At 38.2% G+C, this 57,671-nt stretch carries 57 protein-coding genes and 2 tRNA genes (1 of these 59 running past the window's edge); 28 read left to right on the top strand and 31 right to left on the bottom strand.

The window, feature by feature from the left end; all coding sequences use genetic code 11:
- From EXE30_RS04175 to EXE30_RS04190, 4 genes are all read left to right on the top strand, one after another.
- Positions 1–499 (top strand): DUF2345 domain-containing protein (locus tag EXE30_RS04175; protein ID WP_130161326.1); only part of this gene is annotated, 499 nt, incomplete at its 5' end.
- Positions 499–2,049 (top strand): hypothetical protein, encoded by a 1,551-nt coding sequence (locus EXE30_RS04180; protein ID WP_130161327.1) that lies wholly within the window; start codon positions 499–501, stop codon positions 2,047–2,049. The genes EXE30_RS04175 and EXE30_RS04180, both read left to right, overlap by 1 nt.
- A 17-nt stretch (positions 2,050–2,066) precedes the next feature.
- Positions 2,067–3,014 carry a hypothetical protein gene (locus EXE30_RS04185; RefSeq protein ID WP_130161328.1) on the top strand — a complete coding sequence of 316 codons (948 nt, stop codon included), beginning with the start codon at positions 2,067–2,069 and terminating at the stop codon, positions 3,012–3,014.
- 84 nt (positions 3,015–3,098) lie between these two features.
- Positions 3,099–3,695: a hypothetical protein gene (locus tag EXE30_RS04190; RefSeq protein ID WP_130161329.1), complete on the top strand. Its 597-nt coding sequence runs from the start codon at positions 3,099–3,101 to the stop codon at positions 3,693–3,695.
- Here the strand turns inward: EXE30_RS04190 and EXE30_RS04195 are convergent.
- Positions 3,692–4,690: a glycosyl transferase family protein gene (locus tag EXE30_RS04195; protein ID WP_130161330.1), complete on the bottom strand. Its 999-nt coding sequence runs from the start codon at positions 4,688–4,690 to the stop codon at positions 3,692–3,694. The genes EXE30_RS04190 and EXE30_RS04195 overlap by 4 nt on opposite strands.
- A 246-nt stretch (positions 4,691–4,936) precedes the next feature.
- Between EXE30_RS04195 and EXE30_RS04200 the strand changes: the two genes are divergently transcribed.
- Positions 4,937–6,082 carry an acyl-CoA dehydrogenase family protein gene (locus EXE30_RS04200; RefSeq protein WP_130161331.1) on the top strand — a complete coding sequence of 382 codons (1,146 nt, stop codon included), beginning with the start codon at positions 4,937–4,939 and terminating at the stop codon, positions 6,080–6,082.
- A gap of 112 nt (positions 6,083–6,194) precedes the next feature.
- The gene (locus EXE30_RS04205; RefSeq protein WP_228256106.1) at positions 6,195–6,764 is read left to right on the top strand and encodes a GNAT family N-acetyltransferase; all 570 of its coding nucleotides are present in this window, start codon (positions 6,195–6,197) and stop codon (positions 6,762–6,764) included.
- A gap of 3 nt (positions 6,765–6,767) precedes the next feature.
- On the opposite strand, the gene EXE30_RS04210 is transcribed toward EXE30_RS04205, so the two are convergent.
- Entirely contained in the window at positions 6,768–7,391 is a 624-nt protein-coding gene (locus tag EXE30_RS04210; RefSeq protein ID WP_130161333.1) for a hypothetical protein, read from the bottom strand.
- Between the two features lie 248 nt (positions 7,392–7,639).
- On the opposite strand from EXE30_RS04210, the gene pheA reads away from it, so the two are divergent.
- From pheA to EXE30_RS04225, 3 genes are all read left to right on the top strand, one after another.
- Positions 7,640–8,749, top strand: coding sequence for a prephenate dehydratase (gene pheA / locus EXE30_RS04215; RefSeq protein ID WP_004670744.1), 1,110 nt, complete (start codon positions 7,640–7,642; stop codon positions 8,747–8,749).
- A gap of 74 nt (positions 8,750–8,823) precedes the next feature.
- Positions 8,824–11,073: a bifunctional prephenate dehydrogenase/3-phosphoshikimate 1-carboxyvinyltransferase gene (locus tag EXE30_RS04220; RefSeq protein ID WP_130161334.1), complete on the top strand. Its 2,250-nt coding sequence runs from the start codon at positions 8,824–8,826 to the stop codon at positions 11,071–11,073.
- A 344-nt stretch (positions 11,074–11,417) separates the two neighbouring features.
- Entirely contained in the window at positions 11,418–11,888 is a 471-nt protein-coding gene (locus EXE30_RS04225) for an Lrp/AsnC family transcriptional regulator (protein ID WP_130161335.1), read from the top strand.
- A 41-nt stretch (positions 11,889–11,929) separates the two neighbouring features.
- On the opposite strand, the gene EXE30_RS04230 is transcribed toward EXE30_RS04225, so the two are convergent.
- Complete coding sequence (locus EXE30_RS04230) at positions 11,930–12,679, bottom strand: YebC/PmpR family DNA-binding transcriptional regulator (protein ID WP_130161336.1); 750 nt, start codon at positions 12,677–12,679, stop codon at positions 11,930–11,932.
- 140 nt (positions 12,680–12,819) lie between these two features.
- Entirely contained in the window at positions 12,820–13,377 is a 558-nt protein-coding gene (locus EXE30_RS04235) for a 1-acyl-sn-glycerol-3-phosphate acyltransferase (RefSeq protein WP_171457323.1), read from the bottom strand.
- Positions 13,378–13,642: 265 nt separating this feature from the next.
- On the opposite strand from EXE30_RS04235, the gene EXE30_RS04240 reads away from it, so the two are divergent.
- Positions 13,643–13,719 (top strand) — tRNA-Ile (locus tag EXE30_RS04240).
- A 283-nt stretch (positions 13,720–14,002) separates the two neighbouring features.
- The gene (locus EXE30_RS04245) at positions 14,003–14,323 is read left to right on the top strand and encodes a hypothetical protein (RefSeq protein WP_130161338.1); all 321 of its coding nucleotides are present in this window, start codon (positions 14,003–14,005) and stop codon (positions 14,321–14,323) included.
- Between the two features lie 203 nt (positions 14,324–14,526).
- On the opposite strand, the gene EXE30_RS04250 is transcribed toward EXE30_RS04245, so the two are convergent.
- From EXE30_RS04250 to EXE30_RS04270, 5 genes are all read right to left on the bottom strand, one after another.
- Positions 14,527–14,820, bottom strand: a complete 294-nt coding sequence (locus EXE30_RS04250) for a type 1 fimbrial protein (RefSeq protein WP_130161339.1) — start codon at positions 14,818–14,820, stop codon at positions 14,527–14,529.
- Positions 14,821–15,159: 339 nt separating this feature from the next.
- The gene (locus tag EXE30_RS04255; RefSeq protein ID WP_130161340.1) at positions 15,160–16,176 is read right to left on the bottom strand and encodes a fimbrial protein; all 1,017 of its coding nucleotides are present in this window, start codon (positions 16,174–16,176) and stop codon (positions 15,160–15,162) included.
- Positions 16,173–18,725, bottom strand: coding sequence for a fimbria/pilus outer membrane usher protein (locus tag EXE30_RS04260; protein ID WP_130161341.1), 2,553 nt, complete (start codon positions 18,723–18,725; stop codon positions 16,173–16,175). Before EXE30_RS04260 ends, EXE30_RS04255 begins: the two co-directional genes overlap by 4 nt.
- A 61-nt stretch (positions 18,726–18,786) precedes the next feature.
- A complete protein-coding gene (locus tag EXE30_RS04265; RefSeq protein ID WP_130161342.1) occupies positions 18,787–19,518 on the bottom strand; it encodes a fimbrial biogenesis chaperone in 732 nt (243 codons plus the stop codon).
- A gap of 86 nt (positions 19,519–19,604) precedes the next feature.
- Positions 19,605–20,138, bottom strand: coding sequence for a fimbrial protein (locus EXE30_RS04270; RefSeq protein ID WP_130161343.1), 534 nt, complete (start codon positions 20,136–20,138; stop codon positions 19,605–19,607).
- A gap of 473 nt (positions 20,139–20,611) precedes the next feature.
- On the opposite strand from EXE30_RS04270, the gene EXE30_RS04275 reads away from it, so the two are divergent.
- Together EXE30_RS04275 and EXE30_RS04280 are read left to right on the top strand one after the other, a co-directional pair.
- Entirely contained in the window at positions 20,612–20,962 is a 351-nt protein-coding gene (locus EXE30_RS04275; RefSeq protein WP_130161344.1) for a hypothetical protein, read from the top strand.
- Between the two features lie 136 nt (positions 20,963–21,098).
- Positions 21,099–21,311 carry a hypothetical protein gene (locus EXE30_RS04280; RefSeq protein ID WP_130161638.1) on the top strand — a complete coding sequence of 71 codons (213 nt, stop codon included), beginning with the start codon at positions 21,099–21,101 and terminating at the stop codon, positions 21,309–21,311.
- A gap of 52 nt (positions 21,312–21,363) precedes the next feature.
- Here the strand turns inward: EXE30_RS04280 and bioB are convergent, their stop codons facing one another.
- Together bioB and queG are read right to left on the bottom strand one after the other, a co-directional pair.
- Positions 21,364–22,353: a biotin synthase BioB gene (gene bioB / locus EXE30_RS04285; protein WP_004670766.1), complete on the bottom strand. Its 990-nt coding sequence runs from the start codon at positions 22,351–22,353 to the stop codon at positions 21,364–21,366.
- Between the two features lie 79 nt (positions 22,354–22,432).
- Positions 22,433–23,557, bottom strand: a complete 1,125-nt coding sequence (queG, locus tag EXE30_RS04290) for a tRNA epoxyqueuosine(34) reductase QueG (protein WP_130161639.1) — start codon at positions 23,555–23,557, stop codon at positions 22,433–22,435.
- Between the two features lie 23 nt (positions 23,558–23,580).
- Between queG and EXE30_RS04295 the strand changes: the two genes are divergently transcribed.
- The gene (locus EXE30_RS04295; protein WP_130161345.1) at positions 23,581–25,068 is read left to right on the top strand and encodes an NAD(P)H-hydrate dehydratase; all 1,488 of its coding nucleotides are present in this window, start codon (positions 23,581–23,583) and stop codon (positions 25,066–25,068) included.
- Here EXE30_RS04295 and ruvC read toward each other — a convergent pair.
- On the bottom strand, positions 25,065–25,610 hold the full coding sequence (gene ruvC / locus EXE30_RS04300) for a crossover junction endodeoxyribonuclease RuvC (RefSeq protein ID WP_121929219.1): 546 nt from the start codon (positions 25,608–25,610) through the stop codon (positions 25,065–25,067). The two genes, EXE30_RS04295 and ruvC, sit on opposite strands and share 4 nt — an antisense overlap.
- A 297-nt stretch (positions 25,611–25,907) precedes the next feature.
- On the opposite strand from ruvC, the gene EXE30_RS04305 reads away from it, so the two are divergent.
- From EXE30_RS04305 to EXE30_RS04330, 6 genes are all read left to right on the top strand, one after another.
- Positions 25,908–25,984 (top strand) — tRNA-Met (locus tag EXE30_RS04305).
- Positions 25,985–26,170: 186 nt separating this feature from the next.
- On the top strand, positions 26,171–26,389 hold the full coding sequence (locus EXE30_RS04310; RefSeq protein ID WP_130161346.1) for a transposase: 219 nt from the start codon (positions 26,171–26,173) through the stop codon (positions 26,387–26,389).
- A gap of 116 nt (positions 26,390–26,505) precedes the next feature.
- Positions 26,506–26,715, top strand: a complete 210-nt coding sequence (locus tag EXE30_RS04315; protein WP_004670776.1) for a cold-shock protein — start codon at positions 26,506–26,508, stop codon at positions 26,713–26,715.
- Between the two features lie 432 nt (positions 26,716–27,147).
- Entirely contained in the window at positions 27,148–27,360 is a 213-nt protein-coding gene (locus EXE30_RS04320) for a cold-shock protein (protein WP_004670777.1), read from the top strand.
- Between the two features lie 244 nt (positions 27,361–27,604).
- Positions 27,605–28,039, top strand: a complete 435-nt coding sequence (locus tag EXE30_RS04325; RefSeq protein WP_130161347.1) for an I78 family peptidase inhibitor — start codon at positions 27,605–27,607, stop codon at positions 28,037–28,039.
- 202 nt (positions 28,040–28,241) lie between these two features.
- Entirely contained in the window at positions 28,242–28,808 is a 567-nt protein-coding gene (locus EXE30_RS04330) for an FxsA family protein (RefSeq protein WP_130161348.1), read from the top strand.
- A gap of 48 nt (positions 28,809–28,856) precedes the next feature.
- Here EXE30_RS04330 and EXE30_RS04335 read toward each other — a convergent pair whose 3' ends face one another.
- Positions 28,857–29,039 carry a hypothetical protein gene (locus EXE30_RS04335; RefSeq protein WP_130161349.1) on the bottom strand — a complete coding sequence of 61 codons (183 nt, stop codon included), beginning with the start codon at positions 29,037–29,039 and terminating at the stop codon, positions 28,857–28,859.
- A gap of 244 nt (positions 29,040–29,283) precedes the next feature.
- Here EXE30_RS04335 and EXE30_RS04340 point away from each other — a divergent pair, with 244 nt between their 5' ends.
- Complete coding sequence (locus EXE30_RS04340; protein WP_130161640.1) at positions 29,284–29,538, top strand: hypothetical protein; 255 nt, start codon at positions 29,284–29,286, stop codon at positions 29,536–29,538.
- Between the two features lie 78 nt (positions 29,539–29,616).
- On the opposite strand, the gene metK is transcribed toward EXE30_RS04340, so the two are convergent.
- On the bottom strand, positions 29,617–30,783 hold the full coding sequence (gene metK / locus EXE30_RS04345; protein ID WP_130161350.1) for a methionine adenosyltransferase: 1,167 nt from the start codon (positions 30,781–30,783) through the stop codon (positions 29,617–29,619).
- A 384-nt stretch (positions 30,784–31,167) separates the two neighbouring features.
- On the opposite strand from metK, the gene tkt reads away from it, so the two are divergent.
- Together tkt and EXE30_RS04355 are read left to right on the top strand one after the other, a co-directional pair.
- Positions 31,168–33,156 (top strand): transketolase, encoded by a 1,989-nt coding sequence (gene tkt, locus EXE30_RS04350; RefSeq protein ID WP_130161351.1) that lies wholly within the window; start codon positions 31,168–31,170, stop codon positions 33,154–33,156.
- 140 nt (positions 33,157–33,296) lie between these two features.
- Positions 33,297–33,929, top strand: a complete 633-nt coding sequence (locus tag EXE30_RS04355; protein ID WP_130161352.1) for a hypothetical protein — start codon at positions 33,297–33,299, stop codon at positions 33,927–33,929.
- A 36-nt stretch (positions 33,930–33,965) separates the two neighbouring features.
- Here EXE30_RS04355 and EXE30_RS04360 read toward each other — a convergent pair whose 3' ends face one another.
- A complete protein-coding gene (locus EXE30_RS04360) occupies positions 33,966–34,376 on the bottom strand; it encodes an OsmC family protein (RefSeq protein WP_130161353.1) in 411 nt (136 codons plus the stop codon).
- A gap of 99 nt (positions 34,377–34,475) precedes the next feature.
- Positions 34,476–35,567 carry an AOC03_06830 family ribosome hibernation factor gene (locus EXE30_RS04365; protein WP_130161354.1) on the bottom strand — a complete coding sequence of 364 codons (1,092 nt, stop codon included), beginning with the start codon at positions 35,565–35,567 and terminating at the stop codon, positions 34,476–34,478.
- 266 nt (positions 35,568–35,833) lie between these two features.
- On the opposite strand from EXE30_RS04365, the gene EXE30_RS04370 reads away from it, so the two are divergent.
- Positions 35,834–36,415, top strand: coding sequence for a YceI family protein (locus EXE30_RS04370; RefSeq protein WP_004670804.1), 582 nt, complete (start codon positions 35,834–35,836; stop codon positions 36,413–36,415).
- A 96-nt stretch (positions 36,416–36,511) separates the two neighbouring features.
- On the opposite strand, the gene EXE30_RS04375 is transcribed toward EXE30_RS04370, so the two are convergent.
- Positions 36,512–37,045 (bottom strand): lecithin retinol acyltransferase family protein, encoded by a 534-nt coding sequence (locus tag EXE30_RS04375; protein WP_130161355.1) that lies wholly within the window; start codon positions 37,043–37,045, stop codon positions 36,512–36,514.
- A gap of 173 nt (positions 37,046–37,218) precedes the next feature.
- Between EXE30_RS04375 and EXE30_RS04380 the strand changes: the two genes are divergently transcribed.
- The gene (locus EXE30_RS04380) at positions 37,219–37,962 is read left to right on the top strand and encodes a phosphodiester glycosidase family protein (protein ID WP_130161356.1); all 744 of its coding nucleotides are present in this window, start codon (positions 37,219–37,221) and stop codon (positions 37,960–37,962) included.
- A 30-nt stretch (positions 37,963–37,992) separates the two neighbouring features.
- On the opposite strand, the gene EXE30_RS04385 is transcribed toward EXE30_RS04380, so the two are convergent.
- The 4 genes from EXE30_RS04385 to putA form a co-directional block, all read right to left on the bottom strand.
- Positions 37,993–38,220 carry a hypothetical protein gene (locus tag EXE30_RS04385; protein WP_130161357.1) on the bottom strand — a complete coding sequence of 76 codons (228 nt, stop codon included), beginning with the start codon at positions 38,218–38,220 and terminating at the stop codon, positions 37,993–37,995.
- 248 nt (positions 38,221–38,468) lie between these two features.
- Positions 38,469–39,554, bottom strand: coding sequence for a tRNA (uridine(54)-C5)-methyltransferase TrmA (gene trmA, locus EXE30_RS04390; RefSeq protein WP_130161358.1), 1,086 nt, complete (start codon positions 39,552–39,554; stop codon positions 38,469–38,471).
- A 92-nt stretch (positions 39,555–39,646) separates the two neighbouring features.
- Positions 39,647–40,120: a GrpB family protein gene (locus tag EXE30_RS04395; protein ID WP_130161359.1), complete on the bottom strand. Its 474-nt coding sequence runs from the start codon at positions 40,118–40,120 to the stop codon at positions 39,647–39,649.
- Between the two features lie 99 nt (positions 40,121–40,219).
- Complete coding sequence (gene putA / locus EXE30_RS04400) at positions 40,220–43,984, bottom strand: trifunctional transcriptional regulator/proline dehydrogenase/L-glutamate gamma-semialdehyde dehydrogenase (RefSeq protein WP_130161360.1); 3,765 nt, start codon at positions 43,982–43,984, stop codon at positions 40,220–40,222.
- 115 nt (positions 43,985–44,099) lie between these two features.
- Between putA and EXE30_RS04405 the strand changes: the two genes are divergently transcribed.
- Positions 44,100–44,591: an Lrp/AsnC ligand binding domain-containing protein gene (locus EXE30_RS04405; RefSeq protein WP_121929232.1), complete on the top strand. Its 492-nt coding sequence runs from the start codon at positions 44,100–44,102 to the stop codon at positions 44,589–44,591.
- Between the two features lie 46 nt (positions 44,592–44,637).
- Here the strand turns inward: EXE30_RS04405 and putP are convergent, their stop codons facing one another.
- From putP to EXE30_RS04430, 5 genes are all read right to left on the bottom strand, one after another.
- On the bottom strand, positions 44,638–46,134 hold the full coding sequence (gene putP, locus EXE30_RS04410) for a sodium/proline symporter PutP (protein WP_121929233.1): 1,497 nt from the start codon (positions 46,132–46,134) through the stop codon (positions 44,638–44,640).
- A 578-nt stretch (positions 46,135–46,712) separates the two neighbouring features.
- The gene (gene gcvH, locus EXE30_RS04415; protein WP_130161361.1) at positions 46,713–47,087 is read right to left on the bottom strand and encodes a glycine cleavage system protein GcvH; all 375 of its coding nucleotides are present in this window, start codon (positions 47,085–47,087) and stop codon (positions 46,713–46,715) included.
- A 91-nt stretch (positions 47,088–47,178) separates the two neighbouring features.
- Positions 47,179–48,204 carry an AraC family transcriptional regulator gene (locus EXE30_RS04420; RefSeq protein ID WP_121929234.1) on the bottom strand — a complete coding sequence of 342 codons (1,026 nt, stop codon included), beginning with the start codon at positions 48,202–48,204 and terminating at the stop codon, positions 47,179–47,181.
- A gap of 115 nt (positions 48,205–48,319) precedes the next feature.
- The gene (locus EXE30_RS04425; RefSeq protein ID WP_004670825.1) at positions 48,320–48,760 is read right to left on the bottom strand and encodes a MaoC family dehydratase; all 441 of its coding nucleotides are present in this window, start codon (positions 48,758–48,760) and stop codon (positions 48,320–48,322) included.
- Positions 48,760–50,607, bottom strand: a complete 1,848-nt coding sequence (locus EXE30_RS04430) for an ABC transporter ATP-binding protein (RefSeq protein WP_130161362.1) — start codon at positions 50,605–50,607, stop codon at positions 48,760–48,762. Before EXE30_RS04430 ends, EXE30_RS04425 begins: the two co-directional genes overlap by 1 nt.
- Positions 50,608–50,785: 178 nt before the next feature.
- On the opposite strand from EXE30_RS04430, the gene EXE30_RS04435 reads away from it, so the two are divergent.
- Complete coding sequence (locus EXE30_RS04435) at positions 50,786–52,642, top strand: non-contractile tail sheath protein (protein WP_130161363.1); 1,857 nt, start codon at positions 50,786–50,788, stop codon at positions 52,640–52,642.
- A 264-nt stretch (positions 52,643–52,906) separates the two neighbouring features.
- Positions 52,907–53,086 (top strand): hypothetical protein, encoded by a 180-nt coding sequence (locus tag EXE30_RS04440; RefSeq protein WP_130161364.1) that lies wholly within the window; start codon positions 52,907–52,909, stop codon positions 53,084–53,086.
- Between the two features lie 171 nt (positions 53,087–53,257).
- Here the strand turns inward: EXE30_RS04440 and EXE30_RS04445 are convergent, their stop codons facing one another.
- The 5 genes from EXE30_RS04445 to EXE30_RS04465 form a co-directional block, all read right to left on the bottom strand.
- A complete protein-coding gene (locus EXE30_RS04445) occupies positions 53,258–54,514 on the bottom strand; it encodes a mechanosensitive ion channel family protein (RefSeq protein WP_130161365.1) in 1,257 nt (418 codons plus the stop codon).
- A 115-nt stretch (positions 54,515–54,629) separates the two neighbouring features.
- Positions 54,630–55,169, bottom strand: coding sequence for a DUF2058 domain-containing protein (locus EXE30_RS04450; protein ID WP_005196718.1), 540 nt, complete (start codon positions 55,167–55,169; stop codon positions 54,630–54,632).
- A gap of 3 nt (positions 55,170–55,172) precedes the next feature.
- Positions 55,173–55,853, bottom strand: a complete 681-nt coding sequence (locus EXE30_RS04455; RefSeq protein WP_130161366.1) for a YoaK family protein — start codon at positions 55,851–55,853, stop codon at positions 55,173–55,175.
- A gap of 6 nt (positions 55,854–55,859) precedes the next feature.
- On the bottom strand, positions 55,860–57,062 hold the full coding sequence (sstT, locus tag EXE30_RS04460; protein ID WP_130161367.1) for a serine/threonine transporter SstT: 1,203 nt from the start codon (positions 57,060–57,062) through the stop codon (positions 55,860–55,862).
- Positions 57,063–57,247: 185 nt separating this feature from the next.
- A protein-coding gene (locus tag EXE30_RS04465) for a SulP family inorganic anion transporter (protein ID WP_130161368.1) crosses the window boundary here: on the bottom strand, positions 57,248–57,671 show its end. 1,289 nt of this gene lie beyond the right edge of the window; the window shows 424 of its 1,713 coding nt (coding positions 1,290–1,713); its start codon lies off the right edge, out of view; the stop codon is at positions 57,248–57,250.

A 57,671-nucleotide genomic window follows, 5' to 3' on the forward strand; every position in this document is an offset into this window, starting at 1 on the left:
GGATGCTGCTGACTTTATTGCACGAAAACAAATACAAATCATCTCAACGGAAGAGAAAATCGAGATAAGCAGTACCAAAGAAATTGTATTTAAAGCAGGAACATCGGAACTTAAGTTGAATGGTTCGGGGATATTTCCAACAACAGGTGGCAAGTTTGAGGTCAAGGCGGGACAGCATTTGTTTAAAGGTGGGGCAAGTGTGAGTCTGAGTGTTCCCGCATTGCCTAGATTTGAGAAAAAGAATTGGATTGCTTTGGAGCATGTAGATGCAGATCAAACGCCATTTGCTAATCTGGGTTATAAAATATTTTTTGAAAATAACCAAGTGATTGAAGGGCAATTAGATGAACAGGGCAAAGCTCACCATGAGAATGTTCCAGACAAAGCGTTAAGAGTAGAGTATGAACAGCCGCCTATAGAAGAGGATTCACCATGGGATCAGTTTGATAAGGTAATAGATGAACTTAATAAAATTGATAAAAATAAAGGAGCATTTTAATGTCAGATTTTTTACCGTCTAAGCAAGAACTGACAAATGCTCTGGCATGGTTTACAGCTCCAGTAAATGATGCAATAAAAAAAGGGAAAGAAACTGCCGCTGATATTGCAGAATGGCTTTGGGTTGTGTTGCAGGGGGATTTTGCAGAAGACCAATCTACAGCGCAAATTGTAACTGGAACAGTAATTTCCATGATTCCGTTTGTTGATCAAGTTTGCGATGTTCGTGATTTATGTGCGAACTCAATTAAGATTAAGGAAGATAGTAATAACCCTTGGGCTTGGGTAGGTTTAATTCTAACGCTAATTGGTTTATTTCCTGTATTAGGATCATTATTTAAAGGAATCTTTAAGGTTATTTTAGCACCAATTCGTCGTTTCATGCTTAAGCCTGCAACTAAAGGATTGAAATTTACGGGTGGTAATATATATAAGCTAGCAGAACCTGCGATAGAAACGGGCATTACCGAACTCAATAAATTTCTTGCACGTCCTGCTGTAAAGAATGCGATTAAAAAAGCAAAAATTACAAATATTTATAAAGCTATAGCCGAGAAAATAAGGGAAGTAAAGGCTTTAGTTTCAAAACAATCTTTACTTAAAGTATTTGATAAGTTAGTTGGTCACTTAAGAGATACTGTCAAGTTTATTGAGAAATATGCAAGTAAGGCAGTTGGGGCGAAGGCTAAACAATTGCTACAGTCGGTGATTGATGTCCGTAATTTAGCAAATCAAAAACTTGGTGAGTTTTTAAAACCTGTACAAGACTTTTTGGAAAAACTTGCTGTTCGAATCGAAAAAGAAAGTGATCAAGCTTTTAAAGCGACGACAAATGTTAGGAATGTGACTCAATTTAGAAGATTGGGTGATGGGGAAGAGTTGGATGCGATTCGTAAAAAGAAACCAGATTGGGTTCACTTAATTCCAGAAAATGGGCGATTACCTTTTCCTCAAGCGAGAAAAGACCCAAAAACAGCAGCGACACCATTACATCCTAGTTTAGGGAATGTGCAATCTGCATTGAAAAATCCGAAACTAACACATCCTTTAAAAGGAAAATTTGATACCTTTGCTCAAGGCCCAAATGGAGAGAAATTAATTAAAGCACAAACATTTAATGAAGGTGATGTTTTAGTTCGTGTATTAGCACCAGGTAGTTATGACAATAGTATTTGCTGGATGCGTAAGTCTGAGTTTGAAAAGCTAAAGAGTCGTGAAGATTGGCGTGATAAATTTGCAGTTTGGGCAAGCTGGAATGCTAATGGTGAATATCTTGAATATACAGTTCCTAAGGGCAAAAAGTTATATGCTTGGGAAGGTCCTGCTGCCTCACAAGTGCTTGATGAGTTTTATTTAAAAGGCGGAGGTGTTCAGATTGTACTAGATCCCAATGATTTGGTTACTTCAGGATTAAGCAAGCGTAAATTGACAGGTTGGGGTTATGGCACCGACACTGACATTGGCGATTTTACAATGGTGGGCGTTCCAACTTTGCAAACTAAAATGGGTGATTATAGTTTGGCTGCCAAGCCAGAGCATAAACCGAGATAAACAAGATAGAGAAAGTCATGAATTACGAAGTAAATCCTAAGGCTGCATATTTGTTAGAACAATTTAGCTCGTTAGCATTTTTTGAAACTATGCGAGATAACTACCGTCTTTTTTTAGATAGTTTAGAAGAACTATTTGAAATCTATATGCATAATTTACCCTATAATTTACGAAGTTTACCTTATTCTGAGCAAGCAGATATTCAATGGGGGGGGGCTGTTTTGCCCAATATAAGAAATACCATGGATCGTATAGATTCTGCATACGCAAAAATAAAATCAGGCGATTTTACTTATTTACGTTGTACTGGAGAAATACGCTCTAATGATAAAGGTTTGAGTGAGTTTTCTCCGCATTGGATGGATAATTTACCTACGGCTAAGGTAAACCAATGTTGGGATCATTATTCAGTTGCAAAAAGCTATGCTTCAATTATCTCAAATACTTATCCAACTTATTGGAATGTGGATGAACTTGTTATTGATTATCCTGAAGATGATATATTTCATGAAATAAATTTAGTTTTACCGGATTCTTATCCAGTTTATAGGGTAAATCCTGAAATAATAGTTAAATCTAATGAGAAAGTTGAAAAAACAGGCATCTATATTTGTGAACAAGACAGGAAAAGAGTTGAGTTTATGGCAGCAAGTGAGGAAGAGGGCAGAGGAGTAGGAAGTGTTGTAGCTACTGGAATGGATCCTGATACATTTGAAACCTTTTATGGTGATTGTGCTTGGATATTAGTTGAGCGCATCGCAGACGAAGGTGGTTCATCTGAGACAATTCAAGCTGAAAATTTAAAAGGTTTTGCAGGCCAGATTTGTCAACGGTCAGGTAACTGGTGGAGTCCAGCAAATCAATTGCAATCCCGTTATTTTGAACAGGGAGAAGTGTTTCCTGAGATTGAGAATAATAGTTGGGGAGAAACGATTTGGTATCTGGAAGTGACGAATAAAAAATAATACGTCAATCTAAAATCTGCCTTCAAAAAATCTATTTACTGGAATGTTGCCACCTTTTCAAGGTGATGTGATGGAGGTTAAGTCATGCCTATAATTCATTTTATGTGTTTCTTATTAGGTGTACTCTGTTTCTCTCATTTTAACTCATTCATATTGTTAGTTTTTAGTGTCATTACACTCAGTTTATATTGGTTTTGTTATTATTTAAAATTGAGAAAAATTCAGATTTGCTTGTCTTATATTTATGGAGGCCTAGTAATAGGGTTGCTTTTAAGGTTAACTATCTATTTCTGGCTAAGTAAAAATTATCATTTGTTTGTACTGCTGCCAATTATTGCAGTTATTCTAATTATTATTTATGAAGAGTTATTTAAAAAGAATTATTCGCTGAATCCCAGTTTTTTTTCTGAGGGTGAAAATTTTGAAAAAGTCAAAAATAAACAACAGATTGAAGAGTTTTTTAGTAATCCAGAGCGGCTTATTGGTACCTCTATAAACGAAATAGAAAAACCCCATAATGCAGGACTTTGCAATCAGTTTGGGAGTTATGACTTTGGCATAGCTTATCATGAGTGGTATACAGAGAAGCATAAGATAGAAGTGATAACCAAAAATGAGATCTGTATTGAAATTTCAGTGATTGAAGGCGATTTCACTGAGAAATCGCTTCACTCATTCTAATTTAAACGACTATCCCAAAGAACTCTAGCCTTAACCATGGCTTCATCGTAGTTATTGACAGCGCCAATTGTATAAAGTGCGATTCCCATAGTCTCTATAATTGCCATTTCACCATATTCATGTGTTTGCTCACCGAGCCAAACAGCTTTAAATACTGCAAGATCAAGTTCCTCTTCGATTGGGCTACGATCAGGCGTCAGCTTTGGTAATTCATGCTCATATAACTCCCCATTTTTTATTCCACAAATAAGTGTCTTGGCATCAGGATTACGTTCAAACTCACCACCTTCACCCTTAATCACTGCACTATTTTGATAACCTAAACGAAAAGCGGTTTGCTGGTGTGAAGTGCGATAAGCAGGGTGGAAAATAGCTTGTAAAGTTGCCTTAGCATTGAATGGATTAATTAAACGTGCAAGCGTATGAATTGGAGAGCGCAAACCCATCACATTTCTCAGTGAAATCAGTTCGCTTAAAATAGGTGAAATTGTTTCAAGGGGGAGGTAAGCAAAATTATGTGTTTCTAATTGTTCTTTAACATTTTGTTCATTTTGGCAAATAGAAAAGCCTAAATATTGTAAAACTTGTTCTGTATATACACGGTTAATTGTATGACCTGATGCACCATGCATCACGATTTTGTAACCATGATGGGCCAGAGTTAGTGCTGCTAATAAAAACCAAGGATAATGTTTACGTTTACCTGCATAGGATGACCAATCTAAATCGACTTCAAGTGGGGCAAAGTCCAATTGATCACGGGTCGCTTGAACAAAACCAGCAAGCTCATCGACAGATTCTTCTTTGACGCGTAATAGCATTAAAAATGCACCAAGCTGAACATCAAGGACTTCGCCTTTTAAGATCATACTAAAAGCTTGATAGGCTTCATCGTAGCTGAGTGAGCGAGAACCTGTTTTTCCTTTGCCTAAAATACGAACATACTGAGCAAATGGGTGTTCTGAAGTTTTATAAATATTTCGTTTGGTATTCATGGTCATATCGAATTTATCGCGAATATCGTCAATATGACATAAAACGTTCTCAATAAGCGTAAAAAATAAGTAAAAATGTCTATTCCTTAGACATTTGTTGGTCGTGCTTATTTGGGGTGAGACTAATGATATTGACCATAAAAATCTCACGTTTTGATGTAAAAGGAACATGACAGTAGGCTTAAAAATCATTAGCATGGCTGCGACGTAAATTTTTAAGAAAAATGAAAGCGAAAGGAAATAGCAATGTTAGCTTACGATGCAGATTTAGAACTTTTCCGTGACAATTTTAAACGTTTTATGAGTGAACATATTGCGCCTCATTATGAGCAATGGGAACGTGAAGGCCTTATGCCACGCTCTGTTTGGACATTATTAGGTGAAAATGGTTTCTTGTGTGTAGACGTGCCAGAAGAATATGGGGGATATGGTGTTCCAACACATTATTCGCTTATGTTGGTTGAAGAGTCTGCTCGTGCGGGATATTGTGCATTATCGACAGGCATTTCATGTCATTCTGAGATCGCAGCACCTTATATTCAACATATTGGTTCTGAAGAACAGAAACAGTATTGGCTACCAAAAATGGTATCTGGAGAAGTTGTTGGGGCGATTGGTATGACTGAACCAGGTGCTGGCTCAGACTTACAAGCAATGCGTACCAGCGCGATTTTACAAGATGATCATTATCTATTAAATGGTTCTAAAACCTTTATTTCCAATGGTCAGCATGCAGATGTTGTGGTACTTGCAGTAAAAACTGATCCTCAAGCACGTGCCAAAGGTGTCTCTTTAATGTTGGTTGATACACATTTGGAGGGTTTTAAGAAAGGTACGAACCTAGACAAAATTGGTCTGCACTCTCAAGATACTTCAGAGTTATTCTTTGACAATGTCAAAGTACCTAAAGATCAATTATTGGGTAATGCAGGTTCAGGTTTCGCATACTTGATGCAGGAATTACCACGTGAGCGCACAGCGATTGCTTCTACGGCATTGGGGGCGATTCGTGGTGCAATTGATTTGGCGACTGCTTATGTAAAAGAACGTCAAGCGTTCGGTCAGGCCATTGCTCAGTTCCAAAACACCCGTTTTGTGTTGGCTCAAGCAAAAATTGATGAGTTAGCGACAGCAGCATTCTACAATCAGAATGTGGCTTTATATAACGAAGGTAAGTTGGATGTGGAAACTGCAGCTGCACTGAAGAGTTTTAGTACAGACATGCAAATGAAAGTTGCTGATAACTTACTTCAACTCTTCGGTGGTTATGGCTATATGAGTGAATATCCAATTTCACGCTTCTTTACAGATGCGCGGATCCAGCGGATTTACGGTGGTACCAACGAGATCATGAAAGAAATCGTAGCGCGTGGGTTGATTGGTAAAGCTTAAATTAAGAATAGATTGACTTTTAAAGCGCGATTTAAACGTGTAAATTGAGTTGAATCAGTTAATCTGATTCAACTTTTTTTATATTTAAAAATATCATTTTATGGGGACAAACTTGTTTCAAAACCAGAAGTTTATTTCAGCACTCGCTAATGAAGAGTTTTATTTACATGTATTGCGTGAAGAAGATGCTAACGATGTATATGAGGCGATCATAGATTCTTTAGCTCATTTGCAGAAGTATCCCGCAACAATTCCTTGGGTCTTAAATAAACAAAGTTTAGAAAACACGAGATTATATTGTCAGAACGTGCAAGATAATCTATCAAAAAATAAGGATGTCGTGTTTGTTATTCGACATAAGAAAACAGGACGGCTAATTGGTCTGGTTGGGTTGCATAACATCTGCTGGGAAATACTCAGACTAGAAATTGGTTTTTGGGGAAACATCGCATTTAATAAACAAGGTTTGATGAAGCAGGCGATACAACGCTTACTTGAGGTTTTACAGGTGCATTATAATTTTAAACGTATAGAGGCTCTTGTTGATGATGAAAATCAAGATGCGAGAAAGCTATGTGAAAAACTTAGCTTTCAATTGGAAAGCATAATGCGTAACGCGCTTAGGAACCCAATTGATAGATCTCTTCGCCATTTATGTGTCTATACGATTATAAGTGGGTAATTCTTATTTTTCTTGTATATAAATCACAGGGTATTCTTGTTGTTTTGGTAATTTTTGCAGTGCGTTGTTGATCTTTTCTAGGAATTTATCTGCTTTGTCTTGGTTTGGCCAGTGAGTATTATATTGACTTCTTTTTTGAATATTTACACCGCAACCTCGTATTTCCATATTGCTGGGATCAAAGGTCCAGTTATTGGAATCTTTTAGCGTAATACTCAAATCACTATCACAACTTTGCCATAATTTTATAAATTCACTTGATGAATTTTGACTAAAACCTTGTGCCCGATACACAGTGAATCCTTTCATTTCAGAATTTAAAAATTGTATAAACTTTGAGGATGGCATGCCACCCCAAACGATTGCTGTATTGGTTGGCAACTCAATGTTGGTTAAATCTCTTTCCTTCAATGGCTTTTTTTGTTGATCTTTCTGACTAAAATTTAGTGATTTATATTTTAATTTTGTTTGCGGAGGAACGGTGATCCCTCGAATGTGAGTGGTAGTTTTGGTGATGTAGTAGGGTGAAGTGTCGGTAGTACAGCCCGTTGGATTATAGCATCCAATACATGCTGTTAAATGAATACTACTTAGGCTGAGCGTTGTCATTAAAAATAATTTATTCATCTATTGTTACTGTTGTTATTGGATTTAAATCGATTATAGCTAATGCAATGAAAGAAAAATATTTAGATTTGAGAAATGATGAACGATAGGCTCAAATCAATAACTAAGTTTCTTAAAAGTTCGACAGCAAAAAGAGTTAAAACTCAGCATGTTTAATGTATGAAAGTCTTGTTATACTAGCTCAATTGAACAATTCATTGATGAATTGTAATCCATTCTTATAGATGATTTTGCTGAGGCTGCATTCAATGGTAAACGATGGACAAAACACATCGACTTCACTTAATTTAGAACAAATTCGTAACGATATTGATAGTGTTGATCAACAAATCCAAGAGTTACTCAATCGTCGTGCTACGCTGGCAGAAACTGTCGCTAAAGCGAAGTTTGCAGCCGAAGATAATCCTTTGTTTTATCGTCCAGAACGTGAAGCTCAAGTCTTACGTAAAGTGATGGAACGCAATCAAGGCCCTTTATCTGATGCAACCATGGCACGGTTGTTTCGTGAAATCATGTCTGCTTGCTTAGCGCTCGAAGCTCCACAAAGTATTGCATTCTTAGGGCCTGAAGGTACATTCACACAGTCAGCTGTACTTAAACACTTTGGCCAAGATGCGATTGTGCGTCCATTACCAACAATTGATGAAGTGTTTCGTGAAGTTGAAGCGGGAAGCGCACATTATGGTGTGGTACCTGTCGAAAACTCATCTGAAGGGATTGTGAATCACACGCTTGACTGTTTTAAAGCATCGACCCTAAATGTGATTGGTGAAGTTGAATTACGTATTCATCATCAATTTCTTGTTTCTGAAAATACTCGAAAAGACAGTATTAAACAGATTTATGCACATCAACAAACCTTAGCGCAATGCCGTAAATGGTTAGATGCACATTATCCAGGTGTTGAACGTGTTGCCCTAAATTCCAATGCAGAAGCTGCGCGTCGTATCCGTAATGAATGGCACTCGGCTGCCATTGCGTCTGATATCGCAGCAAGCATGTACAATCTTGAGATTTTGCACAGCAATATTGAAGATAATCCGGAAAATACAACGCGTTTCCTAGTGATCGGTCGTGAGAAAATTCCTCAAAGTGGCAATGATAAGACCTCGTTGTTAATTTCAGCACATGACCGTGCAGGTGCTTTATTGGAAATTCTTGCACCTTTTGCAAAACATCAGATTAGCTTAACCAGCATTGAAACGCGACCAGCGTTACCTGAAAAATGGGCATACGTATTCTTTATCGATTTAGAAGGGCACATCGATCAGGAAAATGTCGCTGCTGCACTTGATGAAATTCGTCCGATGGTGAAAGAGTTGCGTGTTCTTGGTTCTTATCCAATCGCAGTTTTATAATCTGTTTTTTCGTATGGGTAGGTGAATGAGACATCTATCCATATCCAAGTCGTCTCATTGGGCAAACATCTTTTATGTCTCAACCATTATTTAAAAAAGTCGCTTTTATTGGGCTTGGGCTGATCGGATCTAGTCTTGCACGTGTGATTGTGGTAGAACAACTTGCAGCTCAAATTGTGGCTTCAACACGTTCAAAAAAAACATTAGCAGACGCGCAAGCATTAGGTTTAATTCAACACGGTTATGCAAATCCTGAGGAAGCGGTACAGGGGGCAGATTTAATCGTTTTAGCACTCCCTGTGCGGGCAACACAGAAAGTCCTTGAGCAGATCAAGCCTTTTCTTGCGGATAATGTCATTATTACGGATGTCGGCAGTACCAAAGGCAATGTTGTAGATGCCGCTAAAGCTGTCTTTGGTGAAAATCTACCAGCTGGATTTGTACCAGGGCATCCGATTGCAGGCGCGGAACATACAGGTGTACATGCGGGTAAAGTTGATTTATTTGCAAATCACAAAGTGATTTTGACGCCTCTTCCTAGTAGTGCGGATTGGGCAGTTGAGAAGTTGATTCAGCTTTGGTCAGCGGCGAAAGCAGAAGTGATCTGCATGGATGTGACCAAGCATGATGAAGTGTTGGCTCATACCAGTCATTTACCACATTTGATGGCATTCAATTTAGTGGAACAACTGGCGAATCGTGAAGATAATTTAGATATTTTCCGTTATGCTGCGGGTGGTTTTAGAGACTTTTCACGTATCGCGGCCAGTGATCCGCAGATGTGGCATGACATTTTCTTTGCCAATAAAACTGCAATTTTGAAAGCTGTTGATGGTTTCGAACAGCAATTGTCAGTTTTAAAAAAATTAATTGAACAGGAAGATTCCCAAGCGTTGATGGGTTTACTTGGTCATGCCCAAGCTGCTCGTCAACACTTCAACCATATGTTAGCCAACAAACCTTTGATGGAGAAAAATAAGGTGACACAGCAATTTAGCATTTTACCGGGAAAGAAAACATTCTCAGGTAAATTCACTGTACCGGGTGACAAATCTGTGTCACATCGCTCTATTATGTTTGGCGCTATTGCCGAAGGTACAACGCACGTTACTGGTTTCTTGGAAGGTGAGGATGCATTAGCAACCCTACAAGCATTCCGTGATATGGGGGTAAGCATTGAAGGTCCAAAGAATGGTGAAGTCACCATTCATGGGGTCGGAATGCACGGTCTAAAAGCACCTGCAAGCGCATTATATATGGGTAATTCAGGTACCAGTATGCGTTTATTGTCAGGTATGCTTTCAGCGCAAAAATTTGATTCGGTTATGACGGGCGATGCATCGTTATCTAAACGTCCGATGGAACGTATTGCCAAGCCTCTTCGTGAAATGGGTGCGCAAATCCAAACCACAGGTGAGAAAGGTACACCGCCAGTCAGTATTACGGGCAGCCAAGCATTAAAAGGGATTCAATACGACTTACCAATGGCTTCTGCTCAAGTGAAATCTGGCATTTTATTGGCTGGCTTATGGGCAGAAGGTGAAACTTCTGTGACTGAACCTGAACCTACACGTGATCATACCGAGCGTATGCTACGGGCTTTTGGCTATGATGTGAAAACTGAGGGCAATAAAATTTCCCTTGTTGGTGGCGGTAAATTAGTGGGTACGGATATTCAAGTACCTTCAGATATTTCCTCGGCTGCATTCTTTATGGTCGGCGCTGCAATTACTGAAAATGCAGATGTTGTCCTAGAAGCCGTGGGGATCAATCCAACACGTACGGGTGTAATTGAAATCCTTAAGCAAATGGGTGCAGATATCAGTGTTGAAAATGAACGTATCGCTGGTGGTGAGCCGATTGCTGATATTCATATCAAAGGGTCGAGAACATTAAAAGGTATTCACATGCCTGAAGATCAAGTGCCTTTAGCAATTGATGAATTCCCCGCATTATTTATTGCCGCTGCTTGTGCAGAAGGTCAAACAGTCTTGACGGGGGCTGCTGAGTTACGTGTGAAAGAGTCCGACCGTATCCAAGTGATGGCAGATGGTTTGAAAATCATGGGAATTGATTGCACACCAACTGAAGATGGCATCATTATCGAAGGTAAAGGTAAGTCAGGTGATTGGTCAGCAATCTTCGCTGGTGGTGAGATTGAATCACATCATGACCATCGTATCGCCATGAGCTTTAGTATTGCTGGTTTACGTACTTCAGGCGAGATCACCATTCTGGGTACAGAAACGGTTGCAACAAGTTTCCCTACATTTACTGAACTAGCAAATACAGCAGGCTTAGATTTACAAGTTGTGAATCCATAATACATTTTGCTTAACGCAAACAGTGATCACATTTGAACTAAAACCGAGTTAAGTTATTAGCTCGGTTTTTCTTTTTTATCGTTTAATTTGTACACCACACTGCATAAAACTCTGCTTGAATATAAGTATTTAACGACAAGATATTAATTGGAAAAATATCGATAAAAATAACCAAAAAGTGAGAAATTATAGGTCAATATGAAAATTTTATAATAAGAAACAATAGTAAATCTAGAAATGGCTAGAAAATTTTACCAAATGTTCTTTGCAAAAAATAAAAAGACAGGAATAATGACGGAAGGGCTGTATTTTCTTATGTTTCGAGATATAAAAAGGATCGTGAAATGGAACTAGATCGTTTTGACAAACAAATTCTTGAAGTTTTGACACATGAAGATGTAAATCTGAATGAATTGTCAGAACGTATTAATCTGTCGGTAAGTTCTGTCCATCGACGTATAAAAAACTTAATTGAATCACAAGTGATGGGTCAACTTAAACGAGAGATTAACTTTAATAAACTAGGTTTTAGCTTGCATATTCTTTTGCAGGTCTCATTGAGTAAACATGACAGCGAAACTTTCGATAAGTTCTTAGCCGAAATTGAAGACATCCCAGAAGTGACGAATGCTTTTTTGGTCACAGGGCAAAGTGCAGATTTTATCTTAGAGCTTGTTGCACGTAACATGGATGACTACAGCGAAATCTTGTTACGTCGTATCGGTAAGATTGATAGCGTTGTTGCCTTACATTCTAGTTTTGTGATCAAAGAATACAATGTATTTAACTGTTATAAACTTTTAAATAAACTATAAAAAATGCATCTATAAAGATGCATTTTCTGACTTTCTAATGATTAGGCATCTAGCTGCTCTAAGACTTCTTCAGAGAATTCAACGTTGGTATAAACGTTTTGAACATCATCTAAATCTTCAAACATATCAATCATTTTCATGATGAGCTTAGCTTGATCGATATCTGTGATTTCTGCTTTGGTTGATGGACTCATCACAACTTCTGCATTATCTGACTTTAAGCCAGCAGCACTTAACGCATCTTGCACGTTACCGAAACTTTCTGGTGTTGTGATCACTAAGATCTCATTTTCTGAAACCTCAATATCTTCAGCACCTGCTTCTAATGCGACATCCATAATTTGATCTTCTAAAGATATATCTTCAAAAGTAATTTCACCGCGTTTGGTAAACATATAAGCAACCGAACCAGAAGTTCCTAAGTTACCGTTTGTTTTAGAGAAGCAATGACGAACATCTGGCACTGTACGGTTTAAGTTATCTGTCATCGTCTCAACGATCACTGCAACACCACCAACACCATAGCCTTCGTAGGTGACTTCTTTTAAATTATCATTATCATCGCCACCAGCACCGCGTTGAATTGCTCGGTTGATGGTATCGCGTGTCATATTGACTGAAAGTGCTTTCTCGACTACAGCACGCAGACGGGGGTTGCTTGCCGCATCTGGACCGCCTAATCTGGCAGCAGTTACGATTTCACGGATATATTTAGTAAAAACCTTGCCGCGACTTGCATCTTGTTTGGCTTTACGATGCTTAATATTGGCCCATTTTGAATGACCCGCCATGGAAGTAACTCCAAAAAATTTAAACTCAAAAAGTGACTGAATATTAGCATAGCGATGGTTTCGTTGAAAACTATCGGGCCCTATATTCAAATCTAAATTCTTGTTCAACCCTCAAAGATTGATCAAATAAGGGCGATTACTTAGCTAATTTTTACATCTATTCCATATTCAGCATAAAGTGCTTTAATCTTTTCTAAATCTTGTTGTAGATCGTCTGGATAAATTTTACCTAAAATGCCACCTTGCTTTGTTCGAGGGTTGGCGTACATCAAGATGATTGGAACATTCGCTGCTTTTGCGATATGCCAAAAGCCTGTGCGAATGGGTTTGCGTTCCTCGGTGCTTTTTGCACGTGTTGCTTCTGGTGCGATCACAAGGTTAAAGCTATCGTTCTGGTTAAAAAGCTCAACCATTTGCGTCACGATATCTTTACTTGCTTTACGATCTACGGCAATACCACCGAGACGTTTCAAAACAGGTTTTAAAGGACCTTTGAATAGTTCTTTTTTGATTAAGGTGTGGATTTTCAGTTCTAAAATTTCAAATAAAGCCAGAGATAGGATAGTGTCTAGATTGGACGAGTGTTCAAACCCAATGATAACTTGCTTCTTCTCTAAAATTGTTGGATCAACGTTGTATGCCCAACCTGTCGCTTTAAAGATGGATTTTCCTAAAATTTTTCTCATGGTTATCATCATTACAGTTTCGTGTCAGCAGTGTAATATGAGTTTCCAAGAAAATATATATCCTAAAATTCTAGATAAACAAAATTGGATGTCTTTTTAATGATCAAAACCTCACATATTTTCTTTACTCAATACCTAAAGATCAGATAGAATCATCGCAGTTTATGATTTTGCAGACTTTTTTAGTGGTTTGATAAAATCATCTGCTTGTAATTTAAGTTAAATTTGACTAAGATCAAGCAACATTTAATCATATAAAAATATGATTCAAGTTCTAGGGCCTATAGCTCAGTTGGTTAGAGCAGCGGACTCATAATCCGTTGGTCCCGTGTTCGAGTCACGGTGGGCCCACCATATAAAACAACCACTTAGGTGTACTAATCCTAAGTGGTTTTTTAATGTCCAAATCCCTGTAATCAATATTTAAGAAATTTTCTATAATTAATAATTCTCCGTCTCCTCGAAACATTACACTTTTTAAAAAGAATGCTTAAAAATCTCTAAAGATCAGATTCTTATCTGCAAAAGATATTGAATGCGCGCATTGTTTTCTGTAACGCATATCCAACTTTGATTTGCGGTTGAATGGTTTTATGATTTAATAAATGTATGAACAACAAAACAAAAAGAGAAAAATATGAAAATAGCATATCTAGGTGGGTTTAAAGATGGTGAGGTTCTTGTACTGCCAGCCGAGTTAAATGATCCTGTGCAGTTAAATTGGGTGATTCAGCATGATGATGTCAGAAAGGCAGAGCAGGACTTGGTTGACCACTCAAACAGGGATTTCACTTTGACCATGAAGAAGAGCCTGATCAATTACAATTTAATGCTGTTAAAGAAAGATAAAGAGACTCGTTTGTTTTATGTAGAAGAGGGCTTATCAAAAGTTAAAATTTTAGAGCGGCTGAATGAACATTGGAAAAAATCTCAATTGGTCGGTTTCGATTTTGATTGATCAAATTTTTATTTTTAAACAAAATTTTGAATTTGAACATCTGACTTATAGTATTCATATAAGCTCTTTATTAAATTTGAGCCTTTTAAGATGATATGAATAACAGAAAATATTTATGATTTGATTAATGTGCTATTAAATCAAGCTAAGATGTTATTTTTAATAGCACATGTCAATTTTAAATAATGATTTAAACCTCTGCTTTAGTAATAACTTGCGATAATCACTGCACTCCTTTCATCGGGTAGAGGCTCTACTTTGATTTCAGTTATACTGTTTTTCTGTGATTGATTATTTAAATCTTCTAAAGATGTTGATTGGTTATTTATTTTCTTAAATAAATCGTTAATTCTCTCACAATCGGGGTTGTGGTGACGTGTTGTACATGTATCTTCAACAATATTGCCGTTAAAGTGAATGGTTCCCGTCGCAAAGCTGATTGTCGAAATTGAGATTAATGAAAATACAAATAATAGTTTATATGATTTTTTATACATGATTATTTCCTTTTATCTATGTATATATTATTAATTAACATGGAAATTCTTATGAAGGCAATATCGAAATAATATATTGATTAAATTAATTTTTTAAATGTGATGTGGTTTTGGTTTTATTTTTTTATTGATAATTTTGTCTATTTTTAGTTGTGATAACTGCATCACTAATTGTATTTTTATTGTGAGTTTTGGGATTTATAAGGGATTCTTATTAAGAGTAACAAGCATGATAATACTGAATAATGATATAAAAAAACCCAATCTATTGATTGGGTTGGAAAATCTGTTTTTTATTATCAGTGTTTGATCCAAGTGCTTTTAACACACGTATGATTGCTAATCGTATTCAATAGTCACTGTTGCCATCGCACGAACTGTACCTGCACTTACATTATTTGCAGTTTGATAATATTGTGCTGTCAGAGGAACATTGTATTGTACGCTCTCATTAGAGTTTACAGTGCCGATTTCTAGCTTATCACCTTTTTTTATCACTTGATTCTTGCTGTCATAATTCCAAAGCAGTTGTACACCTACACCATTCGCTTTGGTTGCAGCAGGGGCAGTATTTGAGAGCACCTGATTATTTGTTCCATCTTGTGTGTAATCAAAACTTAGACTAATTAGATTCTTTTCTTCATAACCAGTTGGGTTTTGACCACCATTACAGAGAATATTTAAGTCAAAAGTTTGAGGCCCTTGAGTTGACCCTACACCTGTAAATCCTGATTTTGTTACTGTTGGCAGGGTGACGACTTTATTGATATTTCCTTGAAGCTCACAAGAGGAAGAAGCAATCGTGATCGCATTAGCAAGAACAGTGCTTGTCAGGAACGGGCGAGCTGCATAACCTTGAACATAATAGCTACTATATTGCCCAGGAACTAAGGCTCCAGAACCAGTTTGCACCGCTGTTTTGACAATTTCTACAACAAAGTAGCCAGGCGCTAAGTTATATACTGTATTCGGTCTAAGTCCTCCACGAACATATGGATAATAACCAGAGAAATTGGTAGCATTTTCTGCCTCACGATAAAGTCGAATACCAATACCTGGAATATTAGTTGAATAAATACTATTACCGAGTGGACTGAGAGGATAGGCTTGATTTAGTTCAGCAATTAAACGGTCGGTTGAATCACAACGATCAACTCGAGTGCCTTTGTCTTCGATTGGAAAAGTCGCTCTTCGTAAGATTTTCCCTACCTCATCACTTGGACGAACGACAACTCGACCTACTGACATTTTAACATCGTTAGCAGTGTAGCTCGTCATACGACAAGCTGCATTTGCCTCTCCATACAAACCAAGACCTGCGGTAAGCAAAACACTGTTTAAGAGTAATTTTTTCATTTACAAACCGCCTCAGTCATTATTAAACTTTGTTGATCCTGCGCAAGTTGTGCTGTTACGTCATAGGTAATTTCACATTGCTCAGCGCTATCTTCACCCCATTTTACATAGAGGTGATCTTGTGCTTTAGGTGTGCGCAAATAAACCATACTGCCTTGAGCAACGATACCAACTGCTTCATTGTTTTGATCAAACACTTGTGCTGCAAATGGAAGACTTTCACCTGTTGCTGTTTTTGCTGCGATATATATGGCATAACCTGTTTTGGTAGAAAAATCGACTTTTGTGATTGCACCTGCAAACGGAGCAATACGCTGACTAGTTTCTTCTAACTCAACATGAGTCGACATTTCTTGCGGATCTAAAGTGATATCATTTAAACGATATGGAGTAACGTAAGGAATAACAGCATAGCCATCCTTATTTACTGTTAAACCAGTTGTATTATTCACTTTTGCACCAGCAGCATCAGGCGCATAAACAAGTACCATGGTTTGACCTTGTTCAGGGCCAAATAAAACACCATCACGATGTGCAACAATATTACCTGTGAGGCTAACCATTGCTTGCTGATACGCGTCAGCAATACTGTATGAACCACCAACAGTTGTATAATTGGTACGGTATCGTGCATTCACGTTTAGAGTAGGGCTGTTATAGTCTTGGTGGGACATAGATGAACCATAACTAAAACGATCTCCTACTGTGCCACTGACACCAACAGTACGGTTGTTTTGTGATGCGTTTGCATTGACATTCATTGAATGCTTTTTAAAGCTCAATGGGAATGAAAGTGTCATCAAATATTCGGTATCGCGTGTTTGATTATTTGAACCATAATCAATTTGACGATTGGTTGCAGATAAACCATATGTTAAGCCTTGGTAATTATTGCTATAACCAATTTGATATTGCTCGCCACTTTCCTTGCGATTCCAATAATCCACCCATGAACCGACCATGTAGAAGTTACCCCAACCATCAGGTAGCCCCTGATTCAAGGTAATTTGGAATTCACTACGTTGTTTACCAACAGCGAAGCTATTCATACCTTTTTGTTCTAAATCGCGAATTAATAGTGCATCACGTAATTTATAATAATTTTCGGTCGAATATCGATAGGCTGCTAAGGTTAGGTTAGTGCTTGTTGGTGCAATTAACTTACTATAACTTAGGCGGAAACTTTGACCTGATTGTGATTCTTTTTTTTCAAAATCAGCTTCAGAGTGCGTCACATCAAGTGAAATCGCACCAATCGGTGTGGCAAAGGCTGTACCAACTAATGCTGAAGCGTATTTTTCAGTTGCTTGAAAACCAGTATAGCCCGTCAGGTAGTTGTTGATACCGCGTTGATATTTACCTTGTACAACCCAAGGGTCTAAATCAATATCACGATCACGGAATTCACCAGCAGTAACAGAATATCTACTCATACCTGGACGTAACATTTGAACGACCGAAGCATAAGGAATTGCAAATCTTTGTATTTCACCGCTAGATTCGATGACTGAAACTTCGAGTTCACCACCAAAGCCTGTTGGATAAAGATCATTAATTTCAAAACTTCCTGGTGATACAGTGGTTTGATAGATTAATTGACCTTGTTGACGAACCTCTACCTTAGCATTGGTTTTAGCATTACCACGAATACGTGGTGCATAGCCCAACATACTATTTGGTAACATACGGTCATCACTAGAAAAATCGACACCACGATACCCAAATGAATCAAAAATTTCACCATTGGTAAAACTATCGCCCAGTGTTAAAACGCTGCGATATTGTGGGAAAGCTCGCTGTAAATAGGTACTTGTGGTTTGATAATTTGATTTCTTTTCATCTTCATTTGGTCGGTCTTTCCATTGCCATTGACCATTATGGCGTAATTGCCAACCTGCTATATTCGCTCCAGCAGTCAAGGCCATGAATGCATTGGTTGTTTCTTTATTGTCATTGCTACGATTGAATGTCTTATAAGCAGTACCGCTATAAGATAAGAAACCGGCATTGATACCACGATCCCAAATACTTGGATCGACATATCCTTGCGCATTTTTTTGTAATGCAACTTGGGGAATAGAAATATCTACACGTAATTTTGAAGTATCAAAATCATAATAGGCATCCTCAATCCATTCATCTATTTTTAAACAACTATTTTGTGATAAAGCGGATTGTTGTCGAGCAAGAATATCTTGTTTTACACCGTATTCGAGTAGGGCACCTGAGTTAAAGCATGTGATCGCATTTTGTTTTGGATCAACTGCTTTAAACACCATTCGGCGTTTTCCGAACCATTGGCCATTGATATATACATCGACGTTATATTCACCAGCTAAAACGGGGTTACCATATTTAAAACGCGAAATATCAATCTTTTGCGCATCACCGATTAAAAAAGAAGAGTTAAACTCAGCTTCCATCGCATTTTTGTGTGCGGGTTCATCTGCATAGACCATAACAGGAACAGTCATGCTGACCATGCCAGATGCAAGGTAAAAACAAATATGACGCTTTAATAATCTATGTGGTGCGTGCTGTTTAGACATGATAAAAATCGCCTATATGGTATAGGTACTTAAAATTATTGGTTATTTAAGTGAAGAATGATTATTGGAACTTGATTGGTCTTTCGACACGTCCGCCATAATCATTTACATTGATAAAACTCATCTTCTCAGTATTCGTGTTTTTTAGTTGAACACGATCTTCGGAAAAAGGCTTTAGCATGAGACCTTGAGGTAATAAATCGACTTTTTTATCACCATTGGCTTGGAAAATTGAAGTCATGGTAATGTGGAAAGGGGTCGGATTTTTAATGACAAGGCTTTGACCAGATTTTTGCCATTGCAGTTTATCAGCCGCTAAGTTGGCATCTGCTTTTATAGTTGCTGGACGATAAAAAAACTTAATTCTTGAACGAATCGCAAGTTGCAAGAAATTATCTGGGATAGCTTCATTCCCTTTACCTGTTGGACTAGGTGGGATATCTAGCACATTTAACCAAAGTACAGTTTCTTGTTGTTGATTTAATTGTGAAGCACTAGGCAACGCTGTGATACGAAGCGTTTGGCTTTTTGCAGCTTCCACACGCGAAATCGGAGGCGTGATCATGAAAGGTACTTTTGATTGGTCAGGGGTACTTTTTGGATCACCTTCATCAATCCAAGCTTGGACAAGTGCAGGTTTTGAGCCATTATTGCTAAGTTGTAAGGTCACTTCACGTGCATCGGAAGGGTAAATAACCCGTGTACCGTGAATGATCATTTCTGCATGTGTGACAGTTGCCATCACTGAACAAAGTGCTATACCAGACAAAAATTTACAACCGCTAAATGACATGTGCAACATTCTCAAAAAAGACAGATGATTTTAAAAGTGAAAAGAGTTTCTACGCTCTAAAACATAGAAACTCTGTTATCAATAAATTATTGATAAATAATTGTGTATTGAACTGAAGTTGTTACTTCACCAGCAGTAGATGCGCCAGTAGCATAGTATTCAGCATAGTAGTTCAAATCAGCGCTACCGCCTTCAACAACATCAACCCACTGAGAGTTAGTTTGAGCACCAGTTGCGCCAGCAGCGAGTACTGGAATTACTTGGTTGTTGTTACCTAATAATTGAACATCAACGTTTTGTGCACCAGCAGCAGCTTGGTTGATTAAACGACCAGTATTGAAATCAACAGTCGCGCCTGGTTCGAAGTAAGTTGCAACTTTACCTTCTGAACAATCTTCTAAGTTGATTTGGAAAGGAGTACGACCTGCAACATCGCCAGCATTAGCTAAAGTCTGTCTAGAAACTGTTGGAAGAGTAACGATAAAATCTTTACCCGCTGGAGTAACAATGTTACAAGTTTTGTCAGTTACTAAACCATTGATTGTAATAGTACCATCAGCAGCTTGAGCATTTGCAATACCTACAACTGAAAGTGCAGCGATCAAAGCAAGTTTTTTCATAATAATATCTCGAATACATCAGCTAAAAAATTGAATTAGATTACTTTTTCAGGTTATTTTTGCGCCGAACAAGTAATGTGCGAAATATACCAGTTATTAAAAAAAATGCAAACTACGTCACATAAAATTAATTTATTAATCATATATTATGAAAACTGTAAGTAAGTGGCTGTTTAGTTTTATTTTTTTTTGTTGGAAAAATAATTTTATTTATAGAAATTGTGAAAAATCACGCATAAATCCATTAATTTTTTAAGTAAATATTGAGTAACTGTTTAATTTTTGTTCAAAATTAAGGTTTTTTTATATGAATTTTTTATGACAGTCCGTGTTTGATGAAACATTTTTTTGAATTTCTAGTCAAAAAGTATGGCATTAACAAAAATGCATAATTGGTTTTAAGAATTTCTTAAGATTGGGAGCTTAGTTTTTAATCATGGTCTGATGGTAAAAACACCAATAAGGAGATTTCAATGAACATGCTTTATACCCATAAACCAAACTACTATTTCTTTGCTCATAAATTCGTCTTGTTCTTAGAGGATTATTTAAAAAGTCACTCTACAGAACAACAGCGTACCAGTTTTAATTTACAAACGATTTATGATTTGTTTGGTCATGATCGAGCTTCAAGTACAACAAATCTAGAAGGCATTTTAAATATTGCAGATGAATATGTATTGGACACTGATGAAGGGCAGCAAGCATTGATTCGTGCGTACCACGTGCATTTAGATAATCATGTACTGACTTTGGAGTTTAATCCAAAAGCTGTTGCATGCTTAAAAGGCGGTCAAACGATCGTAAGCCCGCAAGCGGCTTAAGCTGGGCATAGAAGACTAATTCCTCGTTGATACACTTAGTTATAGATCCTTTAGCTAAGTGTTTTTTTATCAAGCTGATTTTAAGACATGTATTGGTTATGATGTTTATATCGAATCAAGTAATCAGAATAATGTTATGGATAAGGATTTTAACTCAGAAACTTATACTGTAGATGAAAGTATTAGCGATACTATTTTGTGGTTGATGCATCATCAAGAGATCTTTGATTCATTTCATTTTGATGTGCATACGCAAGAGTTGTCTGTGACACATGCAGCAGGTGTGGATATCATCCGAGTTGGCATGTTTTTGAATGCCAAATACGGCATATTGGTTACATCAATTTAAAACTAGTGATTTATTTAGAAAAAAGCCTTGTCGACTGACAAGGCTTTTGAATTTATGCGCTCATGGCATCTACTGTGAGTTCAGCAATACTTGGTTTCGGTTTTTCAGCAGTGAGACCGAGTTTAGCAAACAAGAGTTGGTCTTTACCTTCACCTGCATTTGGTGTGGTTAAAAGCTTTTCACCAGAGAATAACGAATTAGCCCCAGCCATAAATGCTAGTGCTTGATCAGAATCACTTAAAGACTCACGGCCAGCGGATAAACGAATATAACTATGCGGCATGATGATACGTGCAACAGCGATCGTGCGTATCCATTCAGTTACTTCAAGTTTTTCAACATCAGCAAGTGGTGTACCTTCGATTGGCACAAGCATGTTAATCGGCACGGATTCAGGATGAACAGGCATAGTCGCAAGTTCATGCAATAAACCAATACGATCATTACGGCTTTCGCCTAAGCCCACAATACCACCGCTACATACTTTCATACCTGCCTGACGCACATGATCAAGGGTATCCAGACGATCATCAAAGGTACGGGTACTAATAATATGTGAATAATATTCGCGAGATGTATCTAGGTTATGGTTGTAATAATCTAAACCAGCATCTTTTAGGCGTTCTGCTTGAGATTGATTGAGCATTCCTAAGGTCATACACGTTTCTAAACCAAGTGCTTTCACTTCACGTACCATTTCCAGTACATACGGCATATCACGTTCATGCGGATTACGCCAAGCTGCACCCATACAGAAGCGAGAAGAACCCGATTCTTTTGCTGATAGTGCTTCGCGAATAACTTTATCGACCGCGATACGTTTTTCAGCTTCCAATTTAGAATCATAACGAGCTGATTGTGAGCAATACTTACAGTCTTCTGGGCATTTGCCTGTTTTAATAGAAAGAAGCGTACTTACCTGAATCGTATTGGCTTGGAAATGTTGACGATGAACGCCTTGCGCTTCAAATACTAAGTCTAAAAACGGTTGATCATATAGGGCTTGGATTTCATCACGAGTCCAGTCATTACGTACAGTCATTGTTATATCCATGATGATAGATTACGTTTGTTGAGATTAATCATACAGAAATCATGCCAAAGCCAAAGGGCAAAAAACATCATTTTTCTATTTGATGCACAATTGCTTGGCGCGATTGTTGTTGAATTGCCCAATCAATATGTACATTTACAATCTCATCGTGCCATATTTTTGCTTCTTGCAATTTGGCTACGATTTCAGCTGAGTATGGCGCATTTCCTAAACCGATTGCAATATTACGCTTAAAGGATTGGTAGCCCGTACGACGGATTGGACTGCCTTCGGTATTGGCTAAAAATGTTGCTTCATCCCATTGCCATATTTCGAGCAGACTAATGTCGTCTAAACTATGTCTTGGATCGAAGTCAGGGATAGATGCTGTTTGAGCAAAACCATTCCAAGGGCAAATAAGCTGACAGTCATCACAGCCAAAAATACGATTGCCAATACCTTGGCGTAGGTCTTCGGGGATAATACCTTTATATTCAATGGTCAAATACGCGATACATTTTCTAGCATCCAGCATATAAGGCTCAACAATTGCTTGGGTTGGGCAGATGTCAATACATGCAGTACATGAGCCACAATGTGCTGTTGCAGGTTCATCAAAGGGCAATTCTAAAGAGGTAAAGAGTTCGCCTAAGACAAAAAAAGAACCTGATTTTTTGTGGATTAATAATGTATGTTTTCCAGTCCACCCCATGCCGGCACTCTCAGCTAAAGACTTTTCAAAAATGGGGGCTGAGTCAGCGAAAGGACGTGATTCAAAATCTCCCACTTTTTCTTTAATGCGAGTGGCTAAGGTTTTAAGTCGTCCTCGCATGACCTTATGATAATCACGTCCACGAGCATAACGCGCAATAATGGCTGAATTTGGTTCAAATGGTACATAACGAGACTTGGGTGATGCCACAAGATAGTTCATTCGCACACAGATAATGCTTTTTGTGCCCGGTACGAGTAAGGTTGGATTAGCACGTTTTTCTAAATTTTCTTCTAGATAATGCATGTCAGCATGATAGCCACGTTTTAAATATTCTTTGAAACGTGGCATTTGATCTTGAGCATCTGGTTTGGCAATGACACAATCAGAAAAGCCTAAGTCTAAAGCCTGTGCTTTTATCCATGCTTTAAGTTCTTGAGGATCAAACTGTTGTAGCTCAATTTTTTGAGACAGTTTTTGAGACGATGCGGTGGAAGCCATAAACCAATAATAGGGGAATAAACATGCAACGCCCAGTTTACCATAGCCAAAGTATTCAAGCATGGGAGCGACGTTGGTTTGCTCAGCAAAATTCTTCACTTGGTCTTATGCAACAAGCTGCTTGGGCAATTACACAGCAACTTCATAATCAATTTCTAAAAAAAAATATCCACAAGGTTGCGATCTGGTGTGGTCAAGGCAACAACGCGGGTGATGGTTTTTATATCGCTGCATTTTTAAAACAAGCGGGTTTTGAGGTAACGGTATTTGCCACTGAGTTAGGTCACTCTGCTGATCTAAAGCAAGCTTATATATATGCGCAATCTCAACAGGTGGAAATTGAAACCATTGATTACTTATTAGCTGAACAAAACGTTCATTCAAATTTACCAGTCTTTGATTGTCATATAGATGCTTTATTTGGCATTGGCCTAAACCGAGCACTAGATCTAAGGTGGCAAAATATTATTCAACTGTTTAATGCACAAACAGGCTTGAAAATTTCAATTGATATTCCAAGCGGACTACATGCCAATACTGGACAGGCGTTTCCGTGTGCTATTCAAGCTGACCAGACTTTTACGATTCTCGGTTATAAAGCTGGACTGTTCACAGGTCAAGGCAAGGAATTTGTAGGGAAGCTTCATTTAGTCAGCCTAATTCCAACCGACGAAGAATTAAAGCCAGTGGCTTATTTATCACCAGAAAAAATTACTTTACCTAAACGCAAAGCATTCGGTCATAAAGGTAGTTATGGGCATGTCTTGGTAGTGGGAGGGCATGCAGATATGGGTGGAGCGGTCATCATGTCTGCTGAAGCTGCTTTTTATGCAGGTGCAGGAAAAGTCAGTGTGGTGTGCCATGCCAAACATCATCAATCGATCTTATCGCGTTCACCGAATATTATGGTTCAAGATATCAATACTTTAAATCAAAATGATATTCAACAATTATGTCATCACGTGGATGCCGTCTGTTTTGGTATGGGGTTGGGACGAGATGATTGGGCTGAAAATATCTATAAACAATGGTTAGATTCACTCAATCAAAATACGCAATTAGAAGTTGTGCTTGACGCAGATGGACTTTGGTTTTTAGCCAAGCATCCACAACAGTTAAATGAGCATATCTTTGCAACTCCGCATTCAGGCGAAGCGGCGACATTATTGGGCTGTACAGCCGCTGAAATTGAACAAGATCGAATCGCAGCCATTCATCAATTACAACAAAAATATGCAGGACAATGGGTGTTGAAAGGCGCAGGTAGCTTGATTTTAGAAGATGATCTATTTATCTGTACCCAAGGTAATGCAGGCATGGGCACCGGAGGGATGGGTGATGTCTTGGCAGGGATGATTGCCAGTTTAAAAGCACAATTTCATCAGCATGTTAAGTTGCATGAAATCGTTAGCTTACATGCACAAGCAGGTGATCTTTTAGCTGAAAGCGGTATCCGTGGTTTACAAGCACATGAAATGGGAAAAATGATTTATAAAGTTGTGAATGATTAACGACGTCTACTACTTGAACGACTTCGTCCACGTGCCATACCACCTAAAGCATTCAGCACTGCCAGTTTAGTCATACTTCCTGAGGCATGTGCATGACAAATCGCAGCAGCAAGTGCATCAGCTGCGTCAGATTGAGGCTGAATGCTTAAATTAAGTAGGCGCATCACCATCATTTGCACTTGCTCTTTTTCCGCAGCCCCATAGCCGACAACCGATTGCTTAATTTGGCGTGCAGTATATTCGGCAACTTGTAAATCTAAATTGACCAATGCTGCAATCGCTGCGCCACGTGCTTGACCAAGCTTTAAAGCTGAATCAGGGTTTTGTGCCATAAATACTTGTTCTACAGCAGCTTCTGTCGGTCCATGAAATTTAACAATACGCTCTACACCTGCAAAAATACGTTTTAAACGCTCAGGCATTTCCTGTGTTTCAGTACGAATGGTTCCCGCATCGACAAAACGTAATTTGTTACCATCTTTTTCGATAATTCCGTAACCTGTTAAACGAGAACCAGGATCAATACCAATAATGAGTGACATGAAGCACTATAAAACAATAGAAGATGATTGATATTGTTACATAATGCGCTTTTAGCTGCATGATAATTTTGTAGTATTTTGAATTATAAGAATATAGTTTTTTTATTGCACAATACGTATGAATTTCTATTCAAAACTCTATTTTTCTATCTACTCGCTATTATCCCATTGAGATGATTAAAATTAAGTTTTATCTCGTATTTGTATTAAATATGAACGTTAATTTAAAAATTAAGTGATTTTTATAAATAAAGTTTGCATTGTCAGGTGTAGGGGCGTATAAAGCTAATTCGCTGATGCGGGGTGGAGCAGTCTGGTAGCTCGTCGGGCTCATAACCCGAAGGTCGTTGGTTCAAATCCGACCCCCGCTTCCAAATTAATATTGCTCTGTGATGTATTAAAAGTTGTTGTTTATTATTGATTAAGCAGTAGCTGAGTTAGCTTAAATAACCTTAAATAAAGCTAAAAATTATTAAATTCTAGTTATGTAGCCTTTTCCCTCATCTAGCATTGTAGTAAATTAGATCGATCACTTGAGCTCAGTAATGAGTATTTAAGTTTTGAATATTATTAGTGAATGGCATGTCGCCACTGCCACAAATGGCAATGAAATTAGTGTGCAAATTATCCCACTTAAACGCCAACAAAGTACAATGGATGGTTTTAAATGGGTAGAAGTAGGTAAAAAGATACTTTTGCAGTCTGGTCAAGAAATTGAATTTAACCAAGACGGAAAAAGTTTCTATACTTCGGTCAATAAGCTATATCGTTTGACCTAAAATTTGGTATGCTTGTAGTATCTATTTAAGCAAAATAGATAGAGTTAAAATCAGAAGCAGTTTTGTTTCTAGTTTGGCTTTTTTTTTAAACAAAAGATTTTAAAGGTTTAGGTTTTATGTCTGAAACTGTTAACGGAACTGTAAAGTGGTTCAACGAAACTAAAGGTTTTGGTTTTATTCAAGCTGACTCAGGGCAAGACGTTTTTGCTCACTTCAGCGAAATCCAAAGCAGTGGTTTTAAAGTTTTACACGAAGGTCAACGCGTTAAGTTTGAGCTTGGTCAAGGTAAAAAAGGACCACAAGCTACAAACATTACCGTTATCTAACAGAAGTCATTCGGTAAAAAAGAAGCTCACACAAGTGGGCTTTTTTATATTTAAAAAAAATCATCATGATTTTACAAAAATCCATGAAAATATGGTTGGTTAGGTTCCATAAGTAATGAGAATGGAGTTAACAGTTTTTTTCTATTAAGTTTTTGAAAAAATGAAAAAAATAAACAGTTTGTTTCTATGAAAAATAGATTGGTTTTGAAATATCTATGTTTTTGCTATGTTGTGGGCGATGTGTTGCATAGAAAAAGTAAAGTGGTGTATAGTTAAAGACAACTAGAAGAATAACACTGTTGATTCAACAAATCTTTTCATTTCGTAGTTTAATCAAACCTTTCGTTTTATCAGATTTAGTTTCATAGTTTATTATTTCAAGTTAATTGCGATTAAGCATCTAAAAAATTTTTGAAAAAATAGGTTAAATATATGTCTAATACTGTGACTGGTACGGTTAAGTGGTTCAACGAAACTAAAGGTTTTGGTTTCATTCATGCTGACTCTGGACAAGATGTTTTCGCTCATTTTAGCGAAATCCAAAGCGATGGTTTTAAAGTTCTACATGAAGGTCAACGAGTGTCATTTACTATTGCTGATGGTAAAAAAGGCCCTCAAGCAACAGGTATTACGGTAGTTTCTTAAAACAAGCCGTATGACTTGTAAAAAAAGCTCACTTTGGTGAGCTTTTTTGTTTTTGGCTTTTACTTTTTTAGAAAATAGAATGCATAGAATAAGAAAAGGTGAATATGTACCAGTGGTATGGTAAATGCAACAATGCTTACATTTTCTAATCAGTTGGTATTTATGAAGCACTTTTGTTTCAAATCATAGACATAAAATACAACTTTTTTTGTTATCTTTATTTTTTTTGCAAGAATATAAACATATGAAAAATTTTTTATTTTTAGGTTTAATCCTGACTTCACTTGCAGCGTGTTCATCAACACCAAATCAAGAACTTACGCCACCAAAAATTGGTATGGCAAACCCTGCTAGCAAATTCTGTGTTGATCAGGGCGGTCAGTTGGAAATTCGAAATGAGGCGAATGGTCAGGTTGGTTACTGTAAGCTACCTAATGGTCAAGTAGTAGAAGAGTGGGAGCTTTTCCGTGCGAATCAGCCAAAATGTTTAGCTGATGAAGCACAAAAATTGATTGGTCAAACAGGTCTAAGTGAAGCGCAGATTAAAGAAAAAACTAAATCTGAAATTGTACGTAGCATTGGACCAAACCAGCCAGTAACGATGGACTATCGTGAAAACCGAGTGACGGTCACAGTTGATCCAAAATCTAAAAAGATTACCAATGCAACTTGTGGTTAATCATTGAGGATAGTCGGAGCGCTCAATTAAACAGGTTTTAATTGAGCGCTTTTTTATTTAACTTGCTTTATCAGCCTTGATAATTGAAAAAAAGCACCCATCATTTTATTTACGATGATTTTTTATTTGCTGTGCCAGCTTTACTTTTATACACTCTGTGCTGCACATTTTTTCAATTTTCTGAGATAGACGAAGCTTTGACATGAATCTACTTCTTATCGTGGTATTTGGCACAATTGCTGAAGTTTTAGTATGGATCGGCGTGGGCGACCTTGTAGGGAGTATGTGGTACGTATTCTTTTGGTTCATCTTCGCATTCTTTATTGGTTTAAACCTTGTCCGTTCAAGTACATCAAGTATCATGCCGCAATTGCAGCAGATGCAAATGACTGGACAGCTCGGTGCTGATCCAGCTGTCACTAAAAAACTGGCACTTGCAGTGTGTGGTTTTCTATTACTCATTCCAGGTTTAATTTCGGATGTGCTTGCAATCCTCGTGCTGATCCCTGCTGTTCAAACAGCACTTCGCAATGCCTTGATGAAAACTATGGCAAAACGTCAACAAGCCATGATGGAACAAATGATGGGTGGTATGGGAGCTGGCGGTGCCGCTGGACAGAATCCCTTTGCAGATATGATGCGTCAGATGCAAGAAATGCAGAATCAACAACAGGGTGGTGGTCAATATCGTGATTCTACGATCATCGATGGTGAGGCGCGTGAAGTAAAACCAGATCAGAAGAAAATTGAGTTCAAAGATGTAAATTAACAATGACACAAGGAATCAAAGAAACACGCTTTTTAAAAGCGTGTTTTTTTATGCGTCTTGTTCAGATGTCTGATCGTTTCTTTGGTCAACTTGGATCTGTTTATCTTTTTCTTTATTTGGTGGTTGATATTCACTCGGTGGGAGTGTCGTTATCTCATTTTCCGAATGTTTATACTTACGACTGCGGTTGGCTCGTTCACGGAATCCACCTTTGTTGATCAATTGAGCCATGTTGAGATTTCCGTGGTTTTAAAAGCATATTCTAACAAATTATATAAAAGATCAAAATTGTCATGTTGCTGAGGTGACTGAGGTGTTCTAAGAAATGCATTTAGCTGTCATATAATTGTGTTACTTTTAAAGTATTGGTTCTAAAACAAGATTGTATTCTCGATTTTTTTCTCATAGGATAAAACTGTAACGGTAAAATTGTTATGAGAAGAAAATAAAAAATAATAAGTGGGAGGATTAAATGATGTTATCTCAATATCATTGTGCATGTTGTGACAAGGTTGTTGCATCAACAGATAAGGCTTGTCCTTATTGTGGTTCTCAGCATATCCGCAGCCCTTATGGTTTATGGATGCTCTGTGTTGCAGCTTGTTTTGTGGTTGTGGTGATTGTCAAAGTTGTGCATATATATTTACAGCAACATCATGAAGATCAAGCAATGCAGAAAAACTCATTGTTTGAAATATTTAAACACGAGAGTGTAAATCCTAAAAAATAGAAACTCATAATAGTTCTAGATAAAAAAAGCCCACAGTTTTGTAGCTGTGAGCTTTTGCTATAAAGTTGTAACTGGAGATTATAATCCAGCAGCATCCTTCAAGATGTCAACCTTATCTGTTTTTTCCCAAGTAAATGCAGTATCTGAACCTTCGCGACCAAAATGTCCGTAAGCAGCTGTTTGCTTGTACATCGGTTGAATCAAGTTCAACATACGTGTAATGCCATATGGACGTAAGTCAAAGTGTTCACGAACAAGTTGAATAATCAACTCTTCTGATACTTTGGCTGTGTTAAACGTATTGATCGAAATTGAGGTTGGTTCAGCAACACCGATTGCATAACTAACTTGAATCTCACACTTATCAGCTAAACCCGCGGCAACGATATTTTTAGCGACATAACGACCTGCATAAGCAGCAGAGCGGTCAACTTTAGATGGATCTTTACCTGAGAAAGCACCACCGCCGTGACGAGCCATACCACCATATGTATCTACAATGATTTTACGACCTGTTAAACCACAGTCACCAACTGGACCACCAATCACAAACATGCCAGTTGGATTGATATGGAATTTAGTTCCTGAATGGAACATTTCAGCTGGGATGATCGGTTTGACGATTTCTTCAATCACAGCTTCTTTGAGTTGAATTTGAGAAATTTCAGGATCGTGTTGGGTCGATAATACAACTGCGTCTAAGCGAACTGGCATGCCATTTTCATAGGCAAAGGTCACTTGGCTTTTTGCATCTGGACGTAACCACGGTAAAGCACCTGAGCGACGTAACTCAGCTTGGCGCTCCATTAAACGATGCGCATACGAAATAGGAGCAGGCATAAGGACATCAGTTTCACGGCTGGCGTAACCAAACATTAAACCTTGGTCGCCTGCACCTTGATCTTCTGGTTTTTGACGGTCAACACCTTGCGCAATTTCAGGTGATTGCTTGCCGATCATATTGATGACCGCACAAGTTGATCCATCAAAACCTAAATCAGAGTGATGATAGCCAATACCATTTACGGTTTGACGTACAATCGCTTCAAAGTCGACATTGGCTGTCGTTGTGATTTCACCAGCAAGAACAACCGCACCTGTTTTTACTAATGTTTCACAAGCGACACGCGCATACGGGTCTTCTTTTAGGATTGCATCTAAAATTGCATCACTAATTTGGTCAGCCATTTTGTCTGGATGACCTTCGCTTACAGATTCTGAAGTAAAAACAGCATACTCGCGCATGAACGTCCTATCACTGGTATTTTCAAAAAGACAGAGTATGTTACATCGACTTAGCGGATAGGACTAGCACAAGCTGACTAAAAAGCATGAATTTATTTCATTTTCATCGTGTTTTTATTGATATGTGTATCAATAAAACTAATATACATGCTTTAGTCTTTATCAAATTTCTGGTGGGTCATTCTTTTATTCTGGCTGTGGTGATTAATTTTTTGCTTAAGGCATGAACATTTGTACTTATAATGCGAGATGTGTGAATGAAAAATAAGAAATATCGTGTATTAGGCTTTACCCCATGTCGTTTTTTTAAGACAATAGTCACAGCTTTTGAAAGATGATTTCTCATCTTCTCTCCTCAAATTTATTGAATGTGGATTCTGACCTATGACGACCCCTTTAAATGAACGTCGTATTGCAAATGCAATTCGTGTCTTGGCTATGGATGCTGTGCAACAAGCAAACTCAGGGCATCCTGGTGCTCCAATGGGGATGGCAGATATCGCTGATGTAGTTTGGCGTGAATTTTTAAATCATAATCCAACAAACCCACAATGGGCGAACCGCGACCGTTTTGTATTGTCAAATGGTCATGGCTCTATGTTGCAATATGCTTTATTGCACTTGACGGGTTATGAATTATCAATTGAAGATTTAAAACAATTCCGTCAATTACACTCTAAAACACCAGGCCATCCAGAATTGGGTTATGCACCTGGAATCGAAACAACAACTGGCCCATTAGGTCAGGGTATTGCGAACGCTGTTGGTTTCGCCTTAGCAGAAAGAACGCTAGCTGCACAGTTCAACAAAGACGACTTAAATGTTGTTGATCATTTCACTTATTGTTTCCTAGGTGATGGTTGCTTGATGGAAGGTATTTCCCATGAAGTATGTTCACTTGCAGGTACTTTAGGTCTTGGTAAATTAGTTGTTTACTATGATGACAACGGTATCTCGATTGATGGTGAAGTTGAGGGTTGGTTCAGTGACGACACAGAACAACGTTTTAATGCATATGGCTGGCAAGTACTTCGTGTAGACGGTCATGATGCTGCTGCGATTCGTCAAGCGACGATTGACGCAAAAGCTGAAACAAATAAACCAACCATTATCATTTGTAAAACAATTATTGGTTTAGGCTCACCAAATAAACAAGGCAAAGAAGATTGCCACGGTGCGCCACTTGGCAAAGACGAAATTACGTTAACGCGTGAAGCTTTAGGCTGGAAAGAAGACGCATTTGTTATTCCTGAAGACGTTTATGCAGCTTGGGATGCAAAAGCAAAAGGTCAAAGCTCTGAAGCAGCTTGGAATGAATTGTTTGCCCAATACCAAGCAAAATATCCAACTGAAGCGGCTGAATTATTACGTCGTATCAATGGTGATTTACCTGCTGAATTTGCTGCACAAGCAGATGCATTTATTGCTGAAACCAATGCCAAAGCAGAAACCATTGCGACACGTAAAGCAAGCCAAAACACTTTACAAGCATTCGGTCCATTACTTCCTGAATTATTAGGTGGTTCTGCTGACTTAGCTGGTTCAAACTTAACACTTTGGAAAGGTTGCCAAGGCGTACAAGAAAACCCAGCGGGTAACTATGTGTACTATGGTGTACGTGAGTTTGGTATGACTGCCATCGCGAATGGTGTGGCTTTACACGGTGGCTTTGTTCCTTACGTTGCTACATTCTTGATGTTCATGGAATATGCACGTAATGCAGTACGTATGTCGGCATTGATGAAACAACGTGTGATTCATGTATATACGCATGATTCAATTGGTTTAGGTGAGGATGGTCCTACACATCAACCTGTAGAGCAAATCGCATCTTTGCGTGGTACACCAAACTTAAATACTTGGCGTCCATGTGACACCGTTGAAGCAGCGATTTCTTGGAAATCTGCGCTTGAGCGTAAAGATGGTCCGACAGCGTTAATTTTCTCTCGTCAAAACTTACCATTCCAAGCGCGTAATGAAGCTCAAATTCAAAATGCTGCTAAAGGTGGTTATGTGCTTGCTGAAGAAAAAGGTGAGTTAAAGGCAATCATCATCGCAACGGGTTCTGAAGTTTCATTGGCAATGGAAGCTTATGCACAACTTGAAGGTGTACGTGTCGTTTCTATGCCATGTGCTGAAGAGTTTATGAAGCAAGATGCTGCTTACCGTGAAGCGGTACTACCTGCGCATATCCGCGCTCGTGTTGCTGTTGAAGCGACTCATGTCGACTACTGGTGGAAATTTGTTGGCTTAGACGGCAAAGTGATCGGTATGACCACTTATGGTGAATCTGCTCCAGCGAAAGACTTGTTCCAATTCTTTGGTATTACGACTGAAGCGGTTGTTGCTGCGGTTAAAGAACTGACTGCTTAATGATTTAAGTGGTATTAAAAAGCGCTCTGATGAAGAGCGCTTTTTTATGTATGTAAATTGAGTTTCTCAAATCAATGTTGATATATAATTAAAGCAATTATTAAATAATCTCTTAGTTTTATAGGTTAATAACAATTATTATGACTTACATACCACCACATTTATTCTCAATGATTTGTAGAGTCGCTGCCAACCGTGCTTATTATTTTGAGTTTGATGACTGGCGTTTAAAACTTAGAAATGCTTTATTTGAGCAAGGTGCTATGGCTGAACTCAATATGGGTTTTGATACGGAAATTCTTTTCACAGAAGACCCAAAACAGAATTTATGTAAATATCAACTATTTAAATATACAGATTGTTTAATTCAGAGTTTGCAAGAAATCGAAAATTTATCCAATTGGCGATTCTTTGGAATTGATTGTATTAATGAATATGAAACAAAATTTTTGAAGATAGCAAGCTTAGATATGGTTCATAATTTTGAAAAACCAGAATTTTTTCCACAGAATAAGACTAAAATTATAGAAATGATTAACATTCTTTTAACCAATAAATACGGTTATGAGTTAAGAAGTATTGATGAAAAATACATTAAATTGGACCAGAAACAGGGGCTTTTCTACTGTCCAGATGACAAAAGTGAAGTGAATTGGTATGACTTAACTTGTATGATTATAAGTCCAGAAGCAAAACAAATCATTCCTCAAAATATGTTGGAAGAATTTGAATGTACGGAACTGAATTATCAATTAAATATTAATTTTTTATAAATATGGCTTTTATAATAAAAACCATATTTATATTACTCATCCAATACTTAACTCTGTCTGAATCGAAATATTCGACGTTAATAATTTATGAACAGGACAGCTTTCTGCAACTTTAAGGAGTCGCTTGTGCTGGTCTTCGGTAAATTCACCTGTTAATACGATTTTTCGTTCAATATTATTTTGACCTGCTTCAGGTTTGCCATTTGGATTTAGAGCCAAGTCGACTTGAACATGAGTAAGCACAATACCTTTATGTTTTGCATACATCTCTAACGTAATGGTTGTGCAAGCCCCTAAAGCAGAAAGCAAGATTTGAATTGGGTTTGGTGCAGTATCTTGACCACCTTGATCTGCTGGTTCATCTGCATACCAGTGATGACCAGAGGAATCTGTTAGCGTGACACGGTAGGGCGTTGCGGTGCTTTGGGCTTGAACGGAGTGAGTCATACTTTACCTTGTTATCCATTTGATGATTTTAGCTGTGTTAATAAATTCTAGCTTGAAAAAAAATAAGAGCAACAATGCTCTTATTTTTAGCTCATTAAATCAATAGCGGACTTTAGCTAATAAATTGATATTATCATCTAAAAAATCACCACTTAGGAAGTTAGCTTTACCACCATGTTGAATCACAATAGATAAAACATCATCTACAATATCATCAGTATTGGTGGTCTTAGAATTAAGTTCAACACTTGAGGTTTCCTCATCAATTGTTGCTGGTTGCACATAACCTTTACGGATAAAGATCTGATCAACACGACCTTCTTTGGCAGCACGATAAATCGAGGAGAGGTCTTCTATTAATAGATTTTGACTTTTCGCCTGACTGATTTCAGCTTGTGATGCTTGCTGAAGCGTTGTTCTATATAAGTTAACTTTATCCTGAGCATCATCAATCAATAGGCGAGCTTCGGATTCTAAATTGGTGCTATTGGTTACCGTTGCAAAGATGGCACTTGGATTATCACAAACTTGTTGATAGTAAGAGACGATCCGTTCGTCACCGACGACAAGAATAGGCAAAGGATTTTGCTTATAAACCTCTTGCACACTTTTATCGATACGGTTTAAAAACTCTTTTATATAATTTTCCTCTTTTATTGCATTTGAGCGGTCATCAGAGTTGGTTGTATAAAGATGCGTGTTTTCAATTGGAAAATTTAAACCTTGTAATTCATCGTCTTGATTAAGTTCTCGTACTAATTGGTCATTGAACACTTCCAATAAACGTCCTTGGTTTCTTGAAACAACCACTAAATAATAGTGCACAGCATTATTTAGTTCACGAAGAATATCTCGTGTTGAAAAATGCTGATCAATGATAACTCTTGGCTTAACTTTAAAAGGGAAATTTAGAATTTGTGTATCTTCAGCAGTTGCGAAAATAGCCAAAGTATCCAAGTTGTAGTTATGGTTGTGATCGGCAAGTTTTTGCTCGATTTGTTGCACAAGTGATTGCGCTTCACGTTTATCATAATTTTCAGATAGTCGTGTTTCTAACTCTTTCATTGCATTCTTTAAAGCAATGGCGTCTTGTTGATTGTCAGGAAAAGTTCGATGGGTTGGAACAAAAATGCTGATAGCAGGATTGGCTTGCGTTATGTTTAATTGATCAAATATTTGTTGTAAATTCATGCTACTTCCTCCAAATAAAAAATATAAATTTTTTTAAAGTTGATTATTTTTTATAACATTGTTTACTAAGTACGAAGGTTAAAAATTGATAAGTTTTGTACAGGCTAAATTTAATCTAGTTGTCATTAAGATGCGTTCTAAGTGATCGCGTTATTTTATTAAGGCACTTCGTTGCAAAAACAAAACACTGTGTCATAAATCCCCACACTCTATTGTTGTCTTTTTCTAATACAATTTACTAAATTTAAAAATGAATTGAGGAATACATGAAAAACTTAAAGGCTTTATCATTCGGTGTATGTTTGGTGCTAGGTTCAACATTGGCTCAAGCAAAAGTTGTTGACTATAAAATTGATCCAACACATACAGCTACTGTATTTAGCTGGAATCATTTTGGTTTTTCTACACCAAGCGCTAACTTTACTGACATTCAAGGTGTTATTAAAGTAGATGAAGCAAAACCAGCAAATTCATCAGTAAATGTGACCATTCCTGTAAGTAGTGTAAATTCAAATGTTGTTGCGCTTGATAAAGAGTTTCAAGAAGAAGCTTGGTTCAATGCTGCAAAATATCCAAACATTACTTTCAAAAGTACCAAAGTGGAAACAAAAGACAAAAAACACTTTAAAATCACAGGTGATTTAACTGTGAAGGGTGTAACTAAACCCGTTGTGTTGGATGCAGTATTGAATAAACAAGGTGAGCATCCAATGGCAAAAGTTCCTGCGATTGGTTTTAATGCAACAACTTCATTTGATCGTTCTGCGTTTGGTATCGGAAGTTATGTACCGAATGTTGGGGATAAGATCACTGTAAATATTACAACTGAAGCGACTGCTGCGAAGTAATATTTTTAATTATTCAAGATGTTAAAAAACTCACGATGCAACCATCGTGAGTTTTTTATTGTTTATGCACTTATCTGATATGGATTACATACTCATTTATTTCTTTGACTGTTTTTCTTTTAACAATAAATAAGCCGGTACTGATTTCTTTGCTTGTCGACGCAGCATCATTTTGATGTACAACACAATCGCAAAACATGCCGTTGCGACCGTGAGCATCAAGCTATTCATATAGCTCATCATTGAACTGACATAACCAATGGTTGCAAGCCGTCGTTGCATACGTTCAACTTGCGTGCTTGATTCAACGCCAGTGATGGCCCATGTACATAAATGTTCGCAGTTGTTAATAATCAAGTGATAGTGATTTTCATGCATACGTGAACGCATACGACGAACCACAGCTTTGGCTTTATAGCGAGGCGAAGGATAGTTTCGAATATAAATCACTTTATCCCGCGAGAAACGTTGCAATGATGTTATTTCGATCGGATGTTTTTTAAAAATATGGGCAAAACCTGAATAATGAATGACTCGTCCACGACCTGCATAAATCCCATGATGACTATACCCAAAGTGTTTGACAATGAGATGAGCACCAAGTGGGTAATGTGGATGTTTTTGCTGCATACGGATACAAGGTTTTTGTATTTACAAGGCTATTCTAATCAAAAATGGTGAAGCAATCGAGTATATTTATGCACGTATGTAGAAGAATATATGTTGAGTTTGTGTCTGTCCTTTTATGCTGAGCGCAGTGATACAAGTATAAACTTAGGTCAATAGGAATACGGGGAGTTCAGATGAAAAAATGGCTTTTGACAGGATTGATTTCTTTTGTTGTTCCCAGTATTCATGCGATGCAACATCAAACAATGCATGCCGAGCAAGTGACATATGATGTAATCAAAGTGACAGATCTGAGTCAGTTGGAGCTTTATTTAAAAAATCCTCAAACGAATCGTTATTATCAGAAATTTTCAAACATTCACCAAGAGTTGCCTAAATGCGCGCAGCTTAAATTCGCAATGAATGCAGGTATGTACCATGCCGATTTTCAACCAGTTGGGCTCTATGTGGAAAAAGGGCAGCAACTTTCAGTATTGAATGAAGCTAAAGGCGTTGGAAACTTCTTTATCCAACCGAACGGTGTATTAGCTTGGAATCATCAGCAAGCCATAATCAAAACGACAGTCGACTATAAAAATCAGGAATTTAAGCCATTATATGCAACGCAATCAGGACCTATGTTGCTTTATAAAGGAGAAATCAATCGCAACTTTTTAGTCGAATCGAATTCTTTGAAGATGAGGAATGGGGTTGGTATTAAAAATAATCAGCTGTATTTTGTGATTTCTCAGCAGCGAGTTAGTTTTTATCAATTTGCACAATTTTTTAAACAACAATTAAATATAGATCATGCTTTGTATTTGGATGGTTCAATTTCTAGTCTGTATTTAGCGTCAACACAACAGCACGATAATGTGTTTAATTTAGGACCTATCGTCGCGGAAGTTGATCGCAGTGCATGTAAAGAAAACCCCTAATCACTTTTTTAAAGAGACTAGGGGGTATTTTTATTGAATTGGTGGATTGATCATTTCAAGAAGTTCTTTACGACTATAACCTCGAGAAAGAAGTACTCTTTTGATGCCTTTAATGACATCTTCATCAGTGGCTTTAACTAAAGCATCCAACAATTGCTCATTCGATTTACGTGAACAATCATTCTCGATGCAAGCGGTTTGATTTTTGTGTTCATTATACTGTTGTTCAGCTGAGAACAGTTTTTGCCAAAAACTCATAGAGCCTTTCTTATCGAAACTAACATAGATCGAAATATAACCAATCTAAAATAAAATACAAGCCAAAGGCTGTGATAAAAGCAGCAGTTGAACTCGAATTTTTCCGATGAACATGGGTGAGGTCAACGAAATTATGACAGCTTAATGACTTGATCTTTATAAAATAATGTTTATTGGTTTGAAATCTAATTAAAAAACAAGGAGTTCCTAAAATCCTTGTTTTTTAATGTTACATAGAAATAATTTGTTTAAATTTTTTCGAGTAAAACACCTGACTCAACATGGTGAGTAAAAGGGAATTGATCGAACATCGCAAACTTGGTTATTCGATGTGTTTGAGCCAAGATTTTTAAATTTTCATGTAAGGTATCGGGGTTACAAGAGATATAAATAATACGTTCGAAACCTTGTAGTAATTTAAGGGTTTCATCATCAATCCCTGCACGTGGTGGGTCAACGAAAACGGTGTCAAAGTCGTAGCTTTGAATATCAATATTCGCCTCTTGCAAGCGCCTAAATTCACGTTCACCTTGATAGGCTTGAGTAAACTCCTCAGCGGATAAACGTGCGACTTGAATATTTTCAATATGGTTTTGTTCGATATTCCACTGCGCTGCATATACAGAAGACTTGGCAAGTTCTGTTGCGAGGACACGATTAAACTTTAAAGAAAGTGGTAGGGTGAAGTTGCCGTTGCCACAGTACAGTTCTAAAAGGTCTTTTTGAGCGCTCTCCGCAGCGTTACACGCCCACTCAAGCATATGCTGGCAAACTTGAGCATTTGGTTGAGTAAAACTACTTTCAATTTGTTTGTATTTAAACGTTCGTCCATGTACGTTGAGTTGTTCAACGACATAGTCATCACCAATAATGACTTTTTGACCGCGACTACGACCCATAATTTTAATATTGAGCTTTTCAGCTAAAGCTTTCGCAGCAATTTCCCAATCTGCATCTAATTTACGATGATAAATCAGCGTCACCAACATTTCTCCACTCAATGTTGAGAGAAAGTCAGCTTCAAAAATACGTTGAGATAAAATTGGGGTTGCTTTTAATTCTTGTAGTAATCGTGGCATGAGTTCGTTGATACTACGATCTGCAATCGGGAAATCATTGACACGAATCACGTCTTTTTGTTTACCATCTTCAGCACGTTCAAACATGGCATAGAACAAATCGTCTTCTGTATGCCAAAGGCGAAACTCGGCGCGCATACGAAAATGTTGTTCAGGTGATTGAAATACTTCTAAAGTAGGTGGATTGAACGAAGCAAATTGTGTGGTGATTCGTTCAACTTTCTCTTGAAGTTGCTGTTGATAAGATACGGTCATAACTAGCAAAAATACAAAACAAATTTAGCTATGAATGGTATCAAAAAAGCTGTACTAGGTGCAGGGGAATTATAACAATCAGTTGTTTACTTTTAATTATTTTGATTAAGTACTTGTTGGATGAAGTTGGCTTTTATCGAGCGGTATTGGTCTTGTGATAAACCGATACATTGCTGCTTTAGTTGATTATATTCCTGAACCAGATGAGATGATTCTCTTAATCTATCTCGGAAAACTAGAAAATTTTGGAATTCCGATCCATTCGTCACAATCTGAAGCGCGACATCATCGTCAAATGACTCCAACATACAAAGATCGTCGGTACGTAACGTATCAAGCTTTTCTCTAAAGTTGAGTCTCTGAAGCTGGTTAATAGTATCTAAGAAATATTTTGCTGGAACTTCAATATAAATGTCTAAATCACCTTTAGAAATTGTATGAGGGATTGCAGATGAACCAATATGCTCGACGATTGCGTAAGGTGTAAGTTGTAATATTTGGACTTTATATTTTTCAAAAAGTTGTTGGCAGCGTTGTTGATATTGATTTGCTGGAAAGAATTGCATTTAAAATTTCTCATTTTATGAATGGATTTAAGTCTAGCAAAGTAATAAAAAACCCGAACCATGTAAACATGATTCGGGCTAGGAGATTGAGGACTAAAACTAGTCTTCAGATAAAGTCATCAAACTTGCATTACCGCCTGCTGCCGCAGTATTTACGCTAATGGCACGTTCGATGACGAGGCGTTCTAGAGGAATCTGTTCATCTACTTGCAGATGAGTGATACCTACGATTGCTCCAGAACGGTTCGCAATTTTATGTTGTAAGGTTTGTAGTTGCTCAACTGAACCTTGGTGCAATACGGCATCAAAGTGATCTGTTTCAACACGCGCAATAACTTTAATTGCGGCTAATACTTCTTTTGGTAGAGAAGCTTGGTGTTTAGCCAAGAATACGTTGTCTTTCAACACTGCCGCTGAACTACCAACCGCAAAAATTGCGAGAAGTTGTTGTAACTGAGCACGTTCATCATCTGCGATTGAGAGGACGCGATGACGAGGTAAGATAATGTATTGATTACTCTCACCTGTAGGGCCTTGCAATTCGTAGAACTTACCCACACCAAATGCAGGAATTGTTGTTATGGCTTGAGGCATATTTTGATTCGCCCAAGACAACAAGTTTTGGTAAGCAACATTTGATACTGCATCAAAATTTGAAATTTCAGCTTTCATTGCAAATGGCGTTGCCAAAACTTTCTCAGAACAATGTTCCATCAGGCGGTACATATAAAGGGGACCACCAGCTTTGGGACCTGTACCTGATAGACCTTCACCACCAAATGGTTGCACGCCTACGACAGCACCAACGATATTACGGTTGATGTATAAGTTACCCACTTCAGCACGTTGGATCACGGTATTAATGGTTTCATCAATACGTGTGTGCAGCCCCATGGTTAAGCCGTAGCCTTTTGCATTAATACGATCAATTAATTGCTCAAGTTCACCATATTTATAAGTGATGATATGCAATACAGGACCAAAGACTTCACGCTCTAAGTCATCAAGGTTTGGTAATTCAATCGCTGTAGGTGGAACAAATGTACCTTGCGCAAGTGCTTGTTGACTAGCGGCATCATTAAACATCAATTGATGAACAGGGTAGCCCTTAGATTTCATCTTTTGGATATGAGTATCAATTGTTTGCTTTGCTTCTTGATCAATCACAGGACCAATGTCAGTTTTCAAGATAGCAGGATGACCTACGATCAACTGTTTCATTGCACCTTTCAGCATTTGGATGACGGTTGCAGCACTATCTTCTTGTACACATAAGATACGAAGTGCAGAACAGCGTTGACCCGCACTGTCAAATGCAGAGCTTACAACATCTAACACAACTTGCTCAGTAAGTGCAGAAGAATCTACGATCATCGCATTTTGACCACCCGTTTCCGCGATTAACGGAATTGGTTGCCCATTTGCTGATAAACGTTTAGCGACAGTCTTTTGCAAGATTTTTGCAACTTCAGTAGAGCCAGTGAACATGATGCCTTGGATACGATCATCTTGGCTGAGTTGCGCACCAACTGTTTCACCACGGCCTGGAAGAAGTTGAACGACACCGTGTGGTACGCCAGCTTCCCATAAAATTTGTACGGCTTGAGCTGCGATGAGAGGAGTTTGTTCCGCAGGTTTTGCAATCACACAGTTACCGCTGACCAATGCTGCCGCAATTTGACCAGAGAAAATTGCAAGCGGGAAGTTCCAAGGGCTGATACACAGTACCGTACCCAATGGTTTTACTTGCGCATTTACAGGTAAGTTTTCAATTTGAGTAGCATAGTAACGCAAGAAATCTACAGCTTCACGAACTTCGGCAATTGCATTGGCATAGGTCTTGCCACTTTCACGACAAAGCAGAACCATAAGCTCTTGGATACGTGCTTCCATCAAATCAGCAGCACGTTTCAAGCATGTAGCACGTTCGATTTTATCTGTTACAGACCAACTTTTTTGTGCTTGTACGGCAGCTTCCAAAGCAAGCTGTACGTCGGCACTAGTCGCTTCATTGACATGACCCACCACTTCACTGTTTTGTGCAGGGTTTGTAATTGCAATCGAATTGCTAATGTCATGAACAGTCGATTCAAACCCAAGTAGTGGTGCACTTTTCCAAACGTGATGACGTAGTTTTTGTGCCGTTGCATCTAAGTCTGCTAATGGTTGATCGTTGTTTAAATCAAAACCATTCGAGTTTGGACGTAATGGATATAAATCGTGCGGAAGTGGAATCGCATGGTGCTTTAAACCTAATTGACCTTCTTCTTTTGCCGCAGTTTGAATATCTTTGATTGGAGACTGGATGAGGTCTTCAACTTTTAAAGTTTTGTCTGCAATACGGTTTACGAATGATGTGTTTGCACCATTTTCCAATAAACGACGTACTAGATAAGCCAATAACGTTTCATGGTTACCTACTGGTGCGTAAACACGACATGGAATACCCAGTTTATTGTCTGCTTTTGAACCAACCACTTGCTCATACAATGGCTCACCCATACCGTGTAAGCATTGGAACTCGTACTGACCCGGATAATATTTGCTTGGGTCTGCAAGCGTGTAGATCGTTGCAAGTGACTGTGCATTGTGTGTTGCAAACTGAGGATATACTTGCTCAGGTGCAGCCAGTAATTTTTTAGCACAAGCGATGTATGACAAATCCGTGTGAACTTTACGTGTAAACACTGGGTAATCAGTCATGCCATCAATTTGTGCTTTCTTGATTTCGCTATCCCAATATGCGCCTTTCACCAAACGAATCATTAAACGTTTGTTACTGCGTTTTGCAAGATCAACAATATAATCAACCACGTAGAAACAACGTTTTTGATAAGCTTGAATCACGAAACCAATACCTTTCCAGTCGGCAAGTTTTGGTTCAAAACATAAACGCTCAAGCAATTCGAGTGAGATTTCCAAGCGTTCAGATTCTTCGGCATCGATGTTTAAACCGATGTCGTAGTGTTTTGCTAGACAAGCAAGTTCAAATACTTTGTTGTAAAGTTCATGGTGAACGCGGTCGATTTGCGCACGTTGGTAACGAGGGTGTAGTGCAGAAAGCTTGATCGAGATACCCGGACCTTCATAAACACCACGACCATTGGATGCTTTACCAATCGCATGAATTGCTTGAGTGTAATCATCATAATAGCGTTCAGCATCATGATCAGTCAGTGCTGCTTCACCAAGCATATCGTACGAGTAGCGGAAACCTTTGTGTTCTAGTGGTTTAGCATGTTCAAGCGCTTCTTCAATAGTTTCACCAGTGACAAACTGTTCGCCCATCATACGCATTGCAACGTCAACGGCTTTACGAATGATACCACGCCCACTACGCGCTAGAAGACCTGTTAACACGCTCGACAAACTGGTTTGCTTCGGTGTTTCCATGAGTTTGCCAGTTAACATCAAGCCCCATGCAGCAGCATTAACGAACATGAGGTTACTTTGACCGAGATGTTCTTTCCAGTTGCCTTGGTTGATCTTGTCACGAATCAACAAATCACGGGTCGCTGTATCTGGAATACGAAGCAAAGCTTCCGCCAAACACATGAGCGCAACGCCTTCTTGAGAAGACAGTGAAAATTCTTGAAGTAAACCTTGAACGATACCAGCTTTACCTGTTGAGCTTTTACGTTCACGTAAATTATGCGCAAGGTTAAACGCTAGTTCATAAATTTTTTGATCAAGATCAGGAGAGATATTTGCTGCTTCAGCAAGTTCTGCTACTGATTCAGGTTCTGCACGTCGCCAAGCAGTATTAATACTTTGCTCAAACTCACTTTTTTCTTTAAATTCGGTGATATAACCACCCTTGTCGTGAGTCGTGTCCATTTGTGCGTGGGTATCCAATGTATTCATTGCTAAATTCCGATAACAATACTCTATTGAGTATAGAGGTTTAGATAATTTATGATTACAGAATAAAACCCGTATAACTCACTATAATTAACCCATTTTTTAGAGGAAAATTCAGTTGGATAGCCCTATTTATACATTGGATCGTACTGATTTGAAAATTCTGGATATTCTTCAAACAGATGGAAGGATTTCTAACAGTAAGTTGGCCGAGTTAGTGAATCTTTCACCAACAGCGGTTATGGCACGTGTACAGAAATTGACGAAGGACGAATTTATCTTGGGCTATGAGGCAAAACTCAATCCCAATAAGCTCAATGCAAGTTTTTTAGTCTTCGTAGAAGTGCTTCTAGATAAAACTACGCCAAACGTATTGGAAGATTTTATTGATGCAGTGACGCAATACCAAGAAATCATCGAATGTCACATGGTCAGTGGTGGCTTTGACTTTTTAATCAAGTTGCGTAGTGCTGGAATGGAGGAGTTTCGCCGTATTGCGGGTCAGATTTTATGGCAATTACCAGGTGTAAAAGAAACGCGAAGTTATCCGGTTATGCAGGTCATTAAGGACAGTTCTAAAATAAAAATCAAATCGCGAAGCAAATTTTAAAGCAAAAAAAGGGGCTCGAAAGCCCCTTAAATTTTATCTAAAATGATTATTTCATTTCTCTTGCATAGAGTTCATCAGCTTGTTCAAAGCGACTTGTTACATTTGAGTTCGGTGCCTTACCAAGTAAGCTCACCACAACGATACTGATCAATGCGAAAAGGAAACCAGGGATGATTTCATAAATGCCTGTATCGCCAAAGAAGTTCTTCCAAACGATGACTGTGACTGCACCGACGATCATACCTGTTAACGCACCGTTTAAGGTCATACGTTTCCAGAACAATGAAAGAATAATCAATGGACCAAATGCAGCTCCAAAGCCTGCCCAAGCATAAGCAACTAAGCCGAGAACTTTACTTTCTGGGTTTTGTGCTAAGAACAGAGCAAGCATAGCGACAGCAAATACCATCGCACGACCAATCCAAATTAACTCTTTTTGCGAAGCATTTTTACGGATCAAGCCTTTGTACAAATCCTCTGTCAATGCACTCGAGCACACCAATAATTGGCAACTCAATGTACTCATTACCGCAGATAAAATTGCGGCAAGAACGATACCAACTACCCAAGGATTGAATAAGATCTTGGTCAGTTCCATGAACACAGTTTCAGGGTTAGCGCTGACTGCTGCTGCAAGTTCTGGATGTTGTTGGAAATATGCGATACCAACAAAACCTGAACCAACTGCACCCGCTAGACATAAAATCATCCATGTCATACCGATACGACGAGCAGCAGGGATTGATTTAACTGAGTTGACCGCCATAAAGCGAACGAGGATATGTGGTTGACCGAAATAGCCTAAACCCCAAGCGGCCGCTGAAAGAATAGCGACTAAGCTTAAGTTTGAAGCAAAATCATATGCCTGAGGACGTGCTGTTTCAACTAATGCAGTAAACTGAGCAGCACCTGCATCCAAAGAGAGATAGGTGATGATCGGGAGTAATAGCAATGCAAAAATCATTAAGCCTGCTTGGAAGGTGTCGGTCCAACTGATTGCCAAAAACCCACCAATACAAACATAACCAATTGTTGCAAATGCGCCTAACATCAAGGCTGTGCCATATGGTAATTCGAACAATGTTTCAAATAAACGTGCACCAGCGACCATGCCAGAAGCACAATAAATCGCGAAGAAGACCAAAATAATCAATGCGGATGTTACGCGTAAGATTTTTTTCTGATCATCAAAACGACCTGTAAAATAATCAGGTAGTGTGAGGGCATTATTCTGCACTTCGGTATGTACACGTAACCGTCCTGCAACGAGATACCAGTTGAGCCACGCACCAATAATCAAGCCGATCGCAATCCATGCTTCAGATAGTCCAGCCAGATATATTGCGCCAGGTAAACCCATGAGTAGCCAGCCACTCATGTCTGATGCACCCGCCGATAAAGCGGTGACAAAACTACCTAAACTTCGTCCTCCAAGAATATAATCATCAAGACTTTTGGTAGAAAAATAGGCGTATAAACCTATACCCAACATGGCAATAATATATACCACGAACACAACAACAGTGGGATTAGAGAAATTCATAATGGATGCTCATCCTTATATATCCATAACGGTACAATCCCATCTGAATAGCCCAAAAATGATTTACTATTCTAATAAGATTGATAAGGTGACAGATTCAAGCACGATTGTTTTTTGAAACACTGTGATATACGTGTATGCTATTTGTATACTTTGTATAAATCAACATAGGTGATTGAATATTAGGCTTTTAATTTAAAATAACAGGTGGTTTTGTATAAAAATTTAGCTCTATCTATAAATAAATAAGTAAATAATTTTGGATATTTACAAATAAAGACGCTTAGATGATCAAAATATGGTATTGGAGGCGCGAAATATAGCTGGAATATATGAAATATGAAGTTACAAAGGTGGGGATTCAGAGAAATTCCATTGTAAAAAGCAGCGAATATTAAGCAGTTTTGCCAATGAAAAGGTATTTTCTACCTTTTCACAATCGCAAGGTTAAGAGATCTTGCCTTGAAAAAATTGTGCTTAGAAGTAGGCGCAATTTCAATTGATTTGGAATTAGAGTTCTAATCAAAAAGCCTAGTTTAATTTAAACTAGGCTTTTTGATAGATCAGTCTATAAAGGCTTATAGGCCTGATTCGTATTCTTCATTGGATAGAAGTTTTTCAACATCAGCCATATTGTCTGGTTTGATTTTATAGATCCAACCTTTGCCGTATGGATCTTCATTGACAAAATCAGGATCATCTTCAAGATCAGTATTTACTTCTACAACTGTACCTGAAACAGGTGCATGAATATCTGAAGCTGTTTTTACAGACTCAACAATACCAGCTTGTTCTGATGCAGTGACTTGGCTATCGAGTTCAGGTGTTTCTACATAGACTAAATCACCCAACTCATCTTGTGCATGGTCAGTAATACCTGTCACAACTAAGTCGCCTTCAATTCTTACCCACTCATGTGTACGCGCATACTTCAAATCTACTGGATGATTCATGACAACTCCTTAATAATCCATCTCATCATTTTTGTTTCGTTTTATACAGGGTTTTGATTAAAAACAAAAGTTTTATCAATTAAGCCCGATATTACAAATACGGATCTTTACGCCAGTTACTTGGACTACGACCACTCCAGCGTTTAAAAGCACGACTAAAATTTGCAACATCGGAATAACCTAATTCATCAGCAATTTGTTCTAGGCTATAATCTGTTCGTGAAAGTAGGGAAGTTGCATGACGATAGCGTACTTCATCCACCAAGGTTGAAAATGATGTTCCTTCCGCTGCAAGCTGACGTTTCAATGTACGATCTGACATATGTAAACGATCAGCCACGTTTTCAATACTTAGATAATGTTGTTCAGAGTTGGTCAGAATATCACGGACACGCATCGCTAAACGGCGGCGTTCACCCAAAGCAGATAACTCAGTTTCACACTGGTTAATCGCAATTTGGCTGGCAATAGGATCTGCATTCACCATTTTCAAGCCTAGATATTTTTTATCAAAACTTGATATCAAATGTGGCTGATTAAAGCGAACCGTACTGGTCAATTTGTCACGATATTTATCAAACCCATCTGGCTCAGGAAAATCTAAATCGACTTCACCACTTAAGTCTTCTATTCCTGTCAAAGCTTTAGCCATGGTCATGATACCAATGGTTAGCCCCAGAATAATTTCAGTTCGCAAAGGCTCAACTTCGATGTCACATTGTAGTTGTAAAGTTGCTTTAGGACCGAAAGTAGAAAAATAAAGTTGGAGAAAAGGCAAACGTAATTGAATAAAACGACTCGCAAGTGCAATCGCATCAGTGATGTCATGGGCGGTCATAATTGCATAACCAATGAAGCCATGAATCGAGATACGCATTTGCGTACCTAAATGAAAGCCAAGTGTACTTTCACCGGTGAGGCGTAAAGCATGCTTTACCAATTCATTGGCAATCGGCGTTGGAATTCGATAGTTTGGATCAGCCAGTTGTTCGCTCGTTAAGTGAAACGGAGCAAATAAAGTTTCATCGCTATAGCCCCAGCGTGAAACAACATCTAATAACAATAAGCCATAGACGCCTGGTATTCCTTGATCTTGTCGAGTTGAGGTCGTTTTCATGTGCTATCCGTGGCGGCTCATCGATCTTTACAAGTACTTTTCAAACATCTTTGCATGAAATAAAAGAATGAATCATAAAAATTGTTGGACAAGAGAGTCACCTAATCCTCAAAAATCAAGTTGGTTTTCTAAAGACCATAATTTTGGTTGTAGATATTAATAGCACATCGCCGTGTTGGTTCAAAGCTTGTGTGACATAGCTAACGATACCACGATCAAGTTTAGTTTTAGAGGGCACAATGGCGGTAATTTCAACATCGACATGGATTTTGTCACCAACACGGGTGGGACGGGGCCAGCGTAGACTAGATTCAGTACCCAATAGCCCTCCTGCGATTGGGAAACACTCAGTCCATAAACGCATCACCACAGCGGAAGTATGCCATCCACTAGCAGCTAAACCTTGAAAGATAGGGTGCTGTGCTGCTGCCTCTGCATCTAAATGGAAAGGCTGAGGGTCAAATTGACCTGCAAATTGTTTAACTTCCTCAAGGGTTATTTCATATTCACGACTGATGAAACGATCACCAATATTCAAATCTTCTAAATACAACATTATTCGGTGTCCTGAGTCACTCTTTGTTCAACTAAAAAGCCACCTGTTTGGCGTTTCCAAAGTTGGGCATACAAACCATCATTCGCTATCAGTTCTTCATGTGTACCTTGCTCAGCAATTCTGCCTTGATCAAGGACGATGAGACGGTCCATTTGTGCAATAGTAGATAAACGGTGCGCAATTGCAATGACCGTTTTGCCAACCATCAAGTCATTTAAACTGGATTGAATAGCAGCTTCTACTTCAGAATCAAGCGCGCTGGTGGCTTCATCAAGGATGAGAATAGGGGCATCTTTAAGAAAAACACGTGAAATAGCGATACGCTGGCGTTGTCCTCCAGAGAGCTTGACACCACGTTCACCGACATAGGCATCAAATCCGATACGACCTTTTTGGTCACTCAGTTGAGGGATGAACTCTTCAGCACGTGCTTTGCTCACTGCTTGTTGAATTTCAGCTTCACTTGCATTTGGACGACCGTATTTAATATTCTCTGCCACAGTACGATGCAAAAGTGAGGTATCTTGAGTTACTAATGCGATATTGGCACGTAAACTATCTTGAGTGACGTTTTGAATATCTTGCCCATCAATCAAAATACGGCCCTGATTAATTTGGTAAAAATGCAGTAGTAGTTGAATTAATGTTGATTTACCAGCACCAGAACGGCCCACAATACCGATTTTCTCGCCAGGTTTAATGGTCAAATTAAATTGATCAATCACATTTTTCTGATTATAAGCAAAACTCACATTTTCAAAACGAATCCCACCCTGTTGAACTTTTAATTCAGTCGCATCTTTTTTATCTTGGATCTGTATCGGTTTGCCTAAAGTTTTCATTCCATCTTGAATGGTACCGACATTTTCAAAGAGCATAGTGATATGCCACATGATAAATTCAGCTAGGCTATCGAGCTTCAACACCATGGCAGTTGTTGCGGCTATTACACCGATCGCGGCTTGACCTTGAGTCCATAACCATACAGAAGTGCCAATGACACCAATAAAAAGAAAAGCGCTCAACAGGCGAATACTAATTTGGTATTTCACTCCTAAACGCATTTGCTTATAAACAGTCTCCATGAATTCTTTCATGGACTCTTTGGCATACTGACTTTCTCGACCTGCATGTGCAAAAAGTTTGACGGTTTGAATATTGGTATACGCATCTGTGATACGACCTGTCATGATAGATCGTGCATCTGCTTGTGCTTGAGAAATCTTCCCTAGACGTGGAATAAAATAACTGGCAATCGCAATAAACAACACTAACCATATAATCAATGGTGCGATCAAAATAGGCGATATAGAGCCAAGTACAATACTGATAGTAATAAAATAAATCACCACATAAACCAGCATGTCACCAAGAATCATCCAAAACTCGCGTACAGCTAACGCTGTTTGCATTACTTTGGCTGAAAGACGTCCTGCAAAGTCGGTATGGAAAAAATCCAAGCTTTGTTGCAACAATAAATTATGAAAGCGCCAACGCATACGCATTGGAAAGTTACTAAACAAAACTTGATGTTTAATAATGGCTTGTAAGCTAACAAAGAAGATATTGGCAAATAATATACTAATCAGAATGGTTAGGTTTTGCTGATTGGTCGCAAAAAACGTATTTGGTTGACTGTTACTAAGCCAATCAACCAATTTACCAATATAAGAAAAGAACAGTGCCTCGAAACAAGCTGCTGCGGCAGTACAGGCGACCAGTAAGAATAAATAGGGACGAATGCCTTGCGTCGCTTTCCAAACAAATGCAAAGAAAGTGGTGGGTAATGGTTTGTTTAAGTCTTTGCTTGGATATGGATCGACTAATTTCTCAAACCACTTCAGCATTGTTTTTTTCCTTTAGGTTTAAAAAGTATAAACGTATAGTCATTATAGAATAGCAGAAAATTTAAGTTATAAACGTGAAAAGTGAACTTGTGCGCATTCTAAAGAGCCTAAAGTTGATTGAAATTCATTATTATCTAATATGAAAAACTAATGAAATATAACACTTGAGAAATATGATATGAAAAAACAATTTGAACACCTACAAGATTGTAATCTCATTATTGAAACTTCATTGATTGATCGTTTTCATCCTAAATATTGGCGGATTGATGGTCCGCAAACGATGTCTTTTGCGATCACAAATTATCAAAATGGCTTTGAAGCATCATTTCGATCTCGCACCACGACTGATTTAGCTGGTATCGTTTGGGATTCTCATGATGCTAAAGACCATAAATTTCTAGCATATGAAACAAAGTACGATTACTCAGGGGTGATTTGGGATTTTGATATTGAATTATCCGCTTCAATGCCAACCCTTAATCATGAAACACTTACACCTACTTTGACGGTCCATTACCTTGATCATGGTGAAGATAAGGTGGCTTATATTGTCTTGTTTAATTATGCCAACCAACCCACGGCTCGATCAGCACATATTCAGATCAATTGGGATACAGTAAAAGCAGGTTTCTCAGCCACAGACCATTTCCCTGTCACCAATATTCAGCGGATTTCCTTTTCAGCTTATACAACCACATATAATGGACATTCAACACTTCCACTCGCTCAAGCTGAAGATGGTTATATCCGCATATTCAACTCTATCACTACAGGGCCAAATGCAAAGCTGACTTTAAATCGAGTATCTGTACCACCGCATCATTATGGCATTTGTACCAGTTATGATGACCACTATGATCTAAACCCTCAGCGGCTTGTTGATAATATGAAAGCCTTGGGCTATCACGGCTTTATGAATCATTATTGTGGTATGTCTAAATATCCAGAGTTAATTTGGAAAAGTGATCTGAATAAGTGGCAAATTCCAGATACGCTTATGACACTTGAAGATGTGGTAAATCCATGCACGCGGATATGGCATCAACATTTTGCAAAAGCACTACATGATGCAGATATGCAGCCAGTATTTGGTGTGAGTTTTGAAATGTACTCATTAGGTGCAAATGAGTTTTGGGCTCAGCGGGACTGGAATAGCAATCTAGGTCGTACAGGTTATGAACCACCGAGTTATTTTTTTAGTCCATGTGATCAAAATGCACTAGCGTATTTACATAAAGTGTTTATTGAGTTTGCAGATATGATGGCAATAGGTGGGTGTGAGGTAAATATGCAAATTGGTGAGCCGTGGTGGTGGTATAACCAAGGCACAGACCTACCTTGTATTTATGATTTCCCCACCAAACTCGCTTTTAATGCGGATACTGGATTATACGCACCAGATTTAGGCACAATCTATGACGCTGTGCATAAGACAGGTACACCGTATGATGAGTTTAAAGTGTGGTTAAGAAATAAATTGGGGCACACATGTCAAAACATTCGTGCTGTGATCAAAGCAAAATATGCAAACGCTCAAGTCTGTCCATTAATTTTCTTTCCCACGATTCGGACGCCAATAGAAACTCTTGCGACGGACATTAACTATCCTCGTGAGCATTATTCATATCCGAATTTTGATTACATAATGACGGAAGCTTATGATTGGATTTTGGAAGCAAAACTGGATTTGGCCCATCAAGCGGTAGCGGAGATCTCAACACAAGATTTGAACTATCCCGAAGATAGAGTTGCTTACTTAGCTGGATTCGTCCCAGATTCTTCAATTGCACATCTCTATGGCTTTGATCACACCAAGCCTTATAGAGCACCCATCTGGCAGCGAATTTTTGGAGATATGCAGAATAATCATCCATTAGGACTGATGAAGCAGTTTATTTGGGCATATCCACAATTGATGTCGGATTCAATCACGATTGATATTACGCAAGCGCCAAACGGTTTCTTTGTTGGAGAAGTATTTTATTCTCCAATTGCTGATGACGCTCCATATCCTCCTGAGATCTATTTATAAGTAAGTTGATTAAAAGCCTTTATGTAGAGGCTTTTAATCATCATTGACCAAACACATAGTAAAAAATTAATAGTGTGCATTTTGCTACTGATTTTTAGTTTAAACAGTGTTATCTATTTGAAATATAAAATGATGATAGGGTGGTAGTGCTCAATTTCACTAAAGAGAGATGATGAGCGGTCATAATAAAGCGATAATAATACTAGAACTCTGTATGTAAAACAGCAATAATTGTGATGCGCTTCACGAATATATGGATGTTAAATGTTAAAAAAAGTCGGCAATTTAAGTGTTTGTTTGTTGTTCATCGCTAGCATGTTTTTTCTTATTCGTGGTGCTCCATCTATTGATATTGTTTTAATTACTATTTCACTGGGTTTGATGATGGCAGCATATTTGTTGGCATCGGAATTTAATTTGAATTTACTGAAGTGGACCAAATAATTTTATAAAATTTGAAATTTTGTAAAATAGATGACTAGAGAAAGGGTTTAAGAATAAATATACCTAGCTAGCTGTCGCTATGAAATTTTTATCTATACCTCAATGGCTTGAAGTTCTGCGTCTGTCCATTCATTTGGATCGAGTGAGAACTTCAGGCCATTGTGGTTTTATCTAATTGATCTTTTCGGCATTTACTTCTTGAATAAAGCTCTGAAAGTCATGTCCTGATGGTGCTTGGTAAATTCTTAAACCGAACTCAGGGATAATAGCAATCAGATGGTCAAAAATATCAGATTGAATTGCCTCGTAAGATGCCCATGCAATCGTATTGGTAAATGCATAAATTTCCAAAGGCAAGCCTTCACTCGTTGGTTGCAGTTGACGAACCAAAATTGTCTGATTCTGTGCAATTCCGTGGTGCTGACGTAAGTAAAACTCAACATAAGCCCTAAACGTTCCCAAGTTGGTTAAACGTCGTTGGTTATATCGGGACTGATTACTTAAATGCGTATTGAACTCTTCAATTTCCGATTTTTTAGCATCAAGATATTGATCTAACAACAAAAAATCCTTGAGTTTTTGTTGTTCTTCATCACTCATAAAATGAACACTACTTTGATCAAGGAAAAGTGAACGTTTCATTCGACGGCAACCTGCGTTGCTCATTCCACGCCAATTTCGAAAGGTATCTGTTACAAGTTTGTTGGTGGGAATAGTGGTAAAGGTCTTATCAAAGTTCTGTACAGTCACGGTATGTAATGACATATCAATGACATCGCCGTCTGCGTTTAAGGATGGCATTTCAATCCAGTCGCCTATACGAACCATATCATAAGAGGTGATTTGTACACTGGCTACCAAAGAAAGAATTGTGTTTTGGAATACGAGCATTAACACCGCTGCCATTGCCCCGAAGCCAGCAAGCAACGTGAAAACATCTCTTTTCAGAAAGGTACCTAAAATTAATAGACCACAAACCACAAATAAGACAAGCTTAACCAGCTGTAGATAGCCTTTAATGGGTTTATTTCTTGATTTAGGGTTACGTTGGTAGATAAGGTTGAAGATATTGAGTGCTTCACTGATCGAAAGTGCGATGGTGAGGAAAATAAAGGCCTGAGCACCCATTTGCACAAGACTGATCACTTTCTCTGGCAGATGAGGAACAGCGGTGATGCCGTTCATGATCACAATAGCAGGGATGATATTGGCAAATCGACGAGTCACACTATGTTGTGAAAATATTGTTTGATTTGGAGATTTGAACTTGGTGATTAAATGACGAATACCACGAACAATAATTCTTTTCGCAATGAAATTTGCCAGCGCTGCAAATAAAATTAAAACGATGAGGGCAAGTAACATCTCTAGCCAAGGAAAATGGCTTAATTCCGCTCGAATATCACGTATAAAATTTAAATAATCCAAAACCCAAACACCTTAAAATTCTTTAATCGAGAATTGTAAGCTGTAATAGGGCTTTAGTTATTTTTAATCACAGTTTATATACGATCTGTAAGGCGTTTTTACAGAGTTAAATGATTTACCACATCAGATCATCAGGAATGACATAGGCTGCGTATGGATCTTCTTCATCTGTAGTCTGGCTATTATTTTCAGTATTGTTGTTAACTAAGATGAATCCTTGCATTTTCTGATCAATTTTCTCGGCTAATTCTTTAGGAAGACAAGCATAACTGTCTTGATCTTTTGCAATGACCAGTGAGCCAGAAACCAGTGCGTTATAGACCTGTTGAGCAAGGTAGATTTTCTTAATTTTATTATCATCAATAAATTGATAAGCAATATCGCCATCAGTTTGCTGTACTTTGTGTTGTTTGATCATTTGGATAATTGAAGCTTTAAGGGCTTTTTCTTCCAAGATACGTTGTTTCTCTGAATTGAGCGCTTGGTCTTTCGCTATTTTTTCTTGTTTGGCACGATCAATCTCAGCTTTAAATGTTGCATCATCGTTTTGCCCTGTACGTTGCTCATGTTGCACTTGTTTGGTTAATTTTTTCGCTTTTTTATTATCCACCAAACCCGCTTTTAATAACTGAGCTTGCAATGCATTTTTAACCATAATTCAATCCAAATTTAAGTTTGATGAAGAACGAAAATAATAAATCCAATATGCCATACTCATCACAAGGCTTAAAGCGGTAGGGATGAGAAAGGTTTGTAATTTTAGATAGGGATACAGCACGCTTGCAATCAGCCCGCCTACTAAAAACCCAATAAAGATAAGGAAATGTAGAACGATACGACGTTTTTCAACTGTTAATCCGCGAGCCTTATAACCTAGAGCTAAGCCAATATCAGTGAGCACACCAGATAAATGGGTTGTGCGAATGATAGCACCTTTATAATGGCTGACCATGGCATTTTGCACGCCCATTGCTACGCAGGCCCATAATAAGCCATAGCGAGGAAAGTAAGGGATGAGCAACCATGCTAAAAACAGGAAAAATGCCACTAAGCTCAGTGGAAATCCGTAATGTCGTCCTAGGGCTAGATTGCCATTTCCAAGAATAAGACCGCTATAAAAGGAACCGATTACAAAACAAATAACGACTAGGCTTAAGTAGATTAGATGATCTGGCTGCCAATCCAGTATATTCATGGCCAATAAACTAACATTACCCGTCATATGAGAAACGGATTGATGCAGGAGGGTAAATAAACCCAAAACGTTCACCATCCCTGCATTCAATGCCAATAAAAAAGCACCCAGTTGAATCCAATTTGGTAAACGTTGAAATGGCATATAAACCTATGAGTTTAGACGGTCTCTGAAATCTACAGCAGCAGTGAATAAAACATCTGTTGATGAGTTGAGTGCTGTCTCGGTTGAATCTTGTAATACACTAATGATCATACCAATTGCAACGACTTGCATCGCAACTTCTGAGGATATACCAAATAGGCTACACGCAACTGGAATAAGCAATAATGAACCACCCGCTACGCCAGAGGCACCACATGCAGAAACCGCTGCAACAACAGACAGAATTAACATTGTACTAAAATCAACATGAATGCCAAGCGTATTGACAGCAGCGAGTGTTAATACAGTCACTGTTACCGCTGCACCCGCCATGTTTATGGTCGCGCCAAGCGGAATAGAAACTCCCGCAGTTGCTTCATTAACGCCTAAACGTCGTGCGAGGTCTAAGTTCACAGGAATATTTGCTGCTGAGCTGCGAGTAAAGAAGGCAGTAATCCCACTTTCTTTCAAACATATAAATACGAGTGGGTAAGGGTTTGCACGCATTGTAATCGCAACAAGAATTGGATTGATCACCAGTGCTACAAAGATCATTGTGCCGATCAACACCATTAATAAATGAGCATAGCTTGTCAACGTTGCAAAACCAGCCTCAGCAAAGGTCACTGCGACTAAGCCAAAAATACCGATTGGTGCAAAACTAATCACGATATGGATAATTTTATTTACGGCATTTGAAACATCATTTAAGACTTGTTTCGTTGATTCAGAACTGTGACGTAGGGCTAAACCTAAACCAATTGCCCAAGCTAAGATACCAATAAAATTGGCATCACTGATTGCTTGTACAGGATTGGCAATAAAGCTAAGCAGTAGATTTTTTAAGATCTCAGCAAGATTACCAGGTGCTTGTAATTCAGACTGAGCGGCGATATTCAAAAAAAGCTGGCTAGGGAACATGATACTTGCAATGACGGCACTGAATGCAGCGAACAGCATTCCGAGGACATACAAAGTCATGACGGGTCTTAAATTAGAATTTTGACCCACTTGAAAGTTTGCAATTGAAGAAAGTACGAGTACAAAAACTAAAATTGGTGCAACAGATTTCAAGGCTTTAATGAATAACTCACCTAATAAACTTAGATAAGGTGTGAAACTAGGGAATAGCAATGCCACGCCAATCCCTAAAAAAATAGCGATAATAATTTTGCTAACTAAACTTAAGCGAGACAATACATTAAACATATGAAGGCCTTATAAACCTATGCACGATTTAAGGTTAAACAAGCGCCGTATTCTATACCTAAGCGCCCTGAATATTAAAATTTTTTTTGCAACCTAATTACTTTAAAAATACTGTAAAAAATAACGTAATGTTTTTAAAAAGTATTTTAGAAAACTAGGGGATATCTTTTTGAGTGAAAAAACAGCTATAACGTATTTGTTTCAGTAGTGGGCTGAGGGGAAAGCGCTTGTATTGCTTGGTAATGTGATAGAAATATTCGACCACTCAGCTCATTTATCAGTTCAGATTTGGATAGCTTATCGATTACAGGTCCTTTCACTTCTGATAGGTGTAGTTGGATCTGTAGTTGCGATAATTCTTGATTTAAATCCTTTAACATTTCAAGTGCACTGAGATCAATATTGCTAATACTGGAGCAATTGATGACGACATGTTCTATCTGTGGATTTTGACTAAGCTGTGTAATTACATGACCTTTTAATATGTGAGCATTTAAAAAGCTAAGATTTTCATCAACGCGAAATGCCACAACGTTTGGTGTGGTAATAACATCATATCGTGATACGTTTCTAAAGTGCTGAGTGCCTTCGATTAATCCAATGACTGCA

This window comes from Acinetobacter halotolerans (genome assembly GCF_004208515.1).
GTDB lineage: Bacteria > Pseudomonadota > Gammaproteobacteria > Pseudomonadales > Moraxellaceae > Acinetobacter > Acinetobacter halotolerans.

Coding starts and splice junctions, on each gene's coding strand:
- EXE30_RS04180 (WP_130161327.1), top strand. CDS start 499: ATGTCAGATTTTTTACCGTCTAAGCAAGAACTGACAAATGCTCTGGCA.
- EXE30_RS04185 (WP_130161328.1), top strand. CDS start 2,067: ATGAATTACGAAGTAAATCCTAAGGCTGCATATTTGTTAGAACAATTT.
- EXE30_RS04190 (WP_130161329.1), top strand. CDS start 3,099: ATGCCTATAATTCATTTTATGTGTTTCTTATTAGGTGTACTCTGTTTC.
- EXE30_RS04195 (WP_130161330.1), bottom strand. CDS start 4,690: ATGAATACCAAACGAAATATTTATAAAACTTCAGAACACCCATTTGCT.
- EXE30_RS04200 (WP_130161331.1), top strand. CDS start 4,937: ATGTTAGCTTACGATGCAGATTTAGAACTTTTCCGTGACAATTTTAAA.
- EXE30_RS04210 (WP_130161333.1), bottom strand. CDS start 7,391: ATGAATAAATTATTTTTAATGACAACGCTCAGCCTAAGTAGTATTCAT.
- pheA (WP_004670744.1), top strand. CDS start 7,640: ATGGTAAACGATGGACAAAACACATCGACTTCACTTAATTTAGAACAA.
- EXE30_RS04220 (WP_130161334.1), top strand. CDS start 8,824: ATGTCTCAACCATTATTTAAAAAAGTCGCTTTTATTGGGCTTGGGCTG.
- EXE30_RS04225 (WP_130161335.1), top strand. CDS start 11,418: ATGGAACTAGATCGTTTTGACAAACAAATTCTTGAAGTTTTGACACAT.
- EXE30_RS04230 (WP_130161336.1), bottom strand. CDS start 12,679: ATGGCGGGTCATTCAAAATGGGCCAATATTAAGCATCGTAAAGCCAAA.
- EXE30_RS04235 (WP_171457323.1), bottom strand. CDS start 13,377: ATGATGATAACCATGAGAAAAATTTTAGGAAAATCCATCTTTAAAGCG.
- EXE30_RS04245 (WP_130161338.1), top strand. CDS start 14,003: ATGAAAATAGCATATCTAGGTGGGTTTAAAGATGGTGAGGTTCTTGTA.
- EXE30_RS04250 (WP_130161339.1), bottom strand. CDS start 14,820: ATGTATAAAAAATCATATAAACTATTATTTGTATTTTCATTAATCTCA.
- EXE30_RS04255 (WP_130161340.1), bottom strand. CDS start 16,176: ATGAAAAAATTACTCTTAAACAGTGTTTTGCTTACCGCAGGTCTTGGT.
- EXE30_RS04260 (WP_130161341.1), bottom strand. CDS start 18,725: ATGTCTAAACAGCACGCACCACATAGATTATTAAAGCGTCATATTTGT.
- EXE30_RS04265 (WP_130161342.1), bottom strand. CDS start 19,518: ATGTCATTTAGCGGTTGTAAATTTTTGTCTGGTATAGCACTTTGTTCA.
- EXE30_RS04270 (WP_130161343.1), bottom strand. CDS start 20,138: ATGAAAAAACTTGCTTTGATCGCTGCACTTTCAGTTGTAGGTATTGCA.
- EXE30_RS04275 (WP_130161344.1), top strand. CDS start 20,612: ATGAACATGCTTTATACCCATAAACCAAACTACTATTTCTTTGCTCAT.
- EXE30_RS04280 (WP_130161638.1), top strand. CDS start 21,099: ATGGATAAGGATTTTAACTCAGAAACTTATACTGTAGATGAAAGTATT.
- bioB (WP_004670766.1), bottom strand. CDS start 22,353: ATGACTGTACGTAATGACTGGACTCGTGATGAAATCCAAGCCCTATAT.
- queG (WP_130161639.1), bottom strand. CDS start 23,557: ATGGCTTCCACCGCATCGTCTCAAAAACTGTCTCAAAAAATTGAGCTA.
- EXE30_RS04295 (WP_130161345.1), top strand. CDS start 23,581: ATGCAACGCCCAGTTTACCATAGCCAAAGTATTCAAGCATGGGAGCGA.
- ruvC (WP_121929219.1), bottom strand. CDS start 25,610: ATGTCACTCATTATTGGTATTGATCCTGGTTCTCGTTTAACAGGTTAC.
- EXE30_RS04315 (WP_004670776.1), top strand. CDS start 26,506: ATGTCTGAAACTGTTAACGGAACTGTAAAGTGGTTCAACGAAACTAAA.
- EXE30_RS04320 (WP_004670777.1), top strand. CDS start 27,148: ATGTCTAATACTGTGACTGGTACGGTTAAGTGGTTCAACGAAACTAAA.
- EXE30_RS04325 (WP_130161347.1), top strand. CDS start 27,605: ATGAAAAATTTTTTATTTTTAGGTTTAATCCTGACTTCACTTGCAGCG.
- EXE30_RS04330 (WP_130161348.1), top strand. CDS start 28,242: ATGAATCTACTTCTTATCGTGGTATTTGGCACAATTGCTGAAGTTTTA.
- EXE30_RS04335 (WP_130161349.1), bottom strand. CDS start 29,039: ATGGCTCAATTGATCAACAAAGGTGGATTCCGTGAACGAGCCAACCGC.
- EXE30_RS04340 (WP_130161640.1), top strand. CDS start 29,284: ATGTTATCTCAATATCATTGTGCATGTTGTGACAAGGTTGTTGCATCA.
- metK (WP_130161350.1), bottom strand. CDS start 30,783: ATGCGCGAGTATGCTGTTTTTACTTCAGAATCTGTAAGCGAAGGTCAT.
- tkt (WP_130161351.1), top strand. CDS start 31,168: ATGACGACCCCTTTAAATGAACGTCGTATTGCAAATGCAATTCGTGTC.
- EXE30_RS04355 (WP_130161352.1), top strand. CDS start 33,297: ATGACTTACATACCACCACATTTATTCTCAATGATTTGTAGAGTCGCT.
- EXE30_RS04360 (WP_130161353.1), bottom strand. CDS start 34,376: ATGACTCACTCCGTTCAAGCCCAAAGCACCGCAACGCCCTACCGTGTC.
- EXE30_RS04365 (WP_130161354.1), bottom strand. CDS start 35,567: ATGAATTTACAACAAATATTTGATCAATTAAACATAACGCAAGCCAAT.
- EXE30_RS04370 (WP_004670804.1), top strand. CDS start 35,834: ATGAAAAACTTAAAGGCTTTATCATTCGGTGTATGTTTGGTGCTAGGT.
- EXE30_RS04375 (WP_130161355.1), bottom strand. CDS start 37,045: ATGCAGCAAAAACATCCACATTACCCACTTGGTGCTCATCTCATTGTC.
- EXE30_RS04380 (WP_130161356.1), top strand. CDS start 37,219: ATGAAAAAATGGCTTTTGACAGGATTGATTTCTTTTGTTGTTCCCAGT.
- EXE30_RS04385 (WP_130161357.1), bottom strand. CDS start 38,220: ATGAGTTTTTGGCAAAAACTGTTCTCAGCTGAACAACAGTATAATGAA.
- trmA (WP_130161358.1), bottom strand. CDS start 39,554: ATGACCGTATCTTATCAACAGCAACTTCAAGAGAAAGTTGAACGAATC.
- EXE30_RS04395 (WP_130161359.1), bottom strand. CDS start 40,120: ATGCAATTCTTTCCAGCAAATCAATATCAACAACGCTGCCAACAACTT.
- putA (WP_130161360.1), bottom strand. CDS start 43,984: ATGAATACATTGGATACCCACGCACAAATGGACACGACTCACGACAAG.
- putP (WP_121929233.1), bottom strand. CDS start 46,134: ATGAATTTCTCTAATCCCACTGTTGTTGTGTTCGTGGTATATATTATT.
- gcvH (WP_130161361.1), bottom strand. CDS start 47,087: ATGAATCATCCAGTAGATTTGAAGTATGCGCGTACACATGAGTGGGTA.
- EXE30_RS04420 (WP_121929234.1), bottom strand. CDS start 48,204: ATGAAAACGACCTCAACTCGACAAGATCAAGGAATACCAGGCGTCTAT.
- EXE30_RS04425 (WP_004670825.1), bottom strand. CDS start 48,760: ATGTTGTATTTAGAAGATTTGAATATTGGTGATCGTTTCATCAGTCGT.
- EXE30_RS04430 (WP_130161362.1), bottom strand. CDS start 50,607: ATGCTGAAGTGGTTTGAGAAATTAGTCGATCCATATCCAAGCAAAGAC.
- EXE30_RS04435 (WP_130161363.1), top strand. CDS start 50,786: ATGAAAAAACAATTTGAACACCTACAAGATTGTAATCTCATTATTGAA.
- EXE30_RS04440 (WP_130161364.1), top strand. CDS start 52,907: ATGTTAAAAAAAGTCGGCAATTTAAGTGTTTGTTTGTTGTTCATCGCT.
- EXE30_RS04450 (WP_005196718.1), bottom strand. CDS start 55,169: ATGGTTAAAAATGCATTGCAAGCTCAGTTATTAAAAGCGGGTTTGGTG.
- EXE30_RS04455 (WP_130161366.1), bottom strand. CDS start 55,853: ATGCCATTTCAACGTTTACCAAATTGGATTCAACTGGGTGCTTTTTTA.
- sstT (WP_130161367.1), bottom strand. CDS start 57,062: ATGTTTAATGTATTGTCTCGCTTAAGTTTAGTTAGCAAAATTATTATC.